This is a genomic window from Streptomyces sp. NPDC091972, assembly GCF_044756385.1.
Lineage (GTDB): Bacteria > Actinomycetota > Actinomycetes > Streptomycetales > Streptomycetaceae > Streptomyces.
Genome location: NZ_JBIVSV010000012.1, coordinates 114360 through 170656, shown reverse-complemented (window position 1 = coordinate 170656; position 56297 = coordinate 114360). Strand labels below are relative to the sequence as shown.

Genomic DNA, 56297 nt, shown 5'->3' with positions numbered 1-56297 from the left:
CGCCCCCGCCGTAGCCCTGGTGGACGAACTCGCCCACACCAACGCCCCGGGCTCGCGCAACGCCAAGCGCTGGCAGGACGTGGAGGAACTGCTCGCGGCCGGGATCGACGTGGTCTCGACGGTGAACATCCAGGACCTGGAGTCGCTCGGTGACGTGGTCGAGTCGATCACCGGGGTGCGGCAGCGCGAGACCGTGCCCGACGAGGTCGTACGGCGGGCCGACCAGATCGAGCTTGTCGACATGTCACCCCAGGCGCTCAGAAGGCGGATGGCGCACGGCAACATCCATCAGCCCGACAAGGTCGACGCGGCCCTGTCCAACTACTTCCGGCCCGGCAACCTCACCGCCCTGCGGGAGCTCGCGCTGCTGTGGGTGGCCGACCGGGTCGACGAGCACCTCAAGCAGTACCGCAGTGAGCACCGGGTCTCGACGATCTGGGGGTCCAGGGAGCGGATCGTCGTCGGGCTGACCGGCGGTCCGGAGGGCCGGACGCTGATCCGGCGGGCCGCGCGCCTCGCCGAGAAGGGGGCCGGCGGCGAGGTGCTCGCCGTCTACATAGCCCGCAGCGACGGACTGACCTCCGCCTCGCCCAAGGAACTCACCGTGCAGAGGACCCTCGTCGAAGATCTTGGCGGAACCTTTCACCACGTGGTCGGCGACGACATACCGGCCGCCTTGCTCGACTTCGCGCGCGGTGTCAACGCCACCCAGATCGTCCTCGGCTCCTCCCGCCGCAAGACCTGGCAGTACGTCTTCGGGCCCGGCGTCGGCGCGACCGTGGCCCGCGAGTCCGGGCCCGACCTGGACGTGCACATCGTCACCCACGAGGAGGTCGCCAAGGGGCGCGGACTGCCCGTCGCCCGCAACGCGCGGCTCGGACGGACCCGGGTCCTGTGGGGCTGGCTGGTCGGACTGGCCGGACCGGTGCTCCTGACGGTCCTCCTCACCACCGTCGACCTCGGCCTCGCCAACGACATGCTGCTGTTCCTGGCGGTCGTGGTGGCCGCGGCCCTGCTCGGCGGGCTCTTCCCCGCGCTCGCCTCGGCAGCGGCCGGCTCGCTGCTGCTGAACTACTTCTACGCACCGCCCCTGCACCGCTGGACCATCGCCGACCCGAAGAACATCGTCGCCATCGTGATCTTCGTGGGCGTCGGCGTCTCGGTCGCCTCCGTCGTCGACCTGGCGGCCAGGCGGACCCATCAGGCCGCCCGGCTGCGCGCCGAGGCGGAGATCCTGTCCTTCCTCGCCGGCAACGTGCTGCGCGGCGAGACCGGCCTGGAGGAGCTCCTGGAGCGGGTGCGCGAGACCTTCGGCATGGAGTCGGCGGCCCTGCTGGAGCGGGCGGGCGGAGCCGAGCCGTGGACCTGCGCGGGCCGGGCGGGACTCGGGCCGCCCGTGGAGCGGCCCGAGGACGCCGACGTCGACATGCCGGTGGGGGACCACATGGCGCTCGCGCTCACCGGACGGGTGCTGCCCGCCGAGGACCGCCGGGTGCTCGCCGCCTTCGCCGCCCAGGCCGCCGTCGTCCTGGACCGCAGCAGGCTCCAGGAGGAGGCCGACCGGGCCCGCACCCTGGCCGAGGGCAACCGCATCCGTACCGCGCTCCTGGCGGCCGTCTCGCACGACCTGCGGACCCCGCTCGCCGGGATCAAGGCGGCCGTCTCCTCGCTCAGGTCCGACGACGTGGCATGGTCGGAGGAGGACCGGGCGGAGCTCCTGGAGGGCATCGAGGAGGGCGCCGACCGGCTGGACCACCTGGTGGGCAACCTGCTCGACATGTCCCGCCTCCGGACCGGCACGGTCACCGCGATCGTCCGGGAGATCGACCTCGACGAGGTGGTGCCGATGGCGCTCGGCGGGGTGCCCGACGGCAGCGTGGACCTGGACGTCCCGGAGACCCTGCCGATGGTCGCCGTCGACTCGGGACTGCTGGAGCGGTCGGTGGCCAACCTGGTCGAGAACGCCGTCAAGTACAGCCCGCCCGGCACCCCCGTCCGGGTCTCCGCCAGCGCCATCGCCGACCGCGTCGAGGTACGGGTCGTCGACCGCGGCCCCGGCGTCCCCGACGAGGCGAAGGAGCGCATCTTCGCGCCCTTCCAGCGCTACGGCGACGCCCCGCGCGGCGCCGGTGTGGGGCTCGGGCTCGCCGTGGCCCGGGGTTTCGCGGAGGCCATGAACGGCACCCTCAACGCGGAGGACACGCCCGGGGGCGGCCTCACCATGGTGCTGACGCTCCGCGCGGCACACACGCGTGCGGAGCTCCCCGCCGATCCCGCCGCAACGGCAGAACCCGAAAGGCAGGCCACATGACCAGGGTGTTGGTCATCGACGACGAGCCGCAGATCGTGCGCGCCCTCGTGATCAACCTCAAGGCGCGCAAGTACGAGGTCGACGCGGCGCACGACGGCGCCACCGCACTCGAGCTCGCCGCCTCCCGCCACCCCGACGTGGTCGTCCTCGACCTGGGCCTGCCCGACATGGACGGCGTCGAGGTGATCAGGGGGCTGCGCGGCTGGACCAGGGTGCCGATCCTCGTGCTGTCCGCCCGGCACTCCTCCGACGAGAAGGTCGAGGCGCTGGACGCGGGCGCCGACGACTACGTCACCAAGCCCTTCGGCATGGACGAGCTGCTCGCCCGGCTGCGGGCCGCCGTGCGGCGCGCCGAGCCCGCGGGAGGCGGCGAGGAGGACGTCCTGGTGGAGACCGGCGAGTTCACCGTCGACCTGGCCGCGAAGAAGGTCCGCAGGCACGACAGGGACGTTCGTCTCACCCCCACCGAGTGGCACCTGCTGGAGGTGCTGGTCCGCAACAGCGGCCGGCTCGTCGGCCAGCGGCAGCTCCTCCAGGAGGTCTGGGGGCCGTCGTACGGGACGGAGACGAACTACCTGCGGGTCTACATGGCCCAGCTCCGGCGGAAGCTGGAGGCGGACCCCTCGCATCCCAAGCACTTCGTCACGGAACCGGGCCGGGGATACCGGTTCGAACGCTAGTGCTGCGGGTACAACGCTGTCGGCGCACCCCGGTACGCTTTCGGATATGAGTGCTGTTCCCCGTTCCGAGAAGCCGGTGGGCCGGTTCCGGCGCATGCTCGACCGGCTGTCCTCGTCGCAGGAGGACCTGGAGTCCGAGGAGCTGCGGGAGGACACCGCGACCGCAGGCTGCACCCGGATCGGTGACTGCCACGACCGTCAGATCGTGACCGTTACTGGTACCTTGCGCACGGTCACCCTGCGTCCGCGTGCGGGCGTCCCGGCCCTGGAGGCCGAGCTGTTCGACGGCTCCGCCGCCCTCGACGTGGTGTGGCTCGGCCGGCGCTCCATCGTCGGGATAGAACCGGGGCGCAAGCTGATCGCCTCCGGGCGGATCTCGATGAGCCGGGGCCGCCGGGTGCTGTTCAATCCCAAATACGAACTCCGACCCCTCGGACGGGAGTAGCCGGTGACGTCTCTCGACAAGCCGACCGAAGACACTCAGGCCGACGACGCACGGGCGGTGACCGAGGCCGCCCTGTTCGAGGCGTTCGGCGGCGTCCGGGGCATGGTCGAGACGGTACTGCCGGGCCTGCTCTTCGTCACGATCTTCACGATCAACAAGGACCTGCACCTGTCGGCGATCGCCGCGCTCGCGGTCTCGCTGCTGCTGGTCGTGGTCCGCCTGGTCATGCGGGACACCGTCAAGCACGCCTTCAGCGGGGTCTTCGGCGTCGCCTTCGGTGTCGTCTTCGCGATGATGACGGGCAACGCCAAGAACTTCTACCTGCCCGGCATGCTCTACACCCTGGGCCTGGGCCTCGCCTACGTCGTCACCACGCTCGCGGGCGTGCCGCTGATGGGGCTCATCCTCGGCCCGGTCTTCAAGGAGAACCTCTCCTGGCGGACCCGCAACCCCGGCCGCAAGAAGGCGTACGCCAAGGCCAGTTACGCCTGGGGCGGCATCCTGCTCGCCAAGTGCGCGATCCTCTTCCCGCTGTACTGGTGGGCCGACACCGCGCAGCTCGGCTGGGTCCTGGTCGCCCTGAAGATCCCGCCGTTCCTGCTGGCCGTATGGCTGACCTGGGTCTTCCTCGCGAAGGCGCCCGCTCCGATCGACGTGTTCGCGGAGATGGAGGCGGAGGAGAAGGCCGCAGAGGAGCGCAGGGCGGCGCAGGCCGCGGACCACGGGGACACCGAGGCCGCGGGCGGACGGCACCGGCGCGAGGCCTAGACCCCTCCACGACGACGGAGGGCGCCCTGCACACGCAGGGCGCCCTCCGTCGTCGTACCGTCTAGGAGGCTTCCTCCCGGCGGACCGACAGCAAATCCTCGAGCTGTTCCTCGCGGGCCTGGGCGGCCACGAAGAGGAGTTCGTCGCCCGCCTCCAGGGAGTCCTCCTGGGACGGGGTGAGGACCCGGGTGCCGCGGATGATGGTGACCAGGGAGGTGTCCTCGGGCCACTCCACATCGCCGACCGTCGTGCCGGCCAGCGCCGACTCCTCGGGCAGGGTCAGCTCCACGAGGTTCGCGTCGCCGTGGCTGAAGCGGAGCAGGCGGACCAGGTCGCCGACGCTCACCGCCTCCTCGACCAGGGCGGACATCAGGCGCGGGGTGGAGACGGCGACGTCCACGCCCCAGGACTCGTTGAACAGCCACTCGTTCTTCGGGTTGTTCACCCGGGCGACGACCCGCGGGACGCCGTACTCCGTCTTCGCCAGCAGGGAGACGACCAGGTTGACCTTGTCGTCGCCGGTCGCGGCGATCACGACGTTGCAGCGCTGGAGCGCGGCCTCGTCCAGGGAGGTGATCTCGCAGGCGTCGGCGAGCAGCCACTCCGCCTGCGGGACGCGCTCGACCGAGATGGCGGTCGGCGCCTTGTCGACGAGAAGGACCTCGTGGCCGTTCTCCAGCAGTTCGCCCGCGATCGAGCGGCCGACCGCACCGGCACCGGCAATGGCGACCCTCATCAGTGACCGCCCTCCTCTTCGGGACCCTTGGCGAAGGACGCCTCGACCTTGTCGACCTCGTCGGTGCGCATCATCACGTGCACCAGGTCGCCCTCCTGCAACACCGTCTGCGAGGTGGGCAGGATCGCCTCGCCGAGGCGGGTCAGGAACGCCACGCGGACGCCCGTCTCCTCCTGCATCCTGCTGATCTTGTGGCCGACCCAGGCGGACGAGGCGTGCACCTCGGCCAACTGGACGCCACCGGTGGGATCGCGCCACAACGGCTCCGCCCCCGAGGGCAGCAGCCGGCGCAGCATCTGGTCCGCCGTCCAGCGGACCGTGGCCACCGTCGGGATGCCCAGGCGCTGGTAGACCTCGGCACGCCGGGGGTCGTAGATGCGGGCGGCGACGTTCTCGATGCCGAACATCTCGCGGGCCACACGCGCGGCGATGATGTTGGAGTTGTCGCCGCTGGAGACCGCGGCGAAGGCGCCGGCCTCCTCGATGCCCGCCTCGCGCAGGGTGTCCTGGTCGAAGCCGACTCCGGTGACGCGACGGCCGCCGAAACCGGAGCCCAGTCGTCGGAAGGCGGTGGGGTCCTGGTCGATCACGGCGACCGTGTGCCCCTGTTGCTCCAGGGTCTGGGCGAGAGCGGAACCCACTCTCCCGCAGCCCATGATGACGATGTGCACGACCGTCCTTCCGGTGTCAACAGTTACTGCTCAGCCACATCAGGGTCTCAGACAGAGGCCCAAGCTACACACGCGCGGTAGGACGACGGCACCCCTGTGCACGGTTGCCCGTGACTTCGTTCCGATCAACGGCGGCTGATGCTGCGGACGCTCGCGAGAGTCAGGAATCCGAGGCCGACGAGGGTGGCTGCGGCGCCGATCAGCTCTGCGGTCGTGTGCACGGAACCTCCGGAGGCGGTAAGGGGGGCGGGGTCTTGTCATATAGGCATGCGCATCCGGTGCCCCACGGAATCCGTAGCCGGGCGGCCGCCGATTTCACCCGGAGAGCAGATGCGGGGTGCCGGGTGGTTGCCCGCCCGTTCGAACGCTTACGCTTCTCTGTTGTGTCCAAACTGACCGACGTGCCCAAACGGATCCTGATCGGGCGCGCACTGCGCAGTGATCGGCTCGGGGAAACGCTCCTGCCGAAGCGCATCGCCCTTCCCGTGTTCGCCTCCGACCCGCTGTCGTCCGTGGCGTACGCGCCCGGCGAGGTGCTGCTGGTCCTGTCCATCGCGGGCGTGTCGGCGTACCACTTCAGCCCCTGGATCGCCGTCGCGGTCGTCGTGCTGATGTTCACCGTGGTCGCCTCCTACCGGCAGAACGTGCACGCGTACCCGAGCGGCGGCGGCGACTACGAGGTGGCCAACACCAACCTCGGTCCCAAGGCCGGCCTCACGGTCGCCAGCGCCCTGCTCGTGGACTACGTCCTCACGGTCGCCGTCTCCATCGCCTCCGGCATCGAGAACCTCGGCTCGGCGATCCCCTTCGTGGTCGAGCACAAGGTGTTCTGTGCGATCGGCGTGATCGTCCTGCTGACCCTGATGAACCTGCGCGGGGTCAAGGAGTCCGGCTCGCTCTTCGCGATCCCGACCTACGTCTTCGTCGCGGGCGTCTTCGTCATGATCGCGTGGGGAGCGTTCCGCGGCCTGGTGCTCGACGACACCATGCGGGCGCCGACGGCGGACTACCACATCAAGGCCGAACACCAGGGTCTGGCCGGTTTCGCCCTGGTCTTCCTGATGCTGCGCGCTTTCTCCTCCGGCTGTGCCGCGCTCACCGGCGTCGAGGCGATCTCCAACGGCGTGCCCGCCTTCCGCAAGCCCAAGTCGAAGAACGCGGCGACCACGCTCGCCGCGATGGGCCTGCTGGCGGTCACCATGTTCTGCGGGATCATCGCGCTGGCCATGGCCACCAAGGTCCGCATGGCCGAGAACCCGGCCGTCGACCTGATCCACAACGGCGTCGCCGTCGGCTCCGACTACGTCCAGAACCCGGTGATCTCCCAGGTCGCCGAGGCCGTCTTCGGCAAGGGCAGCTTCCTGTTCATCGTGCTCGCCGCGGCCACCGCGCTGGTGCTGTTCCTCGCCGCGAACACCGCGTACAACGGCTTCCCGCTGCTGGGCTCGATCCTCGCCCAGGACCGCTACCTCCCCCGCCAGCTCCACACCCGCGGCGACCGCCTCGCCTTCTCCAACGGCATCGTGCTGCTGGCCGGCGCGGCCGGACTCCTGGTGTGGATCTACGGCGCCGACTCGACCCGGCTGATCCAGCTCTACATCGTCGGCGTGTTCGTGTCCTTCACGCTCAGCCAGACCGGCATGGTCCGGCACTGGAACCGCCACCTGGCGACCGAGAAGGACGCCGCCACACGCAGCCACATGATCCGCTCCCGTGCGATCAACGCCTTCGGCGCCTTCTTCACGGGGCTCGTCCTGGTCGTCGTGCTGGTCACCAAGTTCACCCACGGCGCCTGGGTGGCCCTGCTCGGCATGTGCATCTTCTACGCGACGATGACGGCGATCCGGAAGCACTACGACCGGGTGGCAGAGGAGATCGCGGCGCCCGAGGGCCCGAGCGACGACAGTCTGCGGCCGTCCCGCGTCCACTCCGTCGTCCTGATCTCCAAGATCCACCGCCCGGCGCTGCGGGCACTGGCGTACGCCAAGCTGATGCGCTCGGACTCCCTGGAGGCCCTGAGCGTCAACGTCGACCCGGCCGAGACCAAGGCGCTGCGCGACGAGTGGGAGCGGCGCGGGATCGACGTACCGCTGAAGGTGCTGGACTCGCCGTACCGCGAGATCACCCGGCCGATCATCGAGTACGTGAAGGGGCTGCGGAAGGAGTCGCCGCGGGACGCGGTGGCCGTGATCATCCCCGAGTACGTGGTGGGCCACTGGTACGAGCATCTGCTGCACAACCAGAGCGCGCTCCGGCTCAAGGGCCGGCTGCTGTTCACGCCGGGGGTCATGGTGACCTCGGTGCCGTACCAGCTCCAGTCCTCGGAGGCGGCGAAGCTCCGGGCCAAGCGGCGGCAGGAGTGGAACGCGCCGGGTGCGGTGCGCCGTGGTCCGGCCGAGCGGGCGAAGGAGCCGTCGGCGCCGAAGTAGACTGGTGGGCTGTTGTCCTGGCGGGTCGTCGTCCCGCCTCTTCCCTTGACGTTGTGGAGTCACCCCGCCATGCAGGCAGAACCGAAGAAATCGCTGGTGGGGCAGGAGTTCGAGGTCGAGGTCGGCCCCGTCGCCCACGGCGGGCACTGCATCGCCCGCACGGACGACGGCCAGGTGCTGTTCGTCCGGCACACGCTGCCCGGCGAGCGGGTCGTGGCCCGGGTCACCGAGGGCGAGGAGGGCGCGCGGTTCCTGCGCGCCGACGCGGTGACGGTCCTGGAGGCGTCCAAGGACCGCATCGAGGCGCCCTGCCCCTACGCCGGTCCCGGCCGCTGCGGCGGCTGCGACTGGCAGCACGCGAAGCCCGGGGCTCAGCGGCGTCTGAAGGGCGAGGTGGTCGCCGAGCAGCTGAAGCGGCTCGCCGGTCTCACGCCCGAGGAGGCCGGCTGGGACGGCACGGTGATGCCGGCCGAGGGCGACAAGCTGCCGGCCGGCGAGGTGCCCGCCTGGCGCACCCGCGTGCAGTACGCGGTGGACGCCGACGGCAACGCCGGTCTGCGCCGCCACCGTTCGCACGAGGTCGAGCCGATCGAGCACTGCATGATCGCCGCGCCGGGCGTCAGCGAGCTCGGCATCGAGGAGCGCGACTGGTCCGGGATGGCCTCCGTGGAGGCGATCGCGGCCACCGGCTCCCAGGACCGCATGGTCATCCTGGAGCCCCGCCCCGGCGCCCGCCTCCCCCTGGTCGAACTCGACAAGCCCGTCTCCGTGATGCGCGTCGAGGAGAAGGACGGCGGCATCCACCGCGTCCACGGCCGGGCCTTCGTGCGCGAGCGCGCCGACGGCCGCACCCACCGGGTGGGCAGCGGCGGCTTCTGGCAGGTCCATCCGCAGGCCGCCGACACCCTGGTCAAGGCGGTCATGCAGGGGCTGCTGCCGCGCAAGGGCGAGATGGCGCTCGACCTGTACTGCGGTGTCGGCCTGTTCGCGGGGGCGCTGGCCGACCGCCTCGGCGACAAGGGCGCCGTCCTCGGCATCGAGTCCGGCAAGCGCGCGGTCGAGGACGCCCGCCACAACCTCGCCGCCTTCGACCGGGTCCGCATCGAGCAGGGCAAGGTCGAGAGCGTCCTGCCGCGCACCGGCATCACCGAGGTCGACCTCATCGTCCTCGACCCGCCGCGCGCGGGAGCGGGCCGCAAGACCGTGCAGCACCTGTCGTCCCTGGGCGCCCGGCGCATCGCGTACGTCGCCTGCGACCCGGCCGCGCTGGCGCGGGACCTGGGCTACTTCCGGGACGGGGGGTACCGGGTGCGGACGCTTCGGGTGTTCGACCTCTTCCCGATGACCCATCACATGGAGTGCGTCGCGATCCTGGAGCCCGCCGCAAAGGGGCTCTGACCTGCGATTTCCCAGGTTGTTCCGGTTTCCCGGCCCGTGAGCGCGGCCGAGGTCCTCCGCTGTGCGAAGCCGCCGCCACCGGCGGTGGCGGCGGCTCGGGTCAGTCGGCGGCGAGCAGGTGGGCGGGGGCGATCCGGGACAGCCCCCGGATCGGCACCGTCAGGGCCGCCACCACCAGGGCGGTCGCCGCGAGCGTGGCCAGCAGCGCGGCGCCGGCGACCGGAAACAGGTGACCGTGCAGCACGCCCCGGCCGAGGGTCAGCACCCCGGCCAGACCGAGCACGGCACCGGACAGGCCGCCCAGCAGAGCCAGTCCGATCCCCTCGTAGAGGGTCAGCTTCGCCAGCTCGCGGTTGGTCCAGCCGGTCGCCCGCAGCACCGCGAGATCGGCGGCGCGTTCACGCTGCGAGATGACCAGGACGTCGATGGCGCCGGCCGCGCCCAGCAGCAGGGAGAGGGCGACGCTGAGGTAGTCGGCCTCGCGCGCCTGCGCCACCACGGCACTGCCCAGCAGCGACCCGGCCACCTCTCCCCGGAAGGCCAGCGTCAGGGCGAGCAGCACGGTGAACGCGGCCACTCCCAGCGCCAGCCCGGCCGCACCCAGCAGCGTGCGGCCCCGCACCCGCAGCAGGTTGAGCACGGCCAGTCCGGCCACCGAACGCACCGGGTGCGGGCGGCGGGCCGCCGTCACCGGGGGCCGGACGGCCTCCATCGGTCCCAGCCGGGTGGCGAGCCAGGCGGGGATCAGGCCCGCCGCCGTGGCCAGGAGGAGCGCCACCGGGAGCACGAGGAGTGACTTGGCGCCGGCTTCTGGCTGGCCCAGCACCCGGCCCAGCACGTACGCGAGCACCGTGCCCACGGCTCCGGCGGCGAGGCCGATCAACGCCAGTTCGGCGAGGACCAGGCGGAGCACTTCGCCACCGCTCCAGCCGAGGCAGCGCAGCGTGCCGATCTCGGTGCGACGTGAGCGCACCGAGGCCAGCGCGGCCTGGCCGATGAAGAGCGCGCACACGACGAGGACCAGCAGGAAGAGCACCGCGCTCTTGGTGTCCACCGCCCGGAGGATGCGCAGTGCCACGCCCTTGGCGACCCAACGCTCCGTCACCTGCGCCGAGTCGGCCAGTGCCACCGTCTGCGGTGCGGGCGAGCTGCCGACCGTGACGTCGACCTGGAGCCGGGGGTAGGTGGCCCGGATCTTGCCGGCCACCGCGTTCACCCGTGCCCGGGAGGCGGTGTCCACCCCGGTCACTCCGGCCACCCGGATCCTGATCGCGCTGACCGGCGCCTTGTCCTGGAGGCTCGGGACCCGACGGCTCCCGGTGAGCGCGGTGACGGAGTCCATCGTCGTCAGCATGGTGGGCGGCGGGCTGACGTAGCCGCCCAGGTTGCGGTCGGGCTGCAACGGCCTGCCGTGCAGCTTCGCCCGGGTCGCGCTGTCCGCACCGGTGACCTGCGGGGTCTGGTAGGTCTCCAGCGGGGTGTCGGACAGGGGCGAGAAGCCGGGCAGTCTGCCGGTGTCATAGCGGCCGACCAGGCGGACGAAGGGATTGGGCAGGCGTCCGGAGTCCACGCCGTCGCACCTGCCCAGGCCGATGCAGTCCGTGGCGGCGTGACTGGTCACCTTCCGGTACTGGGTGCCCTGGTGGTTCTCCTCGGGGACGTTGGGGAACGGCTGCTGGTTCGAGTTGGTGATCCACAGGCCGGGCTTCTGCGGGGGCTGCGGCTGCGCGGCGAGGTCGCCGTCGGAGGTCCGGCGGTAGGTGACCGGGCCGACCGTCCAATAGCTGCCGGTGTCGAACGAGTTCTCGGTCAGTGCCTTCCGGTAGCCCTTGCTCAGGTCGACGCGGGTCGTGCCCACCGGTGTGCCGCGCAGGTCACGGACGAAGCGGCCGGCCGTCGGGTTGCCCAGTTTCGAGGGCAGCTCGGCCGGGTCGCCGACGTCGAGCCGCTCGACCGTGGCGTCGAGCGTGCCGGTGGTCAGCGGGGCGTCGCTGAGCAGTGCGGGGATGTAGGTGTCGTGCCGGCCGTGGACGCTCTTGGCGCCCGACACCCGCCACGGCTTGTCCTGCTCGGTGAGCATCCGGCCCGAGGCGATGGTGCCGCCCAGGCCCACCAGCCGGTCCTCGGCCACCGGGTCGACGGCGGACAGCAGTACCGGGTAACTGACCGGAACGTCGATCGTGGCCTTGGCCCGGCCGGACTGGCAATTCATCCGCGAACTCAGGTCCGGGTCGAACGGCGACCTGTCCCTGAGGTCCTCGGCGATCATGTTCGGCTTCAACGGCAGATCCAGGTTGAACTGGGTCTGCTCGGTCTTGTCCCAGTTGAAGTAGTAGCAGACGTCGTACTTCCCCTTGATCCGGTACCGCTGGGTGCTCCTGTCGGCCGCACCCGTCTCCAGGGTGTCGGACTGGAAGAGACCGTCCGACTCCGACGCCGACGTCAGGGGGGAGCGGGTGAGGTAGACGTACTCGTCCGAGGTGCGGTAGCTGCCCAGTCCGGAGGTGAGCACCGGGCGGATGCGCAGGATCTGCCGGGACGCCTTCCCGTCCAGGAAGCGGGACACGTCCACCGTGACGGTGCTCGCCACCATGAGATAGCCGATGTTGGCGACCGGTGCGGCCACGTCGATGCCGGCCATGCCGCGGATGCGCCGGTACTGGTCGACGGTGATGCCGCCGAACGTGCCGGACAGGAAGTTCGGCGCGACCAGACCGCTGCGCCGCTCCACGTCCGTCTGCGAGCCGGGCGGGCGTACCAGGACGTCGTACGCGGAGCGTGAGTTCTTCCGGACCGTGCCCACGGTGGTCGCCTGGCTCGTGCTCACCGTCGCGGTCAGCAGGGTGAAACTGGTCGCCGCCACCAGGATTCCGGCGGCCAGGGCCAGCGCGCGCCCGCGCCGCCGCCGCAGCTGGTCGAGAACCATCGTCATCACGGGCGCAGGCCCCCCAGCCGGTTCAGCACGTCGCCGGACGGTGTGATCCGCTGGTCCGAGGTGATCCTGCCGTCCTGCAACCGCACCACCCGGTCACCGCTCGCGGCGACCTCGGCGTCGTGCGTGGCGATCAGCATCGTCATCCCGTAGCGCTCCCGCAGCGACATCAGCAGGTCGATGATCTCCCGCCCGATGACGCTGTCCAGGTTGCCCGTGGGCTCGTCGGCCAGTAACAGTCCCGGCCGGTTGATCAACGCCCGTGCGACGGCGACGCGTTGCTGCTGGCCGCCCGACAACTGGGAGGGCAGGGCGTCGGCCCGCTGGTCCAGGCCCACGGCTTCGAGCAACTCCATGCCGCGCGCACGCCGGTCGAAGTCCACTCTGCGCGGCAGGACGGGGGCGAGCACATTGTCCAGCGCGGTCAGCGCGGGCAGCAGGTGGAAGCGCTGGAAGACGAAGCCGACGCGCCGCCGGTGACGGTCCAGGTCCCGGGGTTTCAGTCGTGTGCCGTCGATCTCGACGTGCCCCTCGTCGGGCAGGTCCATCCCGCCCGTCACATGCAGGACGGTGGATTTGCCGGCGCCGGACGGCCCGGTCAGCATCACCACCTCGCCGGCCGCGACCTCCAGGTCGATCTCGTCCAGAGCGGTCAGGCCGGGATACCGGCGGCTCACCCCGCGCAACGCCACGCTCACAGCCATGTGTCCAGCCTCGCCCTCAGCACGCCCGTACATCCCCGCCCATGCATTGCGACAATGCAGGGGTATGTTGTCACAATGTAGAAGGGACGTGTATGCCGCTCCACCACGCCGTGCTCGCGCTGCTGACCCGGCGACCGAATCACGGATACGAACTCAAGGCCCGGTTCGAGGAGGCCGTCGGCCCGCAGTGGGGCGGCCTGAACATCGGTCACCTGTACCAGATCCTCGAACGGCTGGTCCGGGACGGCTATGTCTCGCGCTCGCAGGTCGCGCAGACCGACCGGCCCGACAAGAACCTCTACACGCTCACCGAGGCGGGCGAGGCCGAGCTGCGCTCGTGGGCGACCACCCCCTGGGTGCGCGTCGGCGGCTTCCGCGACGAGTTGTTCCTGAAGCTCCTCGGCGCTGTCGCGCTGGGCCCGCAGGCCCTGGCCGCACTGATCGAGTCGCAGCGGCAGACGTACCTGTCCGAGCTCGCGGGACTGGCGCAACAGCGCCGCGCCCACGCCGACGAGCCGCTGGTCGCCGTCCTGATCGACGCCGCCATCGCGCACACCAAGGCCGACCTCGGACTGCTGGACAGCGCCGCGCAGCGTCTGGGCCCGCTCGCCACGGCACAGGGCGCGCAGGCCCCGGAACGCTCAGCCTCACAGGTCCGGGATGACGCCGACGAGGCTCCGAGGGGCAGGGCGGGATGAGAGGGGGCCGCACGATCGCCGGGAGGGGTGCACCACGAGGGCGACCACCGTGCTGACCGAAGGCAAGCTCAGCACCGACCGACGGGCGCCGGCACGCGTGCACGGCAGCGAAGGCGGCTCGGTACCGGCTCATTCCCCCTGATCGGGCTTCGCCAGCTCCGCGTTGAACTGGGCGCCGACCAGGAGGGCCAGGTTGGACAGCCAGAGCCAGACCAGGAAGACCACGACGCCCGCCAGCGAGCCGTACAGCCGGTTGTAGGTGCCGACGTGCGAGGTGTACAGGGCGAACCCGACCGAGACGGCCAGCAGGAGGGCCACCGCCAGGGTGCCGCCCGGCGCCGTCCGGCCGACGGGGCGGGAGCACGCCGGGCCCGAACGGTACAGAACGAGGACCAGGGCCACGGCGACCGCGGCGATGACCGGCCACCGCAGTGTGTCCCAGCCGGTCTGGAGACCGGTGCCCAGATGCAGCGCACTGCTCAGGCGCCGGACCAGGTTGCCGCTGATCAGCAGTGCGAGGGTCGACGTCAGGAGCAGGGCGAGCAGCACCAGGGCGGTGGCGAGGATGCGCGGAGCGGTACGCCAGACCGGCCGGTCCGCGTCGACGCGGTGCATGGCGTAGAGCGCGCGGCGGAAGACGCTCAGATAGCTGCATCCCGACCACAGGGCGCCCGTCCCACCGACGAAGATCAACGTCCACGCCGTCGACGACTGCCCGGCCATCTGCCGCAGGGCGCCGCGCAGCAGGGCACGGGACGCGCTCGGAGTGGCCTGCACCACGCGGTCGATGACCTCCGGCTCGGCGGTGGGCACGGCCAGACCGAGGATCGAGAGAATCACCAGCAGGGAGGGGAACAGGGCCAGGACCGCGTAATAGGTGAGCGCCGCGGCCCAGTCCGTGACGTCGTCGTTCCAGACGGTCACCGGCGTCCGGCGCAGCGCCGTCCGCCATCGCGTCGTGCGACCGTCCGCGTCATCCATGGCGAGACCTTCTTGTGGTTACGGCTGTGGTTACCGGCTGTGGTGACGGACTTGTGGTCACGGGACGTCAGGTCGTTTCACAGGAAGCGTCGGATCGGCCCGACCGCGGCCTCCCCGACGCGTTGCAGCACGGCCCGCCTTCTCCAGCGGTGCAGGTCGATGTCCACACTGCGTTCGAGATCCGTCTCGTAGTCCCTGTCGAGGGCGGCGGTGAACTCCTCGTCCAGCACGGCGAGCATCACCTCTTCGTCGTGGTCCATGGAGCGCCGGTTGAAGTTGGTGGATCCGATGAGGGAGGCCACCGAGTCCACGGTGATGATCTTGGCGTGCATCATGGTCGGCTGGTACTGGCGTATGTGCACGCCCGCCCGGAGCAGACGCGTGTAGTGGTGCTGACCGGCCAGTTGGCAGGCGCGCTGGTCGGTGTGGGGACCGGGCAGCAGGATCTCGACCCGCACCCCGCGGCGAGCGGTCTCGCACAGCAGGTCGATGAAGTAGTCGTCCGGAGCGAAATAGGCGGTGGCCAGCCGGAACCGTTCCTCGGCGGAGCTGAGCATGATCCTGATGAGGGTCTGCATGTCCTGCCAGCCGATGCTCGCGGAGCCGCGGACGACCTGTACCACCGACGAGCCGGCCTGCCGGTGTTCCGTGAAGCGGTCACGGGCGTCGAAGAGCTCGTCGTGGCACTCGGCCCAGTTCTGCGCGAACGCGGCCGCGACGCCGTCGACGGCCGGACCGCGCACCCGGACATGGGTGTCCCGCCACTCGGCGGGGTTGCGCGCGTCGCCGCACCACTCCTCCGCGATGCCGACGCCGCCGGTGAAGGCGGTGTCCTCGTCGACGACGAGGGCCTTGCGATGGCAGCGGTGGTTCTGCTTGAACGGCGACAGCCACGCCGGCTTGCGGAACCAGGCCACCTGCACGCCCGCGGCGCTCATGAGGTCCAGCAACCGCCCCTCGATCTCCTTGGCGCCGAAGCCGTCGAGCAGCAGGCGTACCCGCACCCCCGCACGGGCGCGTTCGGCCAGCGCGTCGGCGAAGTCGTGGGCGATCTGCCCGCGCCAGTACACGAACGTCATCATGTCGATGGTGTGCCGGGCCGAACGGATCGCTCCGAGCATCGCGGGGAAGATCTGATCGCCGTTGCGCAGCGGCACCAGGTCGTTGCCCTCGGTCGCGGCCACGCCGATCAGCCGCTCCAGACGGCGGCGCAGCCGCTGCTTGCGCGCCGCGAGGTCGGGGGTGGTGTCCTGTGCGAGAAGTGCGGGTCTGCCACCGAGTGTCACGCCGGGTCTCCGAAGGGTCGCGAAGCGGGAACGTCACGGGCCGGCGGACCGGCCCGGACATCCGCCTTCCCGGTCGGCGCCGCGGCACACGATTACCCCGGTCACGGGTTCCTGCGGCACGATGGCGCTGACATCCCGCCCGAGAGCGTGGCCCCTCTGGAGCCCTCGACCACACGACCCCCGGAAGGCCGCCGCATGAGGATCTCGCAACGCGCCCAGTCCGTCGCGCCGTTCTACGCCATGGAGTTCGGCAAGCATGCCGCGGCGCTGGAGGCCGAGGGGCGGCACGTCGTCAAACTCAGCCTGGGGGAGCCGGACTTCGGGGCCCCGCCGGCCGTGATCGAGGCGATGCGGGAAGCCGTGGGCAGCAGGCCCATGAGCTACACCGGGGCGCTCGGGCTGCCCGAACTGCGCCTCGCCATAGCGCGGTTCTACGGCGAGCGGCACGGCGTCGACGTCGATCCGGCCCGGGTCGTCGTGACCGCCGGGGCGTCGGCCGCGCTGGTGCTGGGCGCCGCCGCGCTGGTCGACCCCGGCGACGAGGTGCTCATCGCCGACCCCTCCTACCCGTGCAACCGGCAGATCGCCGAGAGCTTCGGGGCGCGGGTCACGCTCGTGCCCACCGGCGCCGGGTCGCGGTACCAGCTGGACGCGGCCTCCGTGCGGTCGCGCTGGACGGACCGCACCCGCGGGATCATGGTCGCCAGCCCCTCCAACCCGACCGGCACCTCGGTGCCGGCCGACGAGCTGGCCGCGATCAGCGAGGTCGCCCGGGAGCGGGACGCCTGGCGGATCGTCGACGAGATCTACCTCGACCTCGGCGACCACGACGAGCACGGACGGCCGCCGCGCAGTGTGCTGTCGTACGACCAGGACGCCGTGGTCATCAACAGCTTCTCGAAGTACTTCGGGATGACCGGCTGGCGCCTGGGCTGGTGCGTGGTGCCCGAGGCGCTGGTGCCCGCGCTGGAGCGGCTCGCCCAGAACTACATGATCTGCGCCTCCACCCCCGCCCAGTACGCCGCGCTCGCCTGTTTCACACCCGAGTCGCTCGCCGTGTGCGAGGAGCGGCGGGCCGAGTTCGGGCGGCGGCGGGCCCTCGTCCTCGACGGGCTCGCACAGATCGGTCTGCCGGTGCCCGTGCCGCCCGACGGGGCGTTCTACGTCTACTTCGACGTCAGCGGCACCGGGCTGACCTCGTGGGAGTTCTGCGGGCGGGCGCTGAAGGAGGCGCAGGTCGCGCTCACGCCCGGGCGGGACTTCGGGGTGGACACCGCCGACACGCATGTCCGGCTGTCCTACGCGGCCTCGGCCGGGGAACTGCGCGAGGGGATCGCGCGGCTCGGGAAGTTCGTCGCAGGGCTCGTCTAGACACGGCACAGGGGCCGGTCCGCCGGGACCGGCCCCTGTGTCATGCGGATGCTCAGACCAGGTCGAAGCGGTCCAGGTTCGAGACCTTGACCCACGCGTCGACGAAGTCCTTCACGAACTTCTCCTTGGCGTCGTCGCTCGCGTAGACCTCGGCGAGCGCGCGCAGCTCGGAGTTGGAGCCGAAGACCAGGTCGGCACGGGTGCCGGTCCACTTCAGCTTGCCCGTCTCCGCGTCACGGCCCTCGAAGTGCGTCTGGTCCTGCGAGGTGGACTTCCACGTCGTGCCCAGGTCGAGCAGGTTGACGAAGAAGTCGTTGGTCAGCACGCCCGGACGGTCGGTGAAGACGCCGTGCACGGTGCCGCCCTGGTTGGCGCCGAGGACGCGCAGACCACCGACGAGGACGGTCATCTCGGGGGCGCTCAGGGTGAGCAGGTTCGCCTTGTCGAGCAGCAGGTACTCGGCCGGCAGACGGTTGCCCTTGCCGACGTAGTTGCGGAAGCCGTCCGCGGTCGGCTCCAGCGCGGCGAAGGACTCGACGTCGGTGTGCTCCTCGGTCGCGTCCACGCGGCCCGGCGTGAAGGGGACCTCCACGGCGTAGCCGGCGTCCTTGGCGGCCTTCTCGATCGCCGCGGCACCCGCGAGGACGATCAGGTCGGCCAGGGAGACCTTCTTCGCACCGGTGTTGAACTCGGCCTGGACGCCCTCCAGGACGCGCAGGACCTGCGCGAGCTGCTCGGGGTCGTTGACCTCCCAGCCGCGCTGCGGCTCCAGGCGGATGCGGGCGCCGTTGGCACCGCCGCGCTTGTCGCTGCCGCGGAAGGTGGACGCCGAGGCCCACGCGGTGGACACGAGCTGCGAGACCGTGAGGCCGGTCTCCAGGATCTTGACCTTCAGGGCCGCCACGTCGGCGGCGTCGATGGCCTCGCCCTCGGCCTGCGGCAGCGGGTCCTGCCACAGCATCGTCTCGGCGGGGACCTCCGGGCCGAGGTACAGGGACTTCGGGCCCAGGTCACGGTGGGTCAGCTTGTACCAGGCGCGGGCGAAGGCGTCCGCGAACTGGTCCGGGTTCTCGTGGAAGCGCTTGGAGATCTCGCCGTAGATCGGGTCGAAGCGCAGCGAGAGGTCGGTGGTGAGCATCGTGGGCCGACGCTTCTTCGACGGGTCGTGGGCGTCCGGGATGATCTCCTCGGAGTCCTTGGCCACCCACTGCTTGGCGCCGGCCGGGGACTCGGTGAGCTCCCACTCGTAGCCGAAGAGGATGTCGAAGAAGTCGTTGCTCCACTGGGTGGGCTTGGTGGTCCAGGTGACCTCGAGACCGGAGGTGATGGCGTCGCCGCCCTTGCCGGTGCCGTAGGTGGACTTCCAGCCCAGGCCCTGCTCCTCCATGGAGGCGGCCTCGGGGTCGTTGCCGACATGGTCGGCGGGGCCCGCGCCGTGGGTCTTGCCGAAGGTGTGGCCGCCGGCGATGAGGGCGACGGTCTCCTCGTCGTTCATGGCCATGCGGCGGAAGGTCTCACGGATGTCGCGGGCCGCGGCCAGCGGGTCCGGGTTGCCGTTGGGGCCCTCGGGATTGACGTAGATGAGGCCCATCTGGACGGCGCCGAGCGGGTTCTCCAGCTCGCGGTCGCCGGTGTAGCGCTGGTCGTCGAGCCAGGTGGTCTCGGGACCCCAGTAGACGTCCTCGTCGGCCTCCCAGACGTCGGCGCGGCCGCCGCCGAAGCCGAAGGTCTGGAAGCCCATGGTCTCCAGGGCGACGTTGCCGGTGAGGATCATGAGGTCGGCCCAGGAGATGGACTGGCCGTACTTCTTCTTGACCGGCCACAGCAGACGGCGGGCCTTGTCCAGGTTGCCGTTGTCCGGCCAGCTGTTCAGGGGCGCGAAGCGCTGCTGGCCACGGCCGCCACCGCCGCGGCCGTCGCTGATGCGGTAGGTGCCGGCGCTGTGCCAGGCCATCCGGATCATCAGGGGGCCGTAGTTGCCGAAGTCGGCCGGCCACCAGTCCTGCGAGGTGGTGAGCACCTCGGCGATGTCCCGCTTCACCGCGTCCAGGTCCAGGGCCTGGAACGCCTTGGCGTAGTCGAAGTCCGCGCCGAGCGGATTCGCCACGACCGGGTCCTTGGCGAGGATCTTGAGGTTCAGGCGCTCCGGCCACCACTGGCGGTTGCCGCCGCCCTGGGTGGGGTGCGGGGCGCGCTCGTGCGCGACCGGGCAGCCGCCAGTGCCCTCGGGCTTGGAGTCGGTGACGATTGCGTCGTGGTTCTCAGACATGTCAGTCCTTCCGAACTGGGTGGATCACGGTGCTGAAGTAAGCCCTTGGGCGGAACAGGCGGGGCACAGGCCCCAGTAGATGACCTCGGCCTCGTCGATCGAGAAGCCGCGGTCGTCGGAAGCTGTCAGGCAGGGCGCGTGACCGACGGCACAGTCGACGTCGACGACGGCCCCGCACGACCGGCAGACCAGGTGGTGGTGGTTGTCCCCGACCCGTCCCTCGAACCGTGCCGGGCTGCCGGGCGGCTCGAGACGGCGCACGAGGCCGGCCGCGGTGAGCGAGTGCAGGGCCTCGTACACGGCCTGGAGGGATATGTGGCCGAGGCGGTCGCGCACTCCCGTGGCGATCGCGTCGGCCGCGAGGTGGTCACCGGCCCGGACGGTCTCGAGCAGTGCGACGCGCGCGGCCGTCACCCGCAGGCCGGCACCGCGCAGCTCAGCGGCGGTGTTCGGAGGCTGGGGGGCGGTCATGGGGGACAACCTACCCCCACAAACACGAATGGTTCAAGAAATGGAACCGTTCCAAGTCTGTGGCGCGTCGGTTCCGGCCAGGCCGGGCGCGGTGAGGCGCTCACCACACTTCCCCATCAGCTGTGCGGGCGGTGTAACCCCTGGTGAACGGCTTGGGAGACATCTGTGTAATGGGCATTTCGTACGGTCGGTGGAGATCGAACCGGCTGAGCTCAGGAGGCGTGCCCGCGGTGCGGACGGTCTGCTCGTACTGCGGGGTGGGCTGCGGCCCGGTCCTCGACATCGGGAGGGGCCCGGACGGACGGCGTACGGTCCTGAAGGCGTCCGGCGACAAGGAGCACCCGCCAACTCCGGCAGGCTCTGCACCAAGGGGGCGGCGCCGACCTGCTCGCGGCGCGACCCACGGGAGTTGAAGAAGCTCCTGCGCCCCGGGAACAAGGACGGGCTCGCCAGGTGGGGCTGGGGCAGGCAGGCCGTGGACGTGATCACGGAGTACGCCGTGCAGGCCGGCCCGCAGGAGTGGGCACGCACCCTCGGGCGCCTCCAGCCGCGCCTGTACTCCATCTCGTCCAGCCCGCTGACCGACCCGCACCTCGTCTCGCTGACCGTCTCCGTCGTCCGCTACGAGAACCTGCACGGCCGGCCCCGCCAGGGCGTCTGCTCACCCTTCCTCGCCGACGCCGCCCCCGACACCCCGGTTCCCGTCCACGTCCAGCGCTCCCCGCACTTCCGCCCGCCGGCCGACCCCGCCACACCCATGGTCATGACCGGCCCCGGCACCGGTGTCGCCCCCTTCGTCGGCTTCCTCGAACAAGCGCCGGGCGCTCGGCCACCGCGCCCCGGACTGGCTGTTCTTCGGCGAACAGCACAGGGCGACCGACGTCTGCCACGAGAACGAGCTGACCGGCTTCCTCGCGGACGGCACCCTCACCCGCCTGGACACCGCGTTCTCCGCGACCGGCGCGCCAAGGTCTACGTGCAGGACCGGATGCGCGAGCACGGCCCGCTGCTGTGGTCCTGGCTCCAGGACGGCGCCCACCTCTACGTGTGCGGCGACGCCTCCCGCATGGCGAAGGACGTGACCGGACCGCCCGAGGGGCGCCGGACCGGGCGTGGGAGTATCGGTCGCCGTGAGGGCGTCCCCTGCGGTCCGGAGCCTGCGCGCGGCGGTGTTCGCCGCGCTGTGCGTGCTGCTGGCCGCCGGTGGACACACGCTGGCGACCGGCATGGCACCACCGCTGTGGACACAGGCGGCCGGGTTCGTGCCGGTGTTCGCGGCCGGGTGGCTGCTCGGCGGCCGGGAACGGTCGCTCGGGGCCATCGGCGGGGCGACGCTCACCTCCCAGGGCGGCCTCCACCGGTGCTTCGCGGCTGCCCGTCCGCCCGCCATGACGGTCATGCACGGCATGCGCACGACCCACCCGCACGTCCACGCCCTCACCCCGCACGCCACCGCCGCCCATGTCTCGGCCGCCCTGCTGCTGACCTGGTGGCTCCGGTGCGGCGAGGCCGCTCTGTGGTCCCTGCTGCGCCGGGCCGTCACCCTCGTCCCCGGCCTCGCCGCCTGGTGGCAGGGGTACGGCGAACCGGCCGCACCGGGCCCCGTGCGGCCGCCCGCGGACGCCCCGCGCACCCCCCGCCCCCTGCTGCTCCGTCACACGGTCCACCGGCGCGGACCGCCCACGAGGATCCCGTACCCCGTCTGAGCCCCTCACCCGTTTCCCGTCCGTACGGAGATTCCTCACCCATGTCCTCGACAGCCACCGCCCTGCGCCGCGCCGGCCTCGGCACCGCACTGGCCGCCTCCATCGTCCTCACCGCCGCGGGCGTCGCCTCCGCGCACGTCACCGTCCACCCCGACAGCTACCCCAAGGGCGCCACCGACGGCGCCCTGACCTTCCGCGTGCCCGACGAGAGCGACACCGCGAGCACCACGAAGGTCCAGCTCTTCCTGCCCGCCGGCCATCCCCTGCTCGGCGTGCTCGTCTCCCCGCACGACGGCTGGACCGCCAAGGTCACCGACACCAGGCTCAGGAGGCCGGTCAGGACGGACGACGGCACGATCACCGACGCGGTCTCCGAGATCACCTGGACCGGCGGGCGGATCGGCCCCGGCCGGTACGAGGACTTCGACGTCGCCTTCGGCCAACTGCCCGACGACATCGCCCGGTTGCCCTTCAAGACCCTCCAGACCTACTCCGACGGGAAGGTCGTCCGCTGGATCGAGCAGGCCGCCCCGGGCGACGCGGACCCGGAGAACCCGGCGCCCGTCCTGAAGCTGACCTCGGGCGCCGGCACGTCCGGCGCCGCGCGCGACTCCACAGCCCGCGCTCTCGGCGCCGCCGGGCTGGTCGTGGGCGTGCTCGGGGCGGCGGCCGGTGCCTTCGCCGTCGTACGGAGCCGCCGTACGCGGTGAGCGGACGCCCGTGGATTTCCGTACCCACAGGTGGGGACCGGTGCCCGGATGGGAGGATGGGGCGCCATGACAGCAGGGTGGTGCGCACGCACGGTACGGGCCGCGGTGTTCGCGGCCGTCTGTGTGCTGCTCGCCGCCCTCGGGCACGTCCTCATGTCCGGCGCCGACGTCCCGGGCCGGACACTGGCCGCGGGCCTGGTCGCGACCGGGGGCGCGGGCTGGTGTCTGGCCGGCCGTGAACGCGGGCTGCCGCTGATCGTCGCCGTCGTGGTCGCTGCCCAGACAGTCCTGCACTCGGCGTTCTCCCTCGCGCAGTCCGCAGCGGCGGCACCCGGCATGGGCGGGATGCACAGGGAGTCCGCGCACATGAGCGGCATGGACTCCCTCGACGCGGCCCCCATGGGGACCTCGTCGGGTGTCGACGCGCTCTCCTTCCTCGTGCCGTTCGGGATGTACGCGGCCCACCTGCTCGCCGCACTGCTCACCGGCCTCTGGCTGGCGTACGGCGAGCGGGCCGCGTTCCGCGTCCTGCGGGCCTTCGCGGCCCGGCTGGTCGCCCCGCTGCGGCTGCTGCTCGCCCTGCCCGCCACCCCGCACCGCCCGCGTCCGCGGATGCGCCGGTCCCGCTCACGGCGGGCGCCGCGGCTTCTCCTTCTCGTCCACGCGATCAGTCATCGCGGTCCGCCCGCGGGGATCGCTGTCGCCTGACGACAGCCAGTGCACCGAGGCCGCCCCTGTGCGGCCCGGTCCCCGGCCGTACGCCCACGCCCACGTCGGCGCCCTGCGGCCGGATCCCCTCACCGGACCGCCCCGCGCCCGCGTGCGCACAGGCGGTGGTCCGGATCACGGCTGACCCGAGAAGGACACCTGGTGATCACTTCCGCCCCGCCCGTCCCGGCCGACCTCCGCGCCCGACGGGAGTCCGCCGACGCCTCCGCCACCGCCTGGGCACTCGCCGCCCGCGCCGGTGACGCGGACGCCGTCGACCACTTCGTCCGTGCCCTGCACCGTGACGTCCTGCGCTATGTCTCCCACCTCTGCGCCGACCCCCAGGCCGTCGACGACCTGGCCCAGGAGACGTTCCTGCGCGCGCTCGGCAGCCTGCACCGGTTCGAGGGGCGCTCCTCGGCGCGGGTCTGGCTGCTGTCCATCGCCCGCCGCGCGGTGATCGACGGCTTCCGGCACACCGCGGCCCGGCCCCGCCGGTACGACGGTCCGGACTGGCAGGCCGCGGTCGAGCGGGCCCAGCCCCGGGGCGTGCCCGGGTTCGACGACGGCATAGCGCTGCTCGACCTGCTGGGGGCACTGTCCGCCGAGCGGCGGGAGGCGTTCGTCCTCACCCAGATGCTGGGGCTGTCCTACGAGGAGGCGGCCGTGGTGAGCGGCTGTCCGGTGGGCACGGTCCGGTCCCGGGTGGCGCGGGCCAGGGCGGCGCTGGTGCGGCTGGTGGTCTGAGGCCGTGGGCGACCGCGGCCTCGGCACGGCCGGTCGCGCGCTTCCCCGCACCCCCGGTGCGGGGGAGGACCGGCCCGTCGTGCCTGCCGGCCGGGCCGGAACCAGCTCGGCATGATCCGCGGCCTGACCACGGGCGCCGCCACGCTCCTCGTCAAGCGGCCGGCAGCGTGACGTAGGTGCTCGACAGCGTCTGCGGCGAGGACGTGAACACCCGCAGCCGGACCCGCTGCCCCGGCTTCGGGAGCGCGTACGTCCCCTCGGGCGGCCGCAGTTCATAGGTCGCCGTCGCGTGGGCGGGCAGTGTGGCGGGCCCCCGCAGCACCGAGAAGTACGGGTACATGCCCTGGCCCCGGGTGAGGGTGAAGTGGGGCGTGAGGGCGTCGTCGCCCGTGTTGGTGACCCGCAGGGTCAGCCGGGACAGCGCGCGCACGTCGTGACGCACCGAGGTGACCTCCATGCGCAGGGGCGGTGAGCCGGTGGCCGCCACCGTCGCGCTCGCGAGCGCCGGGCCCAGCAGCAGGACGGCCGCGGCGATCCGCGCGGGACGCCGGTCAGGGCCGGTGAGCCGGCGCGCGAACGGCTGCCAGGCCCCCGCGAACTCGGACGCGGGCGCGGTGACCGCCGCCGCCAGCCACAGCGGGGTCATCATCAGGTAGTAGCCGTCCTGCGAACGCGTCGCCAGCCAGAAGGCCAGCCACGGCAGCACGGTCGCCGCCGGACCCAGGCGGCGCACGAAGAGCACGAACAGCGCCAGCAGGCCGGCGAGCAGCAGCAGACTCGCGTACCCGTACCAGTCGAGCCGGTCGCTGCCGTCGGTGAGGTACAGCGACACCCCGACCAGGCCCTGCCCGTGCAGCACCGCACCCTGGACGAGCGGCAGCGCGATCCCCTTCAGCCACGCGGCCGGCTGGCTCACGACGAAGTACGCGTTGATCAGCAGCCAGGTGCCGGTGGCGACCTCGGCGAGCCGCAGCACCACCGAGCGGGCCCCGCGCGCGCCGAGCTCACCGCGCCGCACCGCGTGGATCCCGGCGAGCAGGAACGGCGCGAGGAACCACGGCAGTTGCTGTGCCGCGCACGCCGCGCCCAGACAGGCGGCCTGTGCCGTCCCGGCCGCCCCGAGCCGTCCGCCCCGGCCGATCCGGGGCCAGCGCACCACCACCGGCACCAGCAGGGCGAGGGCCAGGATCGCCGGGTAGCCGAGCCGGCCGTACATGGTGACCATCGAGAAGCCCAGGCACGTCATGGTCGCCGCCGACCGCCACGGCACGGGCAGCAGCCACCACAGCACGACCGTGCCGACGAGGAGCGCGCCCGTGCTCGTCGCTGTGGCCGGCAGTCCCCCGTGCCCGAGCCACAGCAGGGGCGCGGTCAGCAGCGGGGCCAGCGGGGGATAGCCGTACGTGTAGTCGTAGCCGCCCGTGACGGTCGGGGTGAGCGCGATGCCGTCGCGGCCGAAGAGCCACGGCCAGGGACGGCCGTAGATTCCGTGCCCGGCGACCAGGTCGCGGGCCGCCTGCGCGGTGAGGACCGACTCGTCGGAGCCGCGGTGGAACAGGACGAACGCGCACAGGGCGAGCGTCAGACCGGTCACCAGCACGCACAGGTCCACGCGCGCCAGGGCCCGCCGGCCGCGCACGACCAGGGCGAGGACCCCGCAGACGAGGATCGAGGCGTAGCAGACCGAGATGACCCCGGCCACGGCGGGCCGGTGGCCGGCCGCCCGCGTCCACACCTCGCGCGTGCCGATGAAGAGGCTGACGTCCGCGAGCAGCGTCAGGACGCGATGCCACTGCGTCGGGGGTTCCGGGGCGGGGGACACCGAGGGCCGGGCCGGCCGGCCGGGTGCCGACAGCCGAGTATCTGCCAGGAGCACGCCACCGGACGCTAATCGGACCCGGTGAGCGGGGCGCGGACGGAGGCCAAGAGTCCGGTGTGAGGCGGGTAAGACCCTTTCGTCCCGCGGGGCGGGGTGTGATGTGTCCGCCGACGCGGTCGCGGACCGTGTCGTTGTTGGGCCGAACGGGTGACTTGGCGTAAGAATTGGCTGGTGCAGGCATTGAAGGCGAGTCGGAGCGGGGGCAGCCGGTGAACAGGTACGACGTCACCGATGAACAGTGGGAGGGGCTCGCCCAGGTCGTTCCGTTGCGGGGACGGGACGCGTGGCCGTCCGCGGTCGACCACCGGTCCAGGCCGGAGGCCGAGACCGAGGCGCGGCGCCGGTTCGTGGTCCTGCGGATCAACGTCTTCGCGGACGCCCGCGAGGTCGCCGAGACCCTGATGGCGGGCATCCCCGTCCTGCTCGACCTCACCAGCGCGGAGAGCGAGGTCGCCAAGCGGGTCCTCGACTTCAGCACGGGTGTCGTGTTCGGGCTGGCCAGCGGCATGCACCGGGTGGACCGGAACGTGTTCCTGCTCACTCCGGCCGGCACCGAGGTGACGGGGCTGATGGAGAGCGCGGGGATGCCGGGGGTCTGAGCCCGGGGGAGGTTCGCCCGTTCGTAGGAAGGCCGCCGCGCAGGAACGGTTCGCCCGGTGGCGGAGCCCTACGGTCCGGATATGCGCGCGTCCCCCGCCTCCTCCGTCGTGCCGGCCCAGTCGGCTCCTCCGTCCGCGGAACTGCCGCAGGGCGGTGGGTGCCGCCCCGACCGGCCCTGCCTCACCGAGCTGCGGCTCTCCGCGTACGCCGGGCACCGGCGGGCCGGGCTGCCGCTCGGGCCGCTGACGCTGTTCGCCGGGCCCAGCGGGAGCGGCAAGACGAGCGCGCTCCGGGCGTACGAGTCACTCGCGCGGCTCGGCGGCGGCGCGAGCCTGGCCGAGGCGTTCCCCCGGCCCGCCGCCTGTGTCCCCGACCGGGCCCGCCCCGACGCCCAGCGCCGCCGCGGCTTCCGCATCGGCTGCACGGCCGACGGGCCCGAGGGGCCGGTCCGGCTCGACGTGGCCGTCCAGGCCGAGCCCGAACTGCGCATCGTGGGGGAGCGGTTGACGTCCGGCGGACTGGTCCTGCTGGAGACCGCCCTGCGCGATCCCTCCCGTCGGGCCGTGCAGGCCGCCTGGCACACCGCCGGCAGCGCGCCGGTCACCCGCGCCCCGCTCCCGGACGACCGGCTCGGCACCCCCCTGCTCCCGCTGCGGGTGGCCGGCAAGACGGACGGACAGCGGCGCGTCCTGGCCGCCGCCGAGCAGATGGTCGTGGCCCTGCGTTCCGTCTTCGGCTGCGACCCGCGGCCCGGACGCATGAGGCTGCCCGTTCCGACCGGTTCCGGACGGCTGCTCGGCGGCTGCGACAACCTCGCCGACGTCCTATGGCGCACCCGCGCGGAGTGCGGCCGGCGGCACGCGCAGCTCGTCGCCGCGGTGCGCGCCGGATGCGCGGGACCGGTCGCCGACGTGCTCGCCGAGGCCCTGCCCGGCGGGACGGTCCGGGCGCTGCTCGACCGCGGCGACGGCGACCGCACGGAGCTCGGGCGGCTGGGGGACGGCGAGTTGCGGTACCTCGCCCTCGCGCTGGTGCTGCTGACCGGGCCCGGGGTGCTGGAGGTCGACCCGGCCGGCGAGGTGCCCGCGGCGATGCAGACGCTCACCGTGCTCGCCGACAACCTCGACCGGAACCTGGACCCGAGGCAGCGCACCGAACTCCTGCGGCTGGCCGTGCGGATGTGCGACCGCGGACACATCCGGTTCGTCGGCGCGGTGAGCGACGCCTCGTGGGCCACGGGGACGGACGGGGTCACGGTGGTACACCTGGAGCCGTGACAGAACCCCTCGACGTGGCGAAACTGCAGCGCCGGCTGGCCGACTTCGCGGCGGCGCGCCACTGGCAGCCGTACCACACCCCCAAGAACCTGGTCGCCGCGCTCAGTGTGGAGGCCTCCGAACTGGTCGAGATCTTCCAGTGGTTGACCCCGGAGGAGTCGGCGCGGGTCATGGACGACCCCGACACCGCGCACCGCGTCACGGACGAGATCGCCGACGTGCTCGCGTATCTGCTCCAGCTCTGCGAGGTGCTCGGCGTCGACGCGCTGGCCGCGCTGGACGCGAAGATCGACCGCAATGAGCGGCGGTTCCCCGCACCGTGAGGAAGGATTCAGTCCTCTTTCACTCTCCGTGATGAAAAGGGGGACCGAAACCGATTTGTTGTCCACAGATTTCCGCCTACCTCTGGCTTTTCGTTCCGAGCGACCTCACTCTGGGTAGTGGACAAGGGAGTTCGGGTGGACGAGCCCGGGGACGTCGCGACAGACGGGGGCAGCCGATGGACGCGGTGCGGCTCATCGTGACGAGCAGGCGTGCCCTGGCCGGGGGCGGCGAGGCGCCTCAGGTCATGGCGGAGGTGTGGCAGGCGCAGGCCCTCGCCCAGGCGATAGGGAGCCGCCTCGCGGTCGCCGGACCGCCCGAGCTCCGGGGCGAGGCCCTCGGACTGACCGAGCTCGCGGGCCGGGGTTGCGGAGTGCTGGAGCGCCCCGACATCGCCGTGGCGGAGTTGCGGGCCGCGCAGCTCACCGAACTCGGCGACGCCCGCCAGGCGCTCCTCTGCCTCGGCGGTCTCCTCGGCGAGGTGGGCATAGCCCTGGTCGGCCTGGCCTGCGCGGCGGACGACGAGACGACCTACTGGCAGTGCATGGAGGCGATCGACGCGGCGGACGAGTCGCGGGACCGGGTGGTGCAGATGCTGCGAAGACTGGCGGACCGGGCGGAGGAGCTGCCTGAACGGGAAGCGGGGTGAGCGGCCGGTCGCACAGCTCCCCGCGCCCCTGAGGGGGTGCAGCCCGTCTCTGCCCCGGCCGCACCCACTTTCTCGGGGGCGCCGCGCGCCCCAGCCCCACCGGCCGGCAACCGGCGACCGACCTCAGCCGGCCTCCTCCTCGCCGGCTTCCCGTACCGAACCCTCGGCCCCCTGAAGATCCGCGTCCAGCGCCGACAGGTCCGCGTTCAGCGCCGCCATCAACTCCTCCATCTGCTGAAGCAACCCCTTCGGCTGCCCGGCCCCCGCAGTCAGCGGCACGGTTTCTTCGGACATGACGGCCTCCTCGGCCCAAGGACCCACACACGGGTGACGGATGACGCACCGGCGACGACGCGCCGGCTCCGCCCGAGCCAACGATCACCGAAGGGCCCGGTCACTGGCACCACCACCCCTCGCCTGCGCCGGGGGCCGAATTTCACCCGCCCGTGGAGGCGGGGACGGCAGGGACCGGTGCGGTCACAGCGAACCCCTGCGTGCAGGATGGAACCATGGATCTCCGCATCTTCACCGAGCCCCAGCAGGGCGCAACCTACGACACCCTCCTCACCGTCGCGAAGGCCACCGAGGATCTGGGCTTCGACGCCTTCTTCCGGTCGGACCACTACCTCAAGATGGGCGACGGAGACGGCCTCCCCGGCCCCACCGACGCCTGGATCACCCTCGCCGGACTCGCCCGCGAGACCAAGCGGATCCGCCTCGGCACCCTGATGACCGCCGCCACCTTCCGGCTGCCCGGCGTCCTCGCCATCCAGGTCGCCCAGGTCGACCAGATGTCCGGCGGCCGCGTCGAACTGGGCCTGGGCGCAGGGTGGTTCGAGGAGGAGCACCAGGCGTACGGCATCCCCTTCCCGAAGGAGAAGTTCCCCCGCCTGGAGGAGCAGCTCGCCATCGTCACCGGCCTGTGGGCCACCGAGCCCGGCCAGACCTTCGACTTCCACGGCGAGCACTACGAGCTCACGAAGTCGCCCGCGCTGCCCAAGCCCGCCCAGCAGAGGATCCCCGTGCTCATCGGCGGCCACGGCGCGACCCGCACCCCGCGCCTCGCCGCCCGCTACGCCGACGAGTTCAACATGCCGTTCGCCTCGCCCGAGGACAGCGAGGCCCAGTTCGGCCGGGTCCGTGCCGCCGCGCAGGAGGCGGGCCGCCCGGCCGACGCGATCACCTACTCCAATGCCCTCGTGGTCTGCGTCGGCAAGGACGACCAGGAGGTCGCCCGCCGCGCCGCGGCGATCGGCCGCGAGGTCGACGAGCTCAAGGCCAACGGCCTGGCCGGCACCCCCGCCGAGGTCGTCGACAAGATCGGCCGCTACGCCGCCGTGGGCTCCACCCGGATCTACCTCCAGGTCCTCGACCTCGACGACCTGGACCACCTGGAGCTGATCTCCGCACAGGTCCAGTCGCAGCTGTCGTAAATCGAAGGCGCTGGTCGTAGCCCTGTGCGAAGCTGAGGGCGTCGTCCTGCCGAGCCCCCGGGATCACCCTTCCCGGGGGCTCGCGCGCGCACGGCACCCTGTCCCGTCCACCGGCCGGAAAGGCCACGCGCATGTTTCTGACGATCAGTACCACCGGCACTCCCGAACGCCCCGCCACCGACCTCGGCTTCCTGCTGCACAAGCATCCCGACAAGGCGCAGGCGTTCTCCACCTCCTACGGCAGGGCGCACGTCCTGTACCCCGAGGCGGACGATCAGCGCTGCACGGCCGCGCTGTTGCTGGAGGTCGACGCGGTGGCGCTGGTCAGGCGCGGCAAGGGCAAGGGACGCGGCGGCGCCCCCGACGCGGCCCTCGCGCAGTACGTCAACGACCGCCCCTACGCGGCCTCCTCGCTGCTCGCGGTGGCGCTGAGCGCGGTCTTCTCCAGCGCGATGCGCGGAGTGTGCCACGCCAGGCCCGAACTGCCCGCGCAGCCGCGGCCGTTGCGCATCGAGGTGCCCGCGCTTCCGGCCCGCGGCGGTCCGGAGCTCGTCCGGCGGCTGTTCGAGCCGCTCGGCTGGACCGTGACCGCCGACGCGGTGCCGCTGGACGCGGAGTTCCCGGAGTGGGGCGACTCGCGCTACGTCCGCCTCGAACTGGAGTCCACGCGGCTCACCGTCGCCGAGGCCCTACGGCACCTGTACGTCCTGCTGCCGGTCCTCGACGACGCCAAGCACTACTGGGTGGCCCCCGACGAGGTCGACAAGCTGCTCAGGGCCGGTGAGGGCTGGCTGCCCGAGCACCCGGAGCAGCAACTGATCACCAGGCGCTATCTGTCCCGCCGCTGGTCGCTGACGCGCGAGGCGATGGAACGCCTGGAGCTGGTGCGGCTCGCGGAGTCCGACGACACCGAGGTCGAGGACATCGACAACGCCGTCGCGGCGGAGACCGAGAGCGAGGAGAAGCCGACCCCGCTCGCCGTCCAGCGCCGCGAGGCCATCCTGACGGCGCTGCGTGCCGCCGGTGCCGCCCGCGTCCTCGATCTCGGCTGCGGACAGGGCCAGTTGGTGCAGGCACTGCTCAAGGACCCGGCGTTCACCGAGATCGTCGGCGTCGACGTGTCGGTGCGGGCCCTGACCATCGCCTCCCGGCGGCTCAAGCTGGACCGCATGGGGGAGCGGACGGCCTCGCGCGTCAAGCTCTTCCAGGGCTCGCTCGCGTACACCGACAAGCGGCTGAAGGGGTACGACGCCGCCGTGCTCAGCGAGGTGATCGAGCACCTCGACCTGCCCCGGCTGCCGGCCCTGGAGTACGCGGTGTTCGGCGCGGCCCGCCCCCGGACCGTCCTCGTGACGACCCCGAACGTCGAGTACAACGTCCGCTGGGAGTCCCTCCCGGCCGGGCACGTCCGGCACGGCGACCACCGCTTCGAGTGGACACGCGAGGAGTTCCGCGCCTGGGCCTCGTCGGTGGCCGAACGGCACGGCTACGACGTGGAGTTCACACCCGTGGGACCGGACGACCCGGAGGTAGGACCTCCGACCCAGATGGCCGTTTTTGAATTGAGCACCGCCGTGACGAAGCCCGAGAAGGAGGCGAAGGCGGCATGACCGAGACCCAGCGCACGGGGCGCACCCTGCCCGTCACCGACCTCTCCCTCGTCGTCCTCGTCGGCGCCTCCGGCTCCGGCAAGTCCACCTTCGCCCGCCGGCACTTCAAGCCGACCGAGGTGATCTCCTCGGACTTCTGCCGGGGCCTGGTCTCCGACGACGAGAACGACCAGGGCGCCACCAAGGACGCCTTCGACGTCCTGCACTACATCGCGGGCAAGCGGCTGGCCGCCGGCCGCCGCACGGTCGTCGACGCGACCAGCGTGCAGTCGGACTCCCGGCGCCAGCTCATCGACCTGGCCAAGAAGTACGACGTGCTGCCGATCGCCATCGTCCTGGACGTGCCCGAGGAGGTGTGCGCCCAGCGCAACGCCGGCCGCACCGACCGGGCCGACATGCCGGTCCGGGTCATCAAGCGCCACATCCGCGAACTCCGGCGCTCCGTCCGCCACCTGGAGCGCGAGGGCTTCCGCAAGGTGCACGTCCTGCGCGGGGTCGACGACATCGAGCAGGCCACCGTCGTCACCGAGAAGCGCTTCAACGACCTGACCCACCTCACCGGCCCCTTCGACATCGTCGGCGACATCCACGGCTGCGCCGCCGAACTCGAGTCGCTGCTCGGCAAGCTGGGCTACGTCGACGGGGTCCACCCCGAGGGCCGTACCGCGGTCTTCGTCGGCGACCTCGTCGACCGCGGCCCGGACAGCCCGGGGGTGCTGCGGCGCGTGATGGCGATGGTCAAGTCGGGCAACGCGCTGTGCGTGCCGGGCAACCACGAGAACAAGTACGGCCGTCACCTCAAGGGCCGCAAGGTCCAGCACACCCATGGCCTCGCGGAGACCATCCAGCAGATGGAGGCCGAGTCGGACGAGTTCCGGGCCGAGGTCCGCGAGTTCATCGACGGACTCGTCAGCCACTACGTCCTCGACGGCGGCCGGCTGGTCGTCTGCCACGCCGGTCTGCCGGAGAAGTACCACGGCCGCACCTCCGGCCGGGTCCGTTCGCACGCCCTGTACGGCGACACGACCGGGGAGACCGACGAGTTCGGGCTGCCGGTGCGCTACCCGTGGGCGGAGGACTACCGGGGCCGGGCCGCCGTGGTCTACGGCCACACCCCGGTCCCGGAGGCGACCTGGCTCAACAACACCATCTGCCTGGACACCGGCGCGGTGTTCGGCGGCAAGCTCACGGCGCTGCGCTGGCCGGAGCGGGAGCTGGTCGACGTACCGGCGGAGCGGGTCTGGTACGAGCCGGCGAAGCCGCTGAGGTCGGAGGCTCCCGGCGGCCAGGACGGCCGGCCGCTCGACCTCGCCGACGTGCACGGCCGCCGGGCGGTCGAGACCCGGCACCAGGGCCGGGTGGCGGTCCGCGAGGAGAACGCGGCCGCGGCCCTGGAGGTCATGAGCCGTTTCGCGGTGGACCCGCGGCTGCTGCCGTACCTTCCGCCGACCATGGCCCCGACGGCGACCAGCCGCGTCGAGGGCTACCTGGAGCACCCCGCGGAGGCGTTCGCGCAGTACGCCGGGGACGGGGTCGAGCGGGTCGTGTGCGAGGAGAAGCACATGGGCTCGCGGGCGGTGGCCCTGGTGTGCCGGGACGCGGAGACGGCCCGCAGGCGCTTCGGGGTGGACGGACCGACGGGCTCGCTGTACACCCGCACGGGCCGCCCGTTCTTCGACGACGAGTCGGTGACCGAGACGATCCTCGACCGCCTGCGGACGGCGATCGGCGCGGCGGGTCTGTGGGACGAACTCGCCACGGACTGGCTGCTGTTGGACGTCGAGCTGATGCCGTGGTCCCTGAAGGCGGCCGGTCTGCTGAGGTCGCAGTACGCGGCTGTCGGCGCCGCGTCCGGCGCGGTGTTCCCGGGTGCGCTGGCCGCGCTCCGGGGCGCCGCCGATCGGGGCGTGGACGTGTCGGACCTGCTGGCCCGGCAGCGGGAACGGGCCGACGCGGCAAGCGCGTTCACCGAGGCGTACCGCCGCTACTGCTGGACCACCGACGGCCTGGACGGCGTCCGCCTGGCCCCGTTCCAGGTCCTCGCGGTGCAGGGCCGCAGCCTCGCCGGGCTCCCGCACGACGAGCAACTGGCCCTGCTGGACCGCCTGGTGGAGCACGACGGCACGGGCCTGCTCCAGACCACCCGGCGCCTCTACGTCGACACCGGTGACCCGGAGTCGGTGCGGGCGGGCGTCGACTGGTGGCTGGAGATGACCGGCCGCGGCGGCGAGGGCATGGTCGTCAAGCCGCTCGGCGCGGTGGTCCGCAGCACGGAGGGACGACTGGTCCAGCCCGGCATCAAGTGCCGCGGCCGGGAGTACCTGCGGATCATCTACGGCCCCGAGTACACCCGCCCGGAGAACCTCGACCGCCTGCGCAACAGGTTCCTGAACCACAAGCGCTCCCTCGCGATCCGCGAGTATGCCCTGGGCCTGGAGGCCCTGGACCGGCTGGCGGAGGGCGAGCCGCTGTGGCGGGTGCACGAGGCGGTGTTCGGGGTGCTGGCACTGGAGTCGGAGCCGGTCGACCCGCGGCTCTGAGCCGCCGGGCCGCACCTGAGGGGGTGACCCACCGGTCACCCCCTCACCCCACCAGCCGCAACCGCTCCCCGCACACCCCCACCTCCACGGTCTGCCCCCACGTCAGCTCCAGCGAGTCGCCCTCCATCCCGTCCCCGAAGGCGATCAGGCGCTCGGACTCGACGGTGAGCCGCAGCCGGGCGGGGGCGGGGAGTTCCCCGGCGGTCAGTGAGGTGCCGGTGGCCGGGGAGGGCCAGGCCTCGCGGACGAACCAGACCAGCCGGGTCTCCGTCGGGGCCGGCAGCCGCAGGGCGGCGCCCCGCTCCTGCCACACGGACCGGAGCCAGCCCGTGGCTCCGGTCCCCGTCCCCACCAGCACCCCGGAGGACGCCTGGGCCTCGACGACACCCCCGTCGCCCTCCAGGCCCAGGCGGTACCGGGCGGTCTGATGGCCGGCGGCGCCCAGGTAGATCTCGTTCAGTGCGACGAGCCGCTGGGTGTCGTCCGCGACGGCCTCGACCATCGTCAGCTCGTCGACGCTCGCCCCGCCCGCCGCGAGCAGCTTCGCCGTGTCCCGCGGGCGGTGCCGTACCAGGACGCCGGGGTTGCGCCCCGGTTCGGTGTCGATGCCCAGCACCGGCTGTCCGGACAGGTACTTGGCCACGTTGGCCACCAGCCCGTCCTGGCCGACCACGATCACGACGTCCTCCGGGGCGAACAGGAACCGGTCCAGGTCGCCCCGCTCCACCCGTGCCTGACGCCAGGTCAGCGGGATCGCGGCGGTCACCTCGGCGAGCGCCCGGCGGGTGCGCTCGTGGCGTTCGGCGACCTCCGCGATGTCCCGGCCCCGGGAGGAGAGGAAGAAGGCGGCCTGGCCGTGTGTGCCGTGGTGGGCCACCAGCTCCGCGTACTCCGTGGTGCGGTGGACCAGGACGGCCCGCGGCGCGAGACTCACTCCGGCTCCCGCGCGCCCAGCCTGGCCAGCAGCCCCGTCAGCACGTCCGGGGAGATCGTCACGCTGTCGATGTGCGGCAGGTTCTCCGCGAGCCGGGTCCCGGTGAGGGCGTGCAGGGTGGCGACCCCGACGTCCTCGTGCACCTTCAGCCAGGCGGCCTGCGCCTGTGCCTTCGCGTCACCGACCGCGCGCACCCCCTCGGCCTCCGCGCGGGCCAGCCGTACCGAACGCGTCGCCTCCGCCTCGGCCCGTACCGCGTCCGCCGCCGCGTGCTCCTCGGCCTCCCGGCGGGCGTTGGTTCCCCGCTGCTCGACCAACTGCTCCTCGCGGCGGGCGAGTTCGATCTTGCTGGCCAGTTCGTTCTCGGCGATGGTCCGCTCGCGCTCCACGGCGACGGCCCGCCGTTCGTAGGTGGCCCGGTCGGCCTCCTGCTGGATCTGCTCGCGGGCCGGGGTGCGCAGGGCCCGCTCCACCTCCGGTTCGGGTCTCAGGGCCATCACACGGACGGCGACCACCTCGATGCCGGTGGCCGGCAGCCGGGGCTCGGCGTCCAGGCCGGCCGCGACCCGCTCGCGCACCGCGGTGACCCCGTCGACCAGGGCGGCGGAGAGGGGGGTGCGGGCCAGTACGGCGAGCGCGTGCTGCTGGGCCGTCTCCGTGAGGAGCGTGCCCAGTTGCTCCAGGGGAGCGCCCCGCCACACCCCGGTGTCCGGGTCGATCGAGAAGTCCAGGCGGGCCGCCGCGAGGGCCGGGTCGCCGATCCGGTAGGTGACGGTCGCCTGGACCGCCACGTCCTGGAAGTCGGACGTACGGGCGTGGAAGGTCATGGCCAACTCACGGTCGTCCACCGGGATTTCGGAGAGCGCGGCGGTCAGTGCGCGGAACCAGAAGCTGAGCCCCGGACCGTCGTGCAGCAGCTTGCCGCCGCGGTGGTGCCGGATGTGCGCCGTGGGCGCCCCGCGCAGGTGGCGCCAGCCGAGGCGCCGGGTGATGTCGGCCATCGAAACCCCTCTTTTCGTCTGTTGGACGATAACTGGAGGGACGTATTGTCGTCAAGGGGACGAGAACAAGAAGCGGGGCGGACGGGGGCGTCAACAGGGCCCCCGCCGGTCAGGATGGAGGCATGGGATTCCATGTCGACTCCGAGGCCGGGCGGCTCAGCCGCGTCATCCTGCACCGGCCGGATCTCGAGCTCAAAAGGCTCACCCCCAGCAACAAGGACGCACTCCTCTTCGACGACGTCCTGTGGGTGCGCCGGGCGCGCGCCGAGCACGACGGGTTCGCCGACGTGCTGCGCGACCGCGGTGTCGCCGTGCACCTCTTCGGCGACCTGCTCGCCGAGGCCCTGGAGGTCCCGGCGGCCCGTTCCCTCGTGCTCGGCCACGTCTTCGACGAGAAGGAGTACGGCCCGCTGGCCACCGACCACCTGCGGGCCGCCTTCGAGGCGCTGCCCGCCGGGGAGCTCGCGGAGGCCCTCGTGGGCGGCATGACCAAGCGGGAGTTCCTGGACGCGCACCCGGAGCCGACCTCCGTGCGCTTCCACGTCATGGATCTCGACGACTTCCTCCTCGCCCCGCTGCCCAACCACCTGTTCACCCGCGACACCTCGGCCTGGATCTACGACGGCGTCTCGGTCAACGCGATGAAGTGGCCCGCCCGGCAGCGCGAGACCGTCCACTTCGAGGCGATCTACCGTCACCACCCGCTCTTCCGCGACGAGACGTTCCACCTCTGGTCGGAGGGGCAGGCCGACTACCCGTCCACCATCGAGGGCGGTGACGTCCTCGTCATCGGCAACGGCGCCGTCCTCATCGGCATGAGCGAGCGGACCACGCCCCAGGCCGTCGAGATGCTCGCGCACAAGCTGTTCGCCGCGGGCTCCGCGCAGTCGATCGTGGCCCTGGACATGCCGAAACGCCGGGCCTTCATGCATCTCGACACCGTGATGACGATGGTCGACGGCGACACCTTCACCCAGTACGCCGGGCTCGGCATGCTCCGGTCGTACACCATCGAACCGGGCGTCGGCGACAAGGAGCTCAAGGTCACCGACCATCCGCCGGAGCACATGCACCGCGCGATCGCCGCCGCCCTCGGGCTGAACGAGATCCGGGTGCTGACCGCCACCCAGGACGTGCACGCGGCCGAGCGTGAGCAGTGGGACGACGGCTGCAACGTCCTCGCGGTCGAGCCGGGCGTCGTCGTCGCCTACGAGCGCAACGCCACCACCAACACCCATCTGCGCAAGCAGGGCATCGAGGTCATCGAGATCCCGGGCAGCGAACTGGGGCGGGGCAGGGGTGGTCCGCGCTGCATGAGCTGCCCGGTGGAGCGAGCGTCTGTATAGAAATGCTGAACATCGTATAGACTTCCAAGGTCCTGTTCCCGTCCCTCTGGAGCGCCCTCCCATGGCGACTGTTCCCACCGCCCTCGCCGGGCGCCACTTCCTCAAGGAGCTCGACTTCACGGCGGAGGAGTTCCTCGGCCTGGTCGAGCTGGCCGCCGAGCTGAAGGCCGCCAAGAAGGCCGGGACCGAGACCCGCCGCCTGAGCGGGAAGAACATCGCGCTGATCTTCGAGAAGACCTCCACGCGCACCCGCTGCGCGTTCGAGGTCGCCGCCGCCGACCAGGGCGCCTCCACGACGTACCTCGACCCGTCCGGCTCGCAGATCGGGCACAAGGAGTCCGTGCGGGACACCGCGCGCGTGCTGGGCCGTATGTACGACGGGATCGAGTACCGCGGGGACAGTCAGCAGAAGGTGGAGGAGCTGGCCGCCCACGCCGGTGTGCCGGTCTACAACGGGCTCACCGACGACTGGCACCCCACGCAGATGCTGGCCGACGTGCTGACGATGACCGAGCACACCGCGAAGCCGGTCCGGGAGATCGCCTTCGCCTACCTCGGCGACGCGCGGTTCAACATGGGCAACTCCTACCTGGTCACCGGTGCGCTGCTGGGGATGGACGTACGGATCGTCGCGCCGAAGTCCTACTGGCCCGCGCAGGAGGTCGTCGAGCGGGCGCGGGCGCTCGCCGTGGACAGCGGGGCGCGGATCACCCTCACCGAGTCGCCGGAGGAGGGCGTGCGGGGGGCCGACTTCGTCGCCACCGACGTCTGGGTCTCGATGGGGGAGCCGAAGGACGTGTGGGACGAGCGGATCGCCGCGCTGTCGCCGTACGCCGTGACCATGGACGTGCTGCGGGCCACGGGGAACGCGGACGTCAAGTTCCTGCACTGCCTGCCCGCCTTCCACGACCTCGGCACGAAGGTGGGGCAGGAGATCTTCGAGACCCACGGACTGGAGTCCCTGGAGGTCACGGACGAGGTGTTCGAGTCGGCGCACTCGGTCGTGTTCGACGAGGCGGAGAACCGTCTGCACACGATCAAGGCCGTGCTGGTGGCGACCCTGGCCTGAGCGTCACGCCGGGTGCCACTGGGGCGGCACCACCGGAAGGCGGAACCAGACCGCCTTGCCGGTCTCGGTCGGGCGGTGACCGCACGACGAGCTGAGCGCCCTGATCAGCAGCAGTCCCCGGCCGTGCTCCTGCCAGGGGTCGGGTTCCCCGGCGTCCGGGCGGGTGAGGTGGCCCGGGGGCGCCGGGTCCGGGTCGTGCACCTCCACCTGGCAGCCGGTCGGCAGCAGCTCCACGACCAGCTCTATCGGGGTGTCGCCGGCGGTGTGCTCCACGGCGTTGGCCACCAGCTCGGCCGTGAGCAGCTCCGCGGTGTCGCAGTCCGCCCCGTGCTCCAGCTCGGCCAGCGCGGTGCGGACCAGAGCGCGTGCCACGGGCACGGCCGCGGCGGAATGCGGCAGCGCGATGCGCCAGGAGGCGGAGGCTGGAGGGCGATCTTGCAAGGCGGGTCCGTTCATGAGCAGGCTGTCCTGCTTTCAACCGTATGAATGGTACGGCGCCGTCGGACGAGTCGTCCGGCGGGCACCGTACGGGACCTTCGGCCCCCTCGGCAGGCGGCTTACCCGTAGCAACGGCTTGCCTCGCGCGGCCGATCCCGCCGTTGCCGGGCTGTCGACGAGCCGTGACGGATGTGACGGGGCCAGGTCACATCCGCAGTGCCCTATCGCGCACTCGTGACGACAGTCAAAGATGAGTGATAGCTTCGAAGGGCAGAGCGCACCTCGAACCTCGCACCCCGCCCGAGCACGAGGAGGCCGCACGGACATGAGCCCCTTCACCGGCTCCGCCGCCCGCACCCCCGACTGGCAGCACCTGCGCGTCGACCTCGCCGACGGCGTCGCCACGATCACGCTCGCCCGCCCCGACAAGCTCAACGCGCTCACCTTCGGCGCCTACGCCGACCTGCGCGACCTGCTCGCCGAACTGTCCCGCGAGCGTTCCGTGCGGGCCCTGGTCCTGGCCGGCGAGGGCCGCGGCTTCTGCTCCGGCGGGGACGTAGACGAGATCATCGGCGCCACCCTCGCCATGGACACCGCCCAGCTCCTCGACTTCAACCGGATGACGGGCCAGGTGGTCCGGGCCGTGCGGGAGTGCCCGTTCCCGGTGATCGCCGCCGTGCACGGGGTGGCGGCGGGCGCGGGCGCGGTCCTCGCCCTCGCGGCCGACTTCCGGGTCGCGGACCCCTCGGCCCGCTTCGCCTTCCTCTTCACCCGCGTCGGCCTCTCCGGCGGCGACATGGGCGCGGCCTATCTGCTGCCCCGCGTGGTCGGCCTCGGCCACGCCACCCGTCTGCTCATGCTCGGCGAACCGGTCCGCGCCGCCGAGGCCGAACGCATCGGCCTGATCAGCGAACTGACCCAGGAGGGCGGCGCCGACGAGGCCGCCCGGGCCCTGGCCCGGCGCCTTGCCGAGGGCCCGGCGCTGGCGTACGCCCAGACCAAGGCGCTGCTGACGGCGGAGCTGGACATGCCGCTGGCGGCCGCGGTGGAACTGGACGCCTCGACACAGGCCCTGCTGATGAACGGCGAGGACTACCGGGAATTCCACGCGGCGTTCACGGAGAAGAGGCCACCGAAATGGAGCGGACGGTGAACCCCCTCCGGGTGGCCGTCGTCGGCGGAGGTCCCGGCGGACTCTACGCGGCCGCCCTGCTGAAGCGTCTCGACCCGGCCCGCGAGGTCACCGTCTGGGAACGCAACGCCCCCGACGACACCTTCGGCTTCGGCGTGGTCCTCTCCGACGAGACCCTCGGCGGCATCGAACACGCGGACCGGCAGGTCTACGAGGCCCTGTGCGAGGACTTCGTCCGCTGGGACGACATCGACATCGTGCACCGGGGCGTACGGCACACCTCCGGAGGCCACGGCTTCGCCGCGCTGGGGCGCAGACGGCTCCTCGAGATCCTGCACGACCGCTGCCGCGCCCTCGGTGTGGACCTTCGCTTCCGCACCCGGGCCCCGTCCGACCTCGCTGACACGCACGACCTCGTCATCGCCGCCGACGGAGTCAACAGCACGACACGCGGGGCCCACGCACATGTGTTCCGCCCGCATCTGACCGCCCACCACTGCCGCTACATCTGGCTCGCCGCCGACTTCGCCTTCGACGCCTTCCGCTTCGAGATCGCCGAGACCGAACACGGCGTGATGCAGCTCCACGGCTACCCCTATGCGCCCGACGCCTCCACCGTGATCATCGAGATGCGCGAGGAGGTCTGGCGGGCCGCCGGCTTCGACGAGGTCCCTGTGCAGGAGTCGACGGAGAGCTGCGCCAAGATCTTCGCCGACGCCCTCCGCGGCCGCCCCCTGCGCTCCAACAACTCCACGTGGACCACCTTCCGCACCGTGGTCAACGAACACTGGTCGCACGGCAACACCGTGCTGCTCGGCGACGCGGCCCACACCGCCCACTTCTCCATCGGCTCCGGCACCAAGCTCGCCGTGGAGGACGCCCTCGCCCTGGCCGCCTGCCTCGACGAACAGCCGTCGCTGGAAACGGCGTTGGCGGCCTACGAGGCGGAGCGCAAACCCGTCGTCGCCTCCACCCAGCGCGCCGCCCGCGCCAGCCTGGAGTGGTTCGAGAACCTCGGCCTCTACCTCGACCAGCCGCCCCGCCAGTTCGCCTTCAACCTGCTCACCCGCAGCCGCCGCGTCACCCACGACAACCTGCGCCTGCGCGACCCCCGCTTCACCGGTGCCGTGGAACGCGAGTTCGGCTGCCCGCCGGACACGCCCCCGATGTTCACCCCGTTCCGGCTGCGCGGCCTGACCCTGCGCAACCGGGTCGTGGTGTCGCCGATGGACATGTACTCCGCCACCGACGGCGTCCCCGGCGACTTCCACCTGGTCCACCTGGGCGCCCGGGCCCTCGGCGGCGCCGGGCTGGTGATGACCGAGATGGTGTGCGTCTCTCCCGAGGGGCGCATCACGCCCGGCTGCACCGGCCTCTACAACGGCAGGCAGGCCGAGGCGTGGAAGCGGATCACGACCTTCGTGCACGAGCGGTCACCGGGCACCGCGATCGGCGTGCAGCTCGGCCACAGCGGCCGCAAGGGCTCGACCAAGCTGATGTGGGAGGGCATCGACGAACCGCTGCCCGAGGGCAACTGGCCGGTCGTGGCGCCGTCCGCGATCCCGTACACGCCCGTCAACCAGACCCCGCGCGAACTCGGCCGCGCCCAACTGACCGACATCCGCCTCCAGTTCACACAGGCCGCCTGGCGGGCCGCCCGCGCCGGGTTCGACCTCCTCGAACTGCACTGCGCCCACGGCTACCTGCTCTCGAGCTTCCTCTCCCCGCTGGCCAACCGGCGCACCGACGCCTACGGCGGCTCGCTCGCCAAGCGCCTGCGGTTCCCGCTGGAGGTCTTCGACGCCGTCAGGGAGGTGTGGCCGCAGGAACGGCCCATGACCGTCCGCATCTCCGCCACCGACTGGGCCGAGGGCGGCAACACGGCCGAGGACGCCGTCGAGATCGCCCGCGCCTTCGCCGCGCACGGCGCCGACGCGATCGACGTGTCGACCGGGCAGGTCGTGGCCGGGGAACAGCCGGAGTACGGGCGCTCGTACCAGACGCCGTACGCGGACCGGATCCGCCACGAGATCCGCGTCCCGGTGATCGCGGTCGGCGCGATCTCCTCCTGGGACGACGTCAACTCACTGATCCTGGCCGGTCGCACGGACCTGTGCGCGCTGGCCCGACCGCACCTCTACGACCCCCACTGGACCCTGCACGCGGCCGCCGAGCAGGGGTACGACGGCCCCGGCGCCGTCTGGCCCGACCCGTACCGCGCGGGCAGCCGGCGGCCGCAGACCGGGCGTACCGACGCCCCCAGGCCCCGGCTCACGCTGGGGAGTTGAGATCGTGGGATCACAGCCCGGCGAACGTGGCCCCCGCGTCCCGCAGTCGCTCGTGCAGGCCCCGGAACACCGCCGCCGCCCGCTCGCCCGGCCAGTCCTCCGGGAGCAGCCCGGCGGGCAGTCCGGGGTCGGCGTAGGGGAGGTGGCGCCAGGAGTCGAGGACGAGGAGGTAGTCGCGGTAGGCCTCCTCGGGCGGGGTGTCGGCCCGTTCCTCCCAGGCGCGCAGCACGCCTGCGTGTCGGTCGAGGAACGCCTCGTGCTCCTTGGCGATCGCGGCCAGGTCCCACCAGCGGGCGACCGCCTCGGCGGTGGCGGCGAATCCGAGGTGCTCCCCGCGGAAGAGGTCGACGTACGGGTCCAGCCGCAGCCGGCAGAGCGTGTGGCGGGCCTCCTCGTACAGCCGCGCCGGGGCGATCCACACCCCGGGTGCAGCCGTGCCGAAGCCGAGCCCGGCCAGCCGTGAGCGCAGCACGTGCCGCTTCTGGCGCTCCGACTCGGGCACCGAGAACACCGCGAGCACCCAGCCCTCGTCCTCGGGCGGGGCCACCGCGTAGATGCGCCGGTCGCCGTCGTCGAGCAGTTGGCGGGCGTCCGGCGACAGTTCGTACCCCGCCGAGCCCCGCGCCGTGCGGGCCGGCAGCAGCAGCCCGCGCCGCTTGAGCCGGGACACCGACGACCGTACGGAGGGGGCGTCCACGCCGACCGCGGCCAGCAGCCGGATCAGCTCGGCGACGGGCACGGGGCCCGGCATGAAGCGGCCGTAGGCTCCGTAGAGCGTGACGATGAGAGACCGTGGTGCATGCTGGTCGGACACGTTGATCATCTTAGGTCGTGTGGATCACTGCTGGTCACCATCGGTGCGCAGCCTGAACCGCTGGAGCTTGCCGGTCGCGGTGCGCGGCAGCGCGTCCAGGAAGACGATCTCGCGCGGGCATTTGTAGGGCGCCAGTTCGCCCTTGACGAAGGTGCGCAGCGCCTCGGCGTCGCGTTCGGCGCCCTCCTTGAGGACGGCGTAGGCGACGACGACCTGTCCGCGTGCCTCGTCGGGCCTGCCCACGACCGCCGCCTCGACCACGTCCGGGTGCCGCAGCAGGGCGTCCTCGACCTCGGGTCCGGCGATGTTGTACCCCGCCGAGATGATCATGTCGTCCGCGCGGGCCACATAGCGGAAGTACCCGTCGCTCTCGCGGACGTAGGTGTCGCCGGTGATGTTCCAGCCGTCCCGCACGTACTCGCGCTGGCGGGGGTCGGCGAGGTAGCGGCAGCCGACGGGGCCGCGCACGGCGAGCAGTCCGGGCTCGCCGTCGGGCTTCTCGTGACCGCTCTCGTCGACCACGCGCGCGTGCCAACCGGGTACCGGCACACCGGTCGTCCCGGGCCGGATGTGCTCGTCGGCCGCGGAGATGAAGATGTGCAGCAGCTCGGTGGCGCCGATGCCGTTGACGATCCGCAGTCCGGTCCGCTCCCGCCAGGCCTGCCAGGTGGCCGCGGGCAGGTTCTCGCCGGCCGAGACGCAGCGGCGCAGGGACGAGACGTCGTGCGCGTCGAGCTCGTCGAGCATGGCGCGGTAGGCGGTGGGGGCGGTGAACAGGACGGAGACGCGATGCTCGGCGATCGCCGGGAGCAACTGCTTCGGGTGGGCCTGTTCGAGGAGGAGGGAACTGGCGCCCGCCCGCATCGGGAAGATCACCAGACCGCCGAGACCGAAGGTGAATCCGAGCGGGGGACTCCCGGCGAAGACGTCATCCGCATGTGGTTGAAGCACATGCTTGGAGAAGGTGTCGGCTATCGCGAGCACATCCCGGTGGAAGTGCATACAGCCCTTGGGGCGCCCGGTGGTCCCGGAGGTGAAGGCGATGAGCGCCACGTCGTCGGCCGCGGTCCGCACGGCCGGGTACGGCGTCCCGGGCGCCTCGCGGTTCAGGAGGTCGTCGGGGGAGTCGCCGCCGTACGTCGTGATCCGCAGGCCCGGTATCTCGGCCTTGGCGAGATCGTCCACGGAACGTATGTCGCACAGGGCGTGCTCGATGCGCGCGATCCCGCACATCGTGGCCAGCTCGTGCGGACGCTGCTGGGCCAGCACCGTCACGGCGACCGCGCCCGCCTTCAGCACGGCCAGCCAGCAGGCCGCGAGCCAGGGCGTGGTCGGGCCGCGCAGCAGCACCCGGTTGCCGGGGACGACCCCGAGATCGCCGGTGAGGAGGTGCGCGATCCGGTCGACACGGGTGCGCAGCGTGCCGTACGTCCATGTCTCCCCGGCCGGGGTGCGGAAGACGGGGCGGTCGTCGGGCGGTCCCGTCAGCAGCTCGGCGGCGCAGTTCAGCCGATCGGGGTACCGCAGCTCCGGCAGGTCGAAGCGGAGCTCCGGCCACTGGTCGGAGGGCGGGAGGTGGTCGCGCGCGAAGGTGTCGACGTGGGCCGAGGCGTTCATGGCGGGTCGCCCCCTTGCCTTCCGGGCCGCGTGGGCCGCCTTGTGGGCGTCGATGGTGGGCTCGCACAAGGAGCGTATCGTGTTGGTGACGACAGTCAACGGCACGCGATATCGTCGGAGGGCCCTGTCGACGAGAGAGGACCGGCGATGCCCGCATTCTCGCTCGAACCGTCACAGACCGCCCGGTGTGCGGAACTGCGCGCCCTCGCCGCGGACCGCCTGCGCCCCCTGGCGGAGAAGGGCGAGCCGGGCCGGGTGAACCGGCCGCTGGTCGCCGAACTCGGCCGACTGGGCCTGCTGGAGCGGCTGTTCACCTCCGGCGCCCTCGACCTCTGCCTGATGCGCGAGTCCCTCGCCCACGCCTGCACGGAGGCGGAGACCGCCCTCGCCCTCCAGGGCCTCGGCGCGCACCCCGTCCACGCCCACGGCACCCCCGCCCAGCGCGACCGCTGGCTGCCGGCGGTCGGCGAGGGCAGCGCGGTGGCCGCGTTCGCGCTCAGCGAGCCGGGGGCCGGGTCGGACGCGGCGGCGCTGGGACTGCGGGCGGAGGGGGAGGGGGAGGGGAACGGCGGGCCGTCCCCGGCCGGTCCGCCCTCGAACCCGTCCCGCACCGCCGGCCCCGTCGCCGAGTCCGACGGCTCCGCCCGCTGGCGGCTGACCGGGGATAAGTGCTGGATCTCCAACGCCCCCGAGGCCGACTTCTACACCGTCTTCGCCCGGACCACCCCCGGCGCCGGAGCCCGCGGAGTGACCGCCTTCCTCGTGCCCGCCGACCGTCCCGGACTCACCGGCACCGCCCTCGACATGCTCTCCCCGCACCCGATCGGCGCCCTCGCCTTCGACGCCGTGCCGGTGAGCGCCGACGACGTCCTCGGCGAGGTCGACCGCGGCTTCCGGGTCGCCATGGGCACCCTGAACCTCTTCCGGCCCAGCGTCGGCGCCTTCGCGGTCGGCATGGCCCAGGCGGCGCTGGACGCGACCCTCGCCCACACCTCCCGACGGGACGCCTTCGGCGGCAAGCTGCGGGACCTCCAGAGCGTGGCCCACACGGTCGCCGAGATGGCCCTGCGCACGGACGCGGCCCGCCTCATGGTGTACGCGGCGGCGACGGCGTACGACGAAGGCGCCCCGGACGTGCCGAAGCGCGCGGCGATGGCGAAGCTGCTCGCCACCGAGACCGCGCAGTACGTCGTCGACACCGCGGTGCAGCTGCACGGCGCACGGGCCCTGCAACGCGGTCATCTGCTGGAGCACCTCTACCGGGAGGTGCGCGCCCCGCGCATCTACGAGGGGGCCAGCGAGGTGCAACGGGGCATCATCGCCAAGGAGTTGTACGCCGACCTGGAGGTGTCGTGAGCGCCGAGCGCATCAACCCGCCCGAACTGTCCCCGCCCACGGGGTTCTCGCACGCGGTCGTCGCCACCGGCTCGCGGCTCGTCTTCCTCGCGGGGCAGACGGCCCTGGACGCCGACGGCAAGGTGGTGGGGGAGTCGCTGCCCGAGCAGTTCGAGCGGGCGCTCACCAACCTGCTCACCGCCCTCGCGGCCGCCGGCGGCACCCCGGCCGACCTCGCACGGGTCACCGTCTACACCACCGACATCGCCGCCTACCGCACCCATGCCCGCGAACTGGGCCGTATCTGGCGGGAGTCGGCGAGACGGGACTATCCCGCCATGGCCGTCGTCGAGGTCGTGCGGCTCTGGGACGACCAGGCCGCGGTCGAACTCGACGGCTTCGCGGTGCTGCCCTAGGACCGCCGGTTCCCCGGGGTTCGCGCGGTGCGCGGTCGCGGTCAGGCGGCGACGGCGAGCTGGTCGGCCGGGACCCGGTGCGGTGCGACGACGCGACCGTCGGGGAGCAGCTCGCCGGTGTCGTCGAAGACGATCGCGCCGTCGCACAGCAGGTTCCAGCCCTGCTCGGGGTGGGCGGCGACGATGTGCGCGGTGGTGCTGTCGGACGCAGTGCACGAAGAGCGGTGAGAACACATGGCGCACCTCCACATTCGGTGGACCGTCCGTATGGGGTCCGTATCCGTATGGGTAGACCATGCTCCCGTCGCGAACTCATCGGAACGGCCCGACATGAAGCGTGACAACACGCGGACAACTCTCGGACGGTTCCACGACGCTCGGTGCGGACTCGCCACCGAAGGGGTGACGATCACGGCTCTCCGGGCGTGTTCCCGGTAGCAGTGGAGGCCCCCACTCCACTCAACCGGGAGGTACCCCCATGCCCGCTCGCCCCCTTCGCCCCGCTCTCGCCGCCGCGCTGTTCCTGCTGGCCGTCCCCGCACTGCCCGCGAGCGCCGACGCGAACGAGACCGTCACCGTCGACCCCCTCGGCCGTGTCGCCGCGGACGGCACCGTGACCCTGTCCGGGACCTACCGCTGCACCGGCGGTTCGGGCCCGGTGTTCGTGAGCTCCTCCGTGAGCGGGAGCTCCCCGTCGGTCCGGCACGGCATCGGCGGGACCCGCGCGGTGTGCGACGGCGTGGAGCACAGGTGGGAGAACACGGGCAAGCCCACCTCGGACGTCCTCGAGCCGGGTCCGGCCCGGGTCGAGGCCACCCTCATGGAACTCCGCCTCCAGGGCGGCCTGCCGCTGCCCCGCTTCCACGCGGCCGAGCAGCGGGACATCACGCTGACGAAGGGCTGAGCGAGGACGCCTGCCCGCGCCGGCGGCTGTCGCCCACGGCGCTCACCGTACGAGTGTGATCTCCGGCGGCCACAGCACGCCCTCCGCCAACAGCAGTGCGGGTCCCAGGTGTTGCGGGCACACGATCAGCGGTGGCCGGGCGTGGCAGGCGATCTCGAAGCGGGCGCGGGCCCCGCACTCCTCCCCGTCGCGTGGTCCGGAGTGCCGGCTCGCGCACCGCAGTGCGGGTGGGGTGTGCGTCATGGTGTCCTCCTGCGGGCTGAGGGCCGACCGGGGGTGGGGCCGGCGCACCCCGCACCCGTTCAGGCTAAGGACGACAGGTGCGGGCGGCCTGTCCGGTCGGCCGTCCGGGTGAGGCTCCGGAGCCGTGATCACCCGTGAGCCCGTCGGCTCGGCCCCCTGGGGGCCCGCTCTCAGACGGGATACGCGTGCGTCTGCACCGCCTTGACCGCCGCCCAGACCTCCGCGCCCGGGTGCAGGTCCAGTTCGGCGGCGGCCACCGTCGTGAGGTCCGCCGCGAGGGGGAGCTCGCCCGTGAGGTCGGCGCGGACCTGGTCGCCGTGGGTCTCCAGGCCGGCCACCTCGCACCGCCAGTGATTGCGGGCGCTCGCGCCGGCGGGGGGCTCGCGGTAGAGGGTCACGGCACTCGGCGGGAACGCCACGAACACGGGACCCGTGAGGTCCTCCGTGGTCGTGAGCGAGGGTCCGTCCGCGAGGCGGACCGTGTGGCCGTCGGCCTCGCCCCGGTAGAGGTTCAGGCCGACGAGCCGGGCGATGTAGTCGGTGCGCGGACGGCGGGCGATGTGGGACGGGACGCCCTCCTGCACGACCTCGCCGTGCTCGATGACCACGAGGCGGTCGGCGAGGACCATCGCGTCCAGCGGGTCGTGCGTGACGAGTACGGCGACGGCCTCGAAGTCGGCCAGGTGGCGCCGGAGTTGGGAACGGACCTCCAGGCGGGTGCGGGCGTCGAGGGCGGCCAGCGGCTCGTCGAGCAGCAGCAGCCGGGGGCGGGTGGCCAAGGCGCGGGCCAGGGCGACGCGTTGGGCCTGGCCTCCGGACAACTTGCGGGGCTTGGCGCTCGCGTGGGCCGCGAGACCCATGCGGTCCAGCCACTCGGCGGCCTGCTCCCGCGCCCGGGCCCTGGTCGCGCCCTGGCAGCGGGGGCCGAAGGCGACGTTGTCGAGGGCGCTGAGGTGGGGGAAGAGGAGGTAGTCCTGGAAGACGACGCCGACCGGGCGGGACTCCGGAGGCGTGCGCTCCAACGCGGCCCCGTCCAGCCGCAGATGGCCGTTGGTGAGCGGCGTGAGACCGGCGAGGGCGCGCAAAGCGGTGGTCTTTCCGGCACCGTTCGGACCCAGCAGGGCGACGACCTCACCGGGGGCGACGGCCAGGGACACGTCGAGGCGGAAGGCACCGCGGTCCACGACCAGGCGGGCGTCGAGGCCGGTGGTGCTGGGGTTGGCGGTGGCGGGGCTGGTGCTGGTGGTCGGGTTGGTAGTGCTGGGGTTTCTTGTGGTCGGGTTGGTGGTGGTGCGCTGGGTCTCGCCGGCGACGGTGCTGTCACCGCTTCCGGTCGCCATGATGTCGTCGTCGGTCCGGGGTGTCTCGCGGTCACGGTGGCCACGCCACGCCTGCTCCCCGCCCCCGGCCGCCCCGCCCCCGGCCGCCCCGCCCCCGGCCGCCCCGCCTCCGGCTGCCCCGCCCCCGCCCGTCCCCGTCATCCGGTCGCCATCCAACGGTCGCGCAGTCCCGCCAGTACCGCCACGGAGACGGCCAGCAGGACCAGGCTGAGGGCGATCGCCGCCTCCGGGTCGCTCTGGAGGGCGAGGTACACCGCGAGCGGCATGGTCTGGGTACGGCCGGGGAAGTTGCCGGCGAAGGTGATCGTCGCGCCGAACTCGCCGAGCGCCCGCGCCCAGGCCAGTACGGCGCCCGCCGCGACACCCGGCGCGATCAGCGGCAGCGTGACCCGTCGGAACGCGGTGAAGCGGGAGGCGCCCAGGGTCGTCGCCGCCTCCTCGTAGCGCGGGTCGGCGGCCCGCAGGGTGCCCTCCACGCTGATGACGAGGAAGGGCATCGCCACGAACGCCTCGGCGACCACCACCCCGGCCGTGGTGAAGGGCAGCGTGATCCCGAACCAGGCGTCGAGCCACTTGCCGACGACCCCGTTGCGGCCCAGCGCCATGAGCAGCGCGACACCGCCGACGACCGGTGGGAGGACCAGCGGCAGGGTGACCAGGGCACGGACCAGACCGCGGCCGGGGAACTCGACGCGGGCCAGCAGCCAGGCCAGCGGGACCCCGATCACCAGGCTCACCGCGGTCGCTGCCGTGGCGCAGACGAGGGAGAGCTGGAGCGCCTGCCACACGGCGGCGCCGGTGAGCTGTTCGGGCATGCCGCGCCAGGGGGCCCGTACCAGAAGCGCGACCAGCGGCACGGTCAGGAAGGCCAGGCCGAGCAGCGCGGGCACGAGCAGGGGCAGCGGCACACCGCCGCCGGGCGCGCGGACACGCCGACGCCGCGGGCCGCCCCGCAGGGTCTCGGTCCCGGCGTCGGTCGGGTCTGTACGGGTCACGGCTTCAGGAACCCCGCCCCGGTCAGGACCTTCCGGCCCTCGGCGGACCGCACGAGCGCGATGAACGCCTTTGCGGTGGCCGTGTTCCGGGCGCTCTTGAGCAGGGTGATCGGGTAGTCGTTGACGGCGTCGGCGGACTCGGGGAACTCCACGCCCTCCACCTTGTCACCCGCCGCGCGCACATCGGTCCTGTAGACGACGGCCGCGTCGGCCTCCTTCAGTTCGACCTTCGTCAGCGCGGACTTGACGTCCTGTTCGTAGGAGACCGGGGTGAGCTCGAGCCCGCTCGCGTCGAGGGCCTTCTGCGCGGCTGCGCCGCAGGGCACCTCCTTGTCGCACAGCACGACCTTCAGGTCCTTGTCCGTGAGGTCCTTCAGCGACCGCACGTCGTCCGGGTTGCCGGGCAGGGTGGCGATCTCCAACTGGTTGCGCACGAAGGTGACGGGCGTGCCCGAGGCGTCCTGGGCGTCCGTGACGATCTTCATCGTCTTGGGGCTGGCCGAGGCGAACACGTCCGCCGGGGCGCCGCCGGTGATGCTCGCGGCCAGGGAGTCGCTGCCGCCGAAGCTGAAGGTGACGTGGGTGCCGGGGTGGGCCTGCTCGAACCGCTGGCCCAGCGTCGTGAAGCTCTCCTTGAGGGAGGCGGCGGCGAAGACGGTCACCGTGCCGGACAGCCGGCCCGACGCGGACGACAACGGCTCCGAGGACGAGGAGTCCGAGTCGGACGACGAGCAGGCGCTCAGGGCCAGCAGTGCTGCGGCACCCGCGCCGGCCGTCCGCAGGGCCCGCCGGCTCCGGCGCGCGGTAGGGGTCATCACAGGTCCGCTCCCTCTGGTCCTCGTCGTCCCGGCTCCACCGTCGGCAAGGCCGCGGATGCCGATTATGCCGATCATAGTGACGCAGATGCCAGGCGGAAGTCCCCTGTCGCATCGCATGAGCGGGAAACCCGATCCGGCAGGCTGGCATGTGCGTTCCTACGGGAAGGCGGCTCCGGTGCCGGAACCGTAGCCCTGCTCAGGTGCGGTCGATGTGCACGTTCGTCGACTTCACCCGGGCGGTGGCCTCGACCCCGACCTCCAGGCCGAGCTCCTCCACGGCCTCCCGCGTCAGCAGCGACACCAGCCGGTGCGGGCCCGCCTGGATCTCCACCTGGGCCGCCACGTCGCCGAGCTTGACGGCGGTGACGATGCCGGGGAAGGCGTTGCGGACGGAGGTGTGGGAGAGGGTCTCCTCGCCGCCCCCGCCCTGGGCCAGTTCGACGGAGAAGGCGGCCAGGTCCCTGCCGTCGATGAGGCGTCGCCCGCCCTCGCCCCGGTGCGTGGGCACCCGCCCGGCGTCGGCCCACCGCCGCGCGGTGTCGGGGCTCACGCCGAGCAGCCGGGCGGCCTGGCCGATGGTGTAGGACTGCATAGGCGCCAAGATAGGCGATCGGCCGCGCGGCCGGGTCGGGGCTCCGGAGCCGGGCCGACCGGCCCTGGGTACGGCGGAGCCCACCCGGAGGGGACCGGAAGGGCGACCGCCGCCACCGCCCGGACCCGGCGGGCCGGGCCCCGGAGCCCGGACCCGGCCGGCCCGGACCCCGCCGCCGCGAACCGCTCAGATGTCCCGGAAGATCTCGATCTGCGCCCCCACCGAGTTGAGCCGTTCGGCCAGGTCCTCGTAACCGCGGTTGATGACGTAGACGTTGCGCAGCACGGACGTGCCCTCGGCCGCCATCATCGCCAGCAGGACCACCACGGCGGGGCGCAGGGCCGGCGGGCACATCATCTCCGCCGCGCGCCAGCGGGTCGGGCCCTCCACCAGCACCCGGTGCGGGTCGAGGAGTTGGAGGCGTCCGCCCAGCCGGTTGAGGTCCGTCAGGTAGATCGCGCGGTTGTCGTAGACCCAGTCGTGGATGAGGGTCTGGCCCTGCGCGACCGCCGCGATGGCCGCGAAGAACGGGACGTTGTCGATGTTCAGGCCGGGGAACGGCATCGGGTGGATCTTGTCGATCGGCGCCTCCAGCTTGGAGGGGCGGACCGTGAGGTCGACGAGGCGGGTGCGGCCGTTGTCCGCGAAGTACTCCGGCGTGCGGTCGTGGTCGAGCCCCATCTCCTCCAGGACCGCGAGTTCGATCTCCAGGAACTCGATCGGCACCCGGCGCACGGTCAGCTCCGACTCCGTCACCACGGCCGCGGCCAGCAGGCTCATCGCCTCGACCGGGTCCTCGGAGGGGGAGTAGTCGACGTCCACGTCGATGTGCGGCACACCGTGCACGGTGAGGGTGGTGGTGCCGATGCCCTCGACCCTGACGCCCAGCGTCTCCAGGAAGAAGCACAGGTCCTGGACCATGTAGTTGGAGGAGGCGTTGCGGATGACGGTGACGCCGTCGTGGCGGGCGGCCGCGAGCAGCGCGTTCTCCGTCACGGTGTCGCCGCGCTCGGTCAGCACGATCGGGCGGTCGGGGCGGACCTCGCGGTCGACCCGGGCGTGGTACTGGCCCTCGGTCGCGGCGACGTCCAGGCCGAACCGGCGCAGCGCGATCATGTGCGGCTCGATGGTCCGGGTGCCGAGGTCGCAGCCGCCGGCGTAGGGCAGCCGGAAGGCGTCCATGCGGTGCAGCAAGGGGCCGAGGAACATGATGATCGAGCGCGTGCGGACGGCGGCCTCGGCGTCGATGGCGCCCATGTCCAGCTCGGCCGGCGGCACGAGTTCGAGGTCGACGCCACCGTTGATCCACCGGGTGCGCACCCCGATGGAGCTCAGCACCTCCAGCAGGCGGTAGACCTCCTCGATGCGGGCGACCCTGCGCAGCACCGTGCGCCCCTTGTTGAGGAGCGAGGCGCAGAGCAGGGCCACGCACGCGTTCTTGCTCGTCTTGACGTCGATCGCGCCGGAGAGCCGACGACCGCCGACCACCCGCAGATGCATCGGGCCCGCGTAGCCCAGAGAGACGATTTCGCTGTCCAGTGCTTCACCGATACGGGCGATCATCTCAAGGCTGATGTTTTGGTTGCCGCGCTCGATGCGATTGACGGCGCTCTGACTGGTGCCGAGCGCCTCGGCAAGCTGTGACTGCGTCCAGCCCCGGTGCTGTCGGGCGTCACGGATGAGCTTGCCGATACGTACGAGGTAGTCGTCTGCCATGCGGTTGAGGCTATCTCAGATATGAGATGCCGCATTCCGGGGGGTCCGTTCGGGGGAGGGGCCCGGACGGACCTGGGGCGACGTCAGTGGCGCTTGGCGGTGCGGGTCCGGCGCCATCCGAAAGGTCCCGGCAGGTCGACCGATGTCGTACGACGTCCCGTGCTGCTGTGGGTGTGCTTCGGCCCGTGGCTTCCGCCGCCGGTCGTGATGGACCAGGAGTGCCGGTTGATGTTCAGCCGCACCCCGGGAAGAATCCGGAAACTCTTGCGGAAAGTGAGCGGCATGGGGTCCTCCCCTTGAAGTTCGGTCGCGTGCTTTCGACGTCGTTCGCATACCCCCGCTCGGCGAAGAGATGGCTGCCGCGTTCACACCGGCCCGTGGTGGTGGGCGAGTTGGGGAGGCGGGGGTGGCGGTGGAGGTGTGGTGCGGACGGGGGTTCGCGCGGGCCCCGGTGCCCCTCCTCGGCGGCCTCTCCTTGGTGCCCCTCCCGGCGGCGTCACGATCCGCTGCGGCCCAGCTCCACGGCCCGCGACGGCCGGCTTCGCGGTCCCTGCCGACCGCTTCCACGGTCCGCGACGGCCGTCTCCGCGGTCCCTGCCGGCCGCCTCCACGATCCGTGGAGGCCGGCTCCGCGATCCGAGGTGGCCTCCGCCCTCGTAGTGGTTCCGCGCACATCGGGACATCGCAGCGAGGCCGGGCATGACCATCCCGGCCTCATGTACTAGAGTTATCTCGACATCGAGATATCTGCCGAGGCGTACCGCAGTCGCACGCTTTCGCTGGGTCTGGCAGTAAGGCATACCTAACTTAGCCTTACCTTAGCGGATCGGCCAAGACGGCGTGGCGGCAGGATGCGGTGGTAAGCGCACAAAAATGAAGGAGACTGTCGTGTCGGCGAACAGCTTCGACGCCCGCGCCACGCTGAGCGTGGGCGACGAGTCGTACGAGATCTTCCGGCTGGACAAGGTGGAGGGCTCGGCCCGCCTGCCGTACAGCCTCAAGGTTCTCCTGGAGAACCTCCTCCGTACCGAGGACGGCGCGAACATCACCGCCGACCACATCCGCGCCCTCGGCAACTGGGACTCCCAGGCCCAGCCGTCGCAGGAGATCCAGTTCACGCCGGCCCGCGTGATCATGCAGGACTTCACCGGCGTGCCCTGTGTCGTCGACCTCGCCACCATGCGTGAGGCCGTGAAGGAGCTCGGCGGCGACCCCGCGAAGGTCAACCCGCTGTCCCCGGCCGAGCTGGTCATCGACCACTCCGTCATCGCGGACAAGTTCGGCACCCACGACGCCTTCGCGCAGAACGTCGAGCTGGAGTACGGCCGCAACCGCGAGCGCTACCAGTTCCTGCGCTGGGGCCAGACCGCGTTCGACGACTTCAAGGTCGTCCCGCCGGGCACCGGCATCGTCCACCAGGTGAACATCGAGCACCTGGCCCGCACGGTCATGGTCCGCAACGGCCAGGCGTACCCCGACACCCTCGTCGGCACCGACTCGCACACCACGATGGTCAACGGCCTCGGTGTGCTGGGCTGGGGCGTCGGCGGCATCGAGGCCGAGGCCGCGATGCTCGGCCAGCCGGTCTCCATGCTCATCCCGCGCGTCGTCGGCTTCAAGCTGACCGGTGAGCTCAAGCCCGGCACCACCGCCACCGACCTCGTGCTGACCATCACCGAGATGCTCCGCAAGCACGGCGTGGTCGGCAAGTTCGTCGAGTTCTACGGTGAGGGCGTCGCCGCCACCTCCCTCGCGAACCGCGCCACCATCGGCAACATGTCGCCGGAGTTCGGCTCGACCGCCGCGATCTTCCCGATCGACGACGAGACGATCAAGTACCTCAAGCTCACCGGCCGCTCCGAGCAGCAGCTCGCGCTCGTCGAGGCGTACGCCAAGGAGCAGGGCCTCTGGCTGGACCCGAAGGCCGAGCCGGACTTCTCCGAGAAGCTGGAGCTCGACCTCGCCACGGTCGTGCCCTCCATCGCCGGTCCGAAGCGCCCGCAGGACCGCATCGTCCTCGCCGAGGCCGCCCAGCAGTTCGCCAAGGACGTCCTCAACTACGTCGAGGCGCCCGTCGCCCAGCAGACCGCCGCCTCCCCGGTCGACGAGGCCAGCGCCGAGTCCTTCCCGGCCTCCGACGCCCCGGCCTACGGCAGCCAGGAGAACGGCGCCGGCGCGCCGCAGCACGCCGACGGCACCGGCGCCGCCGTCCCGTCCAACCCGGTCACCGTGACCGCCCCCGACGGCTCGACGTACGAGATCGACCACGGCGCGGTGACGGTCGCGGCCATCACCTCCTGCACCAACACCTCGAACCCGTACGTCATGGTCGCCGCCGCGCTCGTCGCGAAGAAGGCCGTGGAGAAGGGCCTGACCCGCAAGCCGTGGGTCAAGACCACCCTCGCCCCGGGCTCCAAGGTCGTCACCGACTACTTCGACAAGGCGGGCCTGACCCCGTACCTCGACAAGGTCGGCTTCAACCTGGTCGGCTACGGCTGCACCACCTGCATCGGCAACTCCGGCCCGCTGCCGGAGGAGGTCTCCAAGGCCGTCAACGACCACGACCTCGCGGTCACCTCGGTCCTCTCCGGCAACCGGAACTTCGAGGGCCGTATCAACCCCGACGTCAAGATGAACTACCTGGCCTCCCCGCCGCTGGTCGTCGCGTACGCCCTCGCGGGCTCCATGAAGGTGGACATCACCAAGGACGCGCTGGGCACCGACCAGGACGGCAACCCGGTCTACCTCAAGGACATCTGGCCCTCCGAGGCCGAGGTCAACGACGTCGTGGCGAACGCCATCGGCGAGGACATGTTCAACAAGTCCTACTCCGACGTCTTCGCGGGCGACGCCCAGTGGCAGGCCCTGCCGATCCCGACCGGCAACACCTTCGAGTGGGACGCCGAGTCGACCTACGTCCGCAAGCCCCCGTACTTCGAGGGCATGACGATGGAGACCACCCCGGTCTC

The 56297-nt window shown here is 72.1% G+C and carries 50 protein-coding genes and 1 pseudogene (2 of these 51 cut by a window edge); 28 read left to right on the top strand and 23 right to left on the bottom strand.

Features of this window, described 5'->3' with window-relative positions:
- The 4 genes in view from ACIQJT_RS31155 to ACIQJT_RS31140 are tightly spaced (at most 46 nt apart) and all read left to right on the top strand, a layout consistent with a single transcriptional unit that may run on beyond the window.
- Nucleotides 1–2311, top strand: partial view of an ATP-binding protein gene (locus ACIQJT_RS31155; RefSeq protein ID WP_402649141.1) — the 3' portion only. 233 nt of this gene lie to the left of the window's left edge; 2311 of the gene's 2544 nt are visible here — the last part of the coding sequence; its start codon lies off the left edge, out of view; it ends in the stop codon at nt 2309–2311.
- The gene (locus tag ACIQJT_RS31150; RefSeq protein WP_365456583.1) at nt 2308–2991 is read left to right on the top strand and encodes a response regulator; all 684 of its coding nucleotides are present in this window, start codon (nt 2308–2310) and stop codon (nt 2989–2991) included. The genes ACIQJT_RS31155 and ACIQJT_RS31150 overlap by 4 nt, the downstream gene beginning before the upstream one ends.
- Nucleotides 2992–3037: 46 nt before the next feature.
- Nucleotides 3038–3436 (top strand): OB-fold nucleic acid binding domain-containing protein, encoded by a 399-nt coding sequence (locus ACIQJT_RS31145; protein ID WP_053848505.1) that lies wholly within the window; start codon nt 3038–3040, stop codon nt 3434–3436.
- A gap of 3 nt (nt 3437–3439) precedes the next feature.
- The gene (locus ACIQJT_RS31140) at nt 3440–4204 is read left to right on the top strand and encodes a DUF3159 domain-containing protein (RefSeq protein ID WP_365456586.1); all 765 of its coding nucleotides are present in this window, start codon (nt 3440–3442) and stop codon (nt 4202–4204) included.
- A 61-nt stretch (nt 4205–4265) separates the two neighbouring features.
- Here the strand turns inward: ACIQJT_RS31140 and ACIQJT_RS31135 are convergent, their stop codons facing one another.
- A complete protein-coding gene (locus ACIQJT_RS31135; protein ID WP_053848507.1) occupies nt 4266–4940 on the bottom strand; it encodes a TrkA family potassium uptake protein in 675 nt (224 codons plus the stop codon).
- Nucleotides 4940–5611 (bottom strand): TrkA family potassium uptake protein, encoded by a 672-nt coding sequence (locus tag ACIQJT_RS31130; protein WP_053848508.1) that lies wholly within the window; start codon nt 5609–5611, stop codon nt 4940–4942. The genes ACIQJT_RS31135 and ACIQJT_RS31130 overlap by 1 nt, the downstream gene beginning before the upstream one ends.
- A 383-nt stretch (nt 5612–5994) precedes the next feature.
- Here ACIQJT_RS31130 and ACIQJT_RS31125 point away from each other — a divergent pair, with 383 nt between their 5' ends.
- Nucleotides 5995–8040 carry an APC family permease gene (locus ACIQJT_RS31125; protein ID WP_365456589.1) on the top strand — a complete coding sequence of 682 codons (2046 nt, stop codon included), beginning with the start codon at nt 5995–5997 and terminating at the stop codon, nt 8038–8040.
- A 69-nt stretch (nt 8041–8109) separates the two neighbouring features.
- Nucleotides 8110–9438, top strand: coding sequence for a class I SAM-dependent RNA methyltransferase (locus ACIQJT_RS31120; protein WP_402649134.1), 1329 nt, complete (start codon nt 8110–8112; stop codon nt 9436–9438).
- Between the two features lie 100 nt (nt 9439–9538).
- Here ACIQJT_RS31120 and ACIQJT_RS31115 read toward each other — a convergent pair whose 3' ends face one another.
- Nucleotides 9539–12364 (bottom strand): FtsX-like permease family protein, encoded by a 2826-nt coding sequence (locus ACIQJT_RS31115; protein ID WP_402649131.1) that lies wholly within the window; start codon nt 12362–12364, stop codon nt 9539–9541.
- Nucleotides 12365–12369: 5 nt separating this feature from the next.
- Nucleotides 12370–13074 carry an ABC transporter ATP-binding protein gene (locus tag ACIQJT_RS31110; protein WP_402649128.1) on the bottom strand — a complete coding sequence of 235 codons (705 nt, stop codon included), beginning with the start codon at nt 13072–13074 and terminating at the stop codon, nt 12370–12372.
- Between the two features lie 92 nt (nt 13075–13166).
- On the opposite strand from ACIQJT_RS31110, the gene ACIQJT_RS31105 reads away from it, so the two are divergent.
- Nucleotides 13167–13772, top strand: a complete 606-nt coding sequence (locus tag ACIQJT_RS31105; protein ID WP_365456601.1) for a helix-turn-helix transcriptional regulator — start codon at nt 13167–13169, stop codon at nt 13770–13772.
- Between the two features lie 129 nt (nt 13773–13901).
- On the opposite strand, the gene ACIQJT_RS31100 is transcribed toward ACIQJT_RS31105, so the two are convergent.
- Both ACIQJT_RS31100 and ACIQJT_RS31095 read right to left on the bottom strand, forming a co-directional pair.
- The gene (locus tag ACIQJT_RS31100; RefSeq protein WP_365456603.1) at nt 13902–14753 is read right to left on the bottom strand and encodes a YihY/virulence factor BrkB family protein; all 852 of its coding nucleotides are present in this window, start codon (nt 14751–14753) and stop codon (nt 13902–13904) included.
- Between the two features lie 77 nt (nt 14754–14830).
- The gene (locus tag ACIQJT_RS31095) at nt 14831–16039 is read right to left on the bottom strand and encodes a phosphatidylserine/phosphatidylglycerophosphate/cardiolipin synthase family protein (RefSeq protein ID WP_402649123.1); all 1209 of its coding nucleotides are present in this window, start codon (nt 16037–16039) and stop codon (nt 14831–14833) included.
- A gap of 195 nt (nt 16040–16234) precedes the next feature.
- On the opposite strand from ACIQJT_RS31095, the gene ACIQJT_RS31090 reads away from it, so the two are divergent.
- Complete coding sequence (locus tag ACIQJT_RS31090; RefSeq protein WP_402649120.1) at nt 16235–17410, top strand: pyridoxal phosphate-dependent aminotransferase; 1176 nt, start codon at nt 16235–16237, stop codon at nt 17408–17410.
- Between the two features lie 52 nt (nt 17411–17462).
- On the opposite strand, the gene katG is transcribed toward ACIQJT_RS31090, so the two are convergent.
- Nucleotides 17463–19679 carry a catalase/peroxidase HPI gene (katG, locus tag ACIQJT_RS31085; RefSeq protein ID WP_365456612.1) on the bottom strand — a complete coding sequence of 739 codons (2217 nt, stop codon included), beginning with the start codon at nt 19677–19679 and terminating at the stop codon, nt 17463–17465.
- A 24-nt stretch (nt 19680–19703) separates the two neighbouring features.
- On the bottom strand, nt 19704–20150 hold the full coding sequence (locus ACIQJT_RS31080) for a Fur family transcriptional regulator (RefSeq protein ID WP_053848515.1): 447 nt from the start codon (nt 20148–20150) through the stop codon (nt 19704–19706).
- On the opposite strand from ACIQJT_RS31080, the pseudogene ACIQJT_RS31075 reads away from it, so the two are divergent.
- From ACIQJT_RS31075 to ACIQJT_RS31055, 5 genes and pseudogenes are all read left to right on the top strand, one after another.
- Nucleotides 20149–21171, top strand: a pseudogene (locus tag ACIQJT_RS31075) (hypothetical protein); the annotation flags it as partial. The gene ACIQJT_RS31080 and the pseudogene ACIQJT_RS31075 sit on opposite strands and share 2 nt — an antisense overlap.
- A gap of 148 nt (nt 21172–21319) precedes the next feature.
- Nucleotides 21320–21856: a hypothetical protein gene (locus ACIQJT_RS31070; RefSeq protein WP_402649300.1), complete on the top strand. Its 537-nt coding sequence runs from the start codon at nt 21320–21322 to the stop codon at nt 21854–21856.
- A 41-nt stretch (nt 21857–21897) separates the two neighbouring features.
- A complete protein-coding gene (locus tag ACIQJT_RS31065) occupies nt 21898–22566 on the top strand; it encodes a YcnI family protein (protein ID WP_402649299.1) in 669 nt (222 codons plus the stop codon).
- Between the two features lie 66 nt (nt 22567–22632).
- Nucleotides 22633–23274, top strand: a complete 642-nt coding sequence (locus ACIQJT_RS31060; protein ID WP_402649115.1) for a hypothetical protein — start codon at nt 22633–22635, stop codon at nt 23272–23274.
- A 162-nt stretch (nt 23275–23436) separates the two neighbouring features.
- Nucleotides 23437–24021 carry a sigma-70 family RNA polymerase sigma factor gene (locus tag ACIQJT_RS31055; protein WP_402649111.1) on the top strand — a complete coding sequence of 195 codons (585 nt, stop codon included), beginning with the start codon at nt 23437–23439 and terminating at the stop codon, nt 24019–24021.
- Between the two features lie 151 nt (nt 24022–24172).
- On the opposite strand, the gene ACIQJT_RS31050 is transcribed toward ACIQJT_RS31055, so the two are convergent.
- Nucleotides 24173–25843, bottom strand: a complete 1671-nt coding sequence (locus tag ACIQJT_RS31050; RefSeq protein WP_402649298.1) for a hypothetical protein — start codon at nt 25841–25843, stop codon at nt 24173–24175.
- Nucleotides 25844–26109: 266 nt separating this feature from the next.
- Here ACIQJT_RS31050 and ACIQJT_RS31045 point away from each other — a divergent pair, with 266 nt between their 5' ends.
- The 4 genes from ACIQJT_RS31045 to ACIQJT_RS31030 all read left to right on the top strand — a co-directional run bounded on the left by ACIQJT_RS31045 (nt 26110) and on the right by ACIQJT_RS31030 (nt 28747).
- On the top strand, nt 26110–26499 hold the full coding sequence (locus ACIQJT_RS31045; protein ID WP_365456624.1) for a cell division protein SepF: 390 nt from the start codon (nt 26110–26112) through the stop codon (nt 26497–26499).
- A gap of 81 nt (nt 26500–26580) precedes the next feature.
- On the top strand, nt 26581–27777 hold the full coding sequence (locus ACIQJT_RS31040; RefSeq protein WP_402649107.1) for an AAA family ATPase: 1197 nt from the start codon (nt 26581–26583) through the stop codon (nt 27775–27777).
- Complete coding sequence (locus tag ACIQJT_RS31035; RefSeq protein WP_365456630.1) at nt 27774–28100, top strand: nucleotide pyrophosphohydrolase; 327 nt, start codon at nt 27774–27776, stop codon at nt 28098–28100. The genes ACIQJT_RS31040 and ACIQJT_RS31035 overlap by 4 nt, the downstream gene beginning before the upstream one ends.
- A gap of 176 nt (nt 28101–28276) precedes the next feature.
- A complete protein-coding gene (locus ACIQJT_RS31030) occupies nt 28277–28747 on the top strand; it encodes a DUF6099 family protein (RefSeq protein WP_365456633.1) in 471 nt (156 codons plus the stop codon).
- A 123-nt stretch (nt 28748–28870) separates the two neighbouring features.
- Here the strand turns inward: ACIQJT_RS31030 and ACIQJT_RS31025 are convergent, their stop codons facing one another.
- Nucleotides 28871–29041: a hypothetical protein gene (locus tag ACIQJT_RS31025; protein ID WP_402649102.1), complete on the bottom strand. Its 171-nt coding sequence runs from the start codon at nt 29039–29041 to the stop codon at nt 28871–28873.
- A gap of 215 nt (nt 29042–29256) precedes the next feature.
- On the opposite strand from ACIQJT_RS31025, the gene ACIQJT_RS31020 reads away from it, so the two are divergent.
- The 3 genes from ACIQJT_RS31020 to ACIQJT_RS31010 all read left to right on the top strand — a co-directional run bounded on the left by ACIQJT_RS31020 (nt 29257) and on the right by ACIQJT_RS31010 (nt 34330).
- Nucleotides 29257–30180, top strand: coding sequence for an LLM class F420-dependent oxidoreductase (locus tag ACIQJT_RS31020; RefSeq protein WP_402649099.1), 924 nt, complete (start codon nt 29257–29259; stop codon nt 30178–30180).
- Between the two features lie 131 nt (nt 30181–30311).
- The gene (locus ACIQJT_RS31015) at nt 30312–31790 is read left to right on the top strand and encodes a 3' terminal RNA ribose 2'-O-methyltransferase Hen1 (RefSeq protein WP_402649096.1); all 1479 of its coding nucleotides are present in this window, start codon (nt 30312–30314) and stop codon (nt 31788–31790) included.
- Nucleotides 31787–34330 (top strand): polynucleotide kinase-phosphatase, encoded by a 2544-nt coding sequence (locus ACIQJT_RS31010; protein WP_402649093.1) that lies wholly within the window; start codon nt 31787–31789, stop codon nt 34328–34330. Before ACIQJT_RS31015 ends, ACIQJT_RS31010 begins: the two co-directional genes overlap by 4 nt.
- Before the next feature lie 43 nt (nt 34331–34373).
- On the opposite strand, the gene ACIQJT_RS31005 is transcribed toward ACIQJT_RS31010, so the two are convergent.
- Both ACIQJT_RS31005 and ACIQJT_RS31000 read right to left on the bottom strand, forming a co-directional pair.
- A complete protein-coding gene (locus ACIQJT_RS31005; RefSeq protein ID WP_402649090.1) occupies nt 34374–35264 on the bottom strand; it encodes a hypothetical protein in 891 nt (296 codons plus the stop codon).
- A complete protein-coding gene (locus ACIQJT_RS31000; RefSeq protein ID WP_365456649.1) occupies nt 35261–36265 on the bottom strand; it encodes an SPFH domain-containing protein in 1005 nt (334 codons plus the stop codon). The genes ACIQJT_RS31005 and ACIQJT_RS31000 overlap by 4 nt, the downstream gene beginning before the upstream one ends.
- A 122-nt stretch (nt 36266–36387) precedes the next feature.
- Between ACIQJT_RS31000 and ACIQJT_RS30995 the strand changes: the two genes are divergently transcribed.
- On the top strand, nt 36388–37611 hold the full coding sequence (locus ACIQJT_RS30995) for an arginine deiminase (protein WP_402649086.1): 1224 nt from the start codon (nt 36388–36390) through the stop codon (nt 37609–37611).
- A gap of 61 nt (nt 37612–37672) precedes the next feature.
- On the top strand, nt 37673–38680 hold the full coding sequence (argF, locus tag ACIQJT_RS30990) for an ornithine carbamoyltransferase (RefSeq protein WP_402649083.1): 1008 nt from the start codon (nt 37673–37675) through the stop codon (nt 38678–38680).
- A 3-nt stretch (nt 38681–38683) separates the two neighbouring features.
- On the opposite strand, the gene ACIQJT_RS30985 is transcribed toward argF, so the two are convergent.
- On the bottom strand, nt 38684–39136 hold the full coding sequence (locus ACIQJT_RS30985) for an ATP-binding protein (protein ID WP_365456658.1): 453 nt from the start codon (nt 39134–39136) through the stop codon (nt 38684–38686).
- A 307-nt stretch (nt 39137–39443) separates the two neighbouring features.
- Here ACIQJT_RS30985 and ACIQJT_RS30980 point away from each other — a divergent pair, with 307 nt between their 5' ends.
- Complete coding sequence (locus tag ACIQJT_RS30980; protein WP_402649080.1) at nt 39444–40271, top strand: enoyl-CoA hydratase family protein; 828 nt, start codon at nt 39444–39446, stop codon at nt 40269–40271.
- Nucleotides 40256–42538 (top strand): bifunctional salicylyl-CoA 5-hydroxylase/oxidoreductase, encoded by a 2283-nt coding sequence (locus tag ACIQJT_RS30975; RefSeq protein WP_402649077.1) that lies wholly within the window; start codon nt 40256–40258, stop codon nt 42536–42538. The genes ACIQJT_RS30980 and ACIQJT_RS30975 overlap by 16 nt, the downstream gene beginning before the upstream one ends.
- A 10-nt stretch (nt 42539–42548) precedes the next feature.
- Here ACIQJT_RS30975 and ACIQJT_RS30970 read toward each other — a convergent pair whose 3' ends face one another.
- A complete protein-coding gene (locus tag ACIQJT_RS30970) occupies nt 42549–43361 on the bottom strand; it encodes a PaaX family transcriptional regulator C-terminal domain-containing protein (RefSeq protein ID WP_402649074.1) in 813 nt (270 codons plus the stop codon).
- A 15-nt stretch (nt 43362–43376) separates the two neighbouring features.
- Entirely contained in the window at nt 43377–44969 is a 1593-nt protein-coding gene (locus tag ACIQJT_RS30965) for an AMP-binding protein (RefSeq protein WP_402649297.1), read from the bottom strand.
- A 147-nt stretch (nt 44970–45116) separates the two neighbouring features.
- Between ACIQJT_RS30965 and ACIQJT_RS30960 the strand changes: the two genes are divergently transcribed.
- Nucleotides 45117–46325 carry an acyl-CoA dehydrogenase family protein gene (locus ACIQJT_RS30960; protein WP_402649071.1) on the top strand — a complete coding sequence of 403 codons (1209 nt, stop codon included), beginning with the start codon at nt 45117–45119 and terminating at the stop codon, nt 46323–46325.
- Complete coding sequence (locus tag ACIQJT_RS30955; protein WP_402649068.1) at nt 46322–46720, top strand: RidA family protein; 399 nt, start codon at nt 46322–46324, stop codon at nt 46718–46720. Before ACIQJT_RS30960 ends, ACIQJT_RS30955 begins: the two co-directional genes overlap by 4 nt.
- A gap of 41 nt (nt 46721–46761) precedes the next feature.
- Here the strand turns inward: ACIQJT_RS30955 and ACIQJT_RS30950 are convergent, their stop codons facing one another.
- On the bottom strand, nt 46762–46956 hold the full coding sequence (locus tag ACIQJT_RS30950) for a DUF5999 family protein (protein ID WP_365456676.1): 195 nt from the start codon (nt 46954–46956) through the stop codon (nt 46762–46764).
- A gap of 242 nt (nt 46957–47198) precedes the next feature.
- Here ACIQJT_RS30950 and ACIQJT_RS30945 point away from each other — a divergent pair, with 242 nt between their 5' ends.
- Entirely contained in the window at nt 47199–47624 is a 426-nt protein-coding gene (locus ACIQJT_RS30945; RefSeq protein ID WP_402649064.1) for a DUF6299 family protein, read from the top strand.
- 42 nt (nt 47625–47666) lie between these two features.
- On the opposite strand, the gene ACIQJT_RS30940 is transcribed toward ACIQJT_RS30945, so the two are convergent.
- The 7 genes from ACIQJT_RS30940 to ACIQJT_RS30910 all read right to left on the bottom strand — a co-directional run bounded on the left by ACIQJT_RS30940 (nt 47667) and on the right by ACIQJT_RS30910 (nt 53612).
- Nucleotides 47667–47867, bottom strand: a complete 201-nt coding sequence (locus tag ACIQJT_RS30940; RefSeq protein ID WP_365456682.1) for a hypothetical protein — start codon at nt 47865–47867, stop codon at nt 47667–47669.
- 170 nt (nt 47868–48037) lie between these two features.
- Nucleotides 48038–49207, bottom strand: coding sequence for an ABC transporter ATP-binding protein (locus ACIQJT_RS30935; protein WP_402649060.1), 1170 nt, complete (start codon nt 49205–49207; stop codon nt 48038–48040).
- A 137-nt stretch (nt 49208–49344) separates the two neighbouring features.
- Complete coding sequence (modB, locus tag ACIQJT_RS30930; protein WP_402649057.1) at nt 49345–50202, bottom strand: molybdate ABC transporter permease subunit; 858 nt, start codon at nt 50200–50202, stop codon at nt 49345–49347.
- On the bottom strand, nt 50199–51017 hold the full coding sequence (modA, locus tag ACIQJT_RS30925) for a molybdate ABC transporter substrate-binding protein (RefSeq protein WP_402649054.1): 819 nt from the start codon (nt 51015–51017) through the stop codon (nt 50199–50201). The genes modB and modA overlap by 4 nt, the downstream gene beginning before the upstream one ends.
- A 199-nt stretch (nt 51018–51216) precedes the next feature.
- A complete protein-coding gene (locus ACIQJT_RS30920; RefSeq protein ID WP_402649051.1) occupies nt 51217–51612 on the bottom strand; it encodes a molybdopterin-binding protein in 396 nt (131 codons plus the stop codon).
- Between the two features lie 186 nt (nt 51613–51798).
- Complete coding sequence (locus ACIQJT_RS30915) at nt 51799–53328, bottom strand: UDP-N-acetylglucosamine 1-carboxyvinyltransferase (RefSeq protein ID WP_365456694.1); 1530 nt, start codon at nt 53326–53328, stop codon at nt 51799–51801.
- A gap of 83 nt (nt 53329–53411) precedes the next feature.
- Entirely contained in the window at nt 53412–53612 is a 201-nt protein-coding gene (locus tag ACIQJT_RS30910; RefSeq protein ID WP_007385362.1) for a DUF4236 domain-containing protein, read from the bottom strand.
- A 604-nt stretch (nt 53613–54216) separates the two neighbouring features.
- Here ACIQJT_RS30910 and ACIQJT_RS30905 point away from each other — a divergent pair.
- Nucleotides 54217–56297, top strand: the 5' portion of a protein-coding gene (locus ACIQJT_RS30905) for an aconitate hydratase (protein WP_365456697.1). The gene runs 712 nt beyond the window's last position; 2081 of the gene's 2793 nt are visible here — the first part of the coding sequence; it begins with the start codon at nt 54217–54219; the stop codon falls past the right edge of the window.

Bases quoted from the DNA above. Each gene is read 5' to 3' on its own strand.
- ACIQJT_RS30910 (WP_007385362.1), bottom strand. From the start codon at position 53,612: ATGCCGCTCACTTTCCGCAAGAGTTTCCGGATTCTTCCCGGGGTGCGG.
- ACIQJT_RS30970 (WP_402649074.1), bottom strand. From the start codon at position 43,361: ATGATCAACGTGTCCGACCAGCATGCACCACGGTCTCTCATCGTCACG.
- ACIQJT_RS31135 (WP_053848507.1), bottom strand. From the start codon at position 4,940: ATGAGGGTCGCCATTGCCGGTGCCGGTGCGGTCGGCCGCTCGATCGCG.
- argF (WP_402649083.1), top strand. From the start codon at position 37,673: ATGGCGACTGTTCCCACCGCCCTCGCCGGGCGCCACTTCCTCAAGGAG.
- ACIQJT_RS31040 (WP_402649107.1), top strand. From the start codon at position 26,581: ATGCGCGCGTCCCCCGCCTCCTCCGTCGTGCCGGCCCAGTCGGCTCCT.
- ACIQJT_RS31010 (WP_402649093.1), top strand. From the start codon at position 31,787: ATGACCGAGACCCAGCGCACGGGGCGCACCCTGCCCGTCACCGACCTC.
- ACIQJT_RS31115 (WP_402649131.1), bottom strand. From the start codon at position 12,364: ATGGTTCTCGACCAGCTGCGGCGGCGGCGCGGGCGCGCGCTGGCCCTG.
- ACIQJT_RS30920 (WP_402649051.1), bottom strand. From the start codon at position 51,612: ATGCAGTCCTACACCATCGGCCAGGCCGCCCGGCTGCTCGGCGTGAGC.
- katG (WP_365456612.1), bottom strand. From the start codon at position 19,679: ATGTCTGAGAACCACGACGCAATCGTCACCGACTCCAAGCCCGAGGGC.
- ACIQJT_RS30985 (WP_365456658.1), bottom strand. From the start codon at position 39,136: ATGAACGGACCCGCCTTGCAAGATCGCCCTCCAGCCTCCGCCTCCTGG.
- ACIQJT_RS30915 (WP_365456694.1), bottom strand. From the start codon at position 53,328: ATGGCAGACGACTACCTCGTACGTATCGGCAAGCTCATCCGTGACGCC.
- ACIQJT_RS30940 (WP_365456682.1), bottom strand. From the start codon at position 47,867: ATGACGCACACCCCACCCGCACTGCGGTGCGCGAGCCGGCACTCCGGA.
- modA (WP_402649054.1), bottom strand. From the start codon at position 51,017: ATGACCCCTACCGCGCGCCGGAGCCGGCGGGCCCTGCGGACGGCCGGC.
- ACIQJT_RS31090 (WP_402649120.1), top strand. From the start codon at position 16,235: ATGAGGATCTCGCAACGCGCCCAGTCCGTCGCGCCGTTCTACGCCATG.
- ACIQJT_RS30960 (WP_402649071.1), top strand. From the start codon at position 45,117: ATGCCCGCATTCTCGCTCGAACCGTCACAGACCGCCCGGTGTGCGGAA.
- ACIQJT_RS31030 (WP_365456633.1), top strand. From the start codon at position 28,277: ATGGACGCGGTGCGGCTCATCGTGACGAGCAGGCGTGCCCTGGCCGGG.
- ACIQJT_RS31020 (WP_402649099.1), top strand. From the start codon at position 29,257: ATGGATCTCCGCATCTTCACCGAGCCCCAGCAGGGCGCAACCTACGAC.
- ACIQJT_RS30995 (WP_402649086.1), top strand. From the start codon at position 36,388: ATGGGATTCCATGTCGACTCCGAGGCCGGGCGGCTCAGCCGCGTCATC.
- ACIQJT_RS31080 (WP_053848515.1), bottom strand. From the start codon at position 20,150: ATGACCGCCCCCCAGCCTCCGAACACCGCCGCTGAGCTGCGCGGTGCC.
- ACIQJT_RS30935 (WP_402649060.1), bottom strand. From the start codon at position 49,207: ATGGCGACCGGAAGCGGTGACAGCACCGTCGCCGGCGAGACCCAGCGC.
- ACIQJT_RS31120 (WP_402649134.1), top strand. From the start codon at position 8,110: ATGCAGGCAGAACCGAAGAAATCGCTGGTGGGGCAGGAGTTCGAGGTC.
- ACIQJT_RS31110 (WP_402649128.1), bottom strand. From the start codon at position 13,074: ATGGCTGTGAGCGTGGCGTTGCGCGGGGTGAGCCGCCGGTATCCCGGC.
- ACIQJT_RS31060 (WP_402649115.1), top strand. From the start codon at position 22,633: ATGACAGCAGGGTGGTGCGCACGCACGGTACGGGCCGCGGTGTTCGCG.
- ACIQJT_RS30950 (WP_365456676.1), bottom strand. From the start codon at position 46,956: ATGTGTTCTCACCGCTCTTCGTGCACTGCGTCCGACAGCACCACCGCG.
- ACIQJT_RS31015 (WP_402649096.1), top strand. From the start codon at position 30,312: ATGTTTCTGACGATCAGTACCACCGGCACTCCCGAACGCCCCGCCACC.
- ACIQJT_RS31065 (WP_402649299.1), top strand. From the start codon at position 21,898: ATGTCCTCGACAGCCACCGCCCTGCGCCGCGCCGGCCTCGGCACCGCA.
- ACIQJT_RS31145 (WP_053848505.1), top strand. From the start codon at position 3,038: ATGAGTGCTGTTCCCCGTTCCGAGAAGCCGGTGGGCCGGTTCCGGCGC.
- ACIQJT_RS31150 (WP_365456583.1), top strand. From the start codon at position 2,308: ATGACCAGGGTGTTGGTCATCGACGACGAGCCGCAGATCGTGCGCGCC.
- ACIQJT_RS31025 (WP_402649102.1), bottom strand. From the start codon at position 29,041: ATGTCCGAAGAAACCGTGCCGCTGACTGCGGGGGCCGGGCAGCCGAAG.
- ACIQJT_RS30980 (WP_402649080.1), top strand. From the start codon at position 39,444: ATGAGCCCCTTCACCGGCTCCGCCGCCCGCACCCCCGACTGGCAGCAC.
- ACIQJT_RS31000 (WP_365456649.1), bottom strand. From the start codon at position 36,265: ATGGCCGACATCACCCGGCGCCTCGGCTGGCGCCACCTGCGCGGGGCG.
- ACIQJT_RS30945 (WP_402649064.1), top strand. From the start codon at position 47,199: ATGCCCGCTCGCCCCCTTCGCCCCGCTCTCGCCGCCGCGCTGTTCCTG.
- ACIQJT_RS30975 (WP_402649077.1), top strand. From the start codon at position 40,256: ATGGAGCGGACGGTGAACCCCCTCCGGGTGGCCGTCGTCGGCGGAGGT.
- ACIQJT_RS31105 (WP_365456601.1), top strand. From the start codon at position 13,167: ATGCCGCTCCACCACGCCGTGCTCGCGCTGCTGACCCGGCGACCGAAT.
- ACIQJT_RS30965 (WP_402649297.1), bottom strand. From the start codon at position 44,969: ATGAACGCCTCGGCCCACGTCGACACCTTCGCGCGCGACCACCTCCCG.
- ACIQJT_RS31100 (WP_365456603.1), bottom strand. From the start codon at position 14,753: ATGGATGACGCGGACGGTCGCACGACGCGATGGCGGACGGCGCTGCGC.